Origin of the sequence: Coleofasciculus sp. H7-2 (genome assembly GCF_042747725.1) — a bacterium.
Classification (GTDB): domain Bacteria; phylum Cyanobacteriota; class Cyanobacteriia; order Cyanobacteriales; family FACHB-T130; genus FACHB-T130.
On the sequence record NZ_JBHZGO010000001.1, the window covers coordinates 1 to 57,671 of the forward strand.

Annotated in this window: 52 protein-coding genes and 4 pseudogenes; 28 read left to right on the forward strand and 28 right to left on the reverse strand. The window is 46.6% G+C overall.

Translation table 11 applies throughout. The annotated features are described in order from the left end of the window. Nucleotides 1–418: 418 nt before the first annotated feature. Entirely contained in the window at nucleotides 419–1,984 is a 1,566-nt protein-coding gene (locus ACFW2W_RS00005) for a YcjF family protein (protein ID WP_378171729.1), read from the reverse strand. Between the two features lie 314 nt (nucleotides 1,985–2,298). Between ACFW2W_RS00005 and ACFW2W_RS00010 the strand changes: the two genes are divergently transcribed. From ACFW2W_RS00010 to ACFW2W_RS00020, 3 genes are all read left to right on the forward strand, one after another. Next, nucleotides 2,299–4,098, forward strand: coding sequence for a sensor histidine kinase (locus ACFW2W_RS00010; protein ID WP_378171731.1), 1,800 nt, complete (start codon nucleotides 2,299–2,301; stop codon nucleotides 4,096–4,098). A 66-nt stretch (nucleotides 4,099–4,164) separates the two neighbouring features. Continuing rightward, the gene (locus ACFW2W_RS00015; RefSeq protein ID WP_378171733.1) at nucleotides 4,165–4,686 is read left to right on the forward strand and encodes a DUF937 domain-containing protein; all 522 of its coding nucleotides are present in this window, start codon (nucleotides 4,165–4,167) and stop codon (nucleotides 4,684–4,686) included. Nucleotides 4,687–5,278: 592 nt separating this feature from the next. After that, complete coding sequence (locus ACFW2W_RS00020; RefSeq protein WP_378171734.1) at nucleotides 5,279–5,845, forward strand: Uma2 family endonuclease; 567 nt, start codon at nucleotides 5,279–5,281, stop codon at nucleotides 5,843–5,845. Between the two features lie 38 nt (nucleotides 5,846–5,883). Here ACFW2W_RS00020 and ACFW2W_RS00025 read toward each other — a convergent pair whose 3' ends face one another. Together ACFW2W_RS00025 and ACFW2W_RS00030 are read right to left on the reverse strand one after the other, a co-directional pair. Then, nucleotides 5,884–6,558 (reverse strand): response regulator transcription factor, encoded by a 675-nt coding sequence (locus ACFW2W_RS00025; protein ID WP_378171735.1) that lies wholly within the window; start codon nucleotides 6,556–6,558, stop codon nucleotides 5,884–5,886. Nucleotides 6,559–6,656: 98 nt separating this feature from the next. Beyond that, nucleotides 6,657–8,108: a sensor histidine kinase gene (locus tag ACFW2W_RS00030; RefSeq protein ID WP_378171737.1), complete on the reverse strand. Its 1,452-nt coding sequence runs from the start codon at nucleotides 8,106–8,108 to the stop codon at nucleotides 6,657–6,659. A 314-nt stretch (nucleotides 8,109–8,422) separates the two neighbouring features. Here ACFW2W_RS00030 and purT point away from each other — a divergent pair, with 314 nt between their 5' ends. The 3 genes from purT (at nucleotide 8,423) to ACFW2W_RS00045 (ending at nucleotide 12,423) form a co-directional block, all read left to right on the forward strand. Next, nucleotides 8,423–9,610 carry a formate-dependent phosphoribosylglycinamide formyltransferase gene (purT, locus tag ACFW2W_RS00035; RefSeq protein ID WP_378171739.1) on the forward strand — a complete coding sequence of 396 codons (1,188 nt, stop codon included), beginning with the start codon at nucleotides 8,423–8,425 and terminating at the stop codon, nucleotides 9,608–9,610. 138 nt (nucleotides 9,611–9,748) lie between these two features. Beyond that, the gene (locus tag ACFW2W_RS00040; RefSeq protein ID WP_378171741.1) at nucleotides 9,749–10,528 is read left to right on the forward strand and encodes an S-layer homology domain-containing protein; all 780 of its coding nucleotides are present in this window, start codon (nucleotides 9,749–9,751) and stop codon (nucleotides 10,526–10,528) included. Continuing rightward, a complete protein-coding gene (locus ACFW2W_RS00045) occupies nucleotides 10,528–12,423 on the forward strand; it encodes a WG repeat-containing protein (protein WP_378171743.1) in 1,896 nt (631 codons plus the stop codon). The genes ACFW2W_RS00040 and ACFW2W_RS00045 overlap by 1 nt, the downstream gene beginning before the upstream one ends. Before the next feature lie 36 nt (nucleotides 12,424–12,459). On the opposite strand, the gene ACFW2W_RS00050 is transcribed toward ACFW2W_RS00045, so the two are convergent. Beyond that, the gene (locus tag ACFW2W_RS00050; protein WP_378171836.1) at nucleotides 12,460–13,281 is read right to left on the reverse strand and encodes a M48 family metalloprotease; all 822 of its coding nucleotides are present in this window, start codon (nucleotides 13,279–13,281) and stop codon (nucleotides 12,460–12,462) included. Between the two features lie 380 nt (nucleotides 13,282–13,661). Here ACFW2W_RS00050 and ACFW2W_RS00055 point away from each other — a divergent pair, with 380 nt between their 5' ends. Continuing rightward, nucleotides 13,662–13,931, forward strand: coding sequence for a GlsB/YeaQ/YmgE family stress response membrane protein (locus ACFW2W_RS00055; RefSeq protein ID WP_378171745.1), 270 nt, complete (start codon nucleotides 13,662–13,664; stop codon nucleotides 13,929–13,931). Nucleotides 13,932–14,537: 606 nt separating this feature from the next. Here the strand turns inward: ACFW2W_RS00055 and ACFW2W_RS00060 are convergent. From ACFW2W_RS00060 to ACFW2W_RS00070, 3 genes are all read right to left on the reverse strand, one after another. Beyond that, nucleotides 14,538–14,675, reverse strand: a complete 138-nt coding sequence (locus tag ACFW2W_RS00060; protein WP_378171746.1) for a hypothetical protein — start codon at nucleotides 14,673–14,675, stop codon at nucleotides 14,538–14,540. Further along, nucleotides 14,669–14,761, reverse strand: a complete 93-nt coding sequence (locus ACFW2W_RS00065) for a zinc ribbon domain-containing protein (protein ID WP_378171748.1) — start codon at nucleotides 14,759–14,761, stop codon at nucleotides 14,669–14,671. Before ACFW2W_RS00065 ends, ACFW2W_RS00060 begins: the two co-directional genes overlap by 7 nt. A 1,079-nt stretch (nucleotides 14,762–15,840) precedes the next feature. Then, on the reverse strand, nucleotides 15,841–16,983 hold the full coding sequence (locus ACFW2W_RS00070; RefSeq protein ID WP_378171837.1) for a precorrin-8X methylmutase: 1,143 nt from the start codon (nucleotides 16,981–16,983) through the stop codon (nucleotides 15,841–15,843). 131 nt (nucleotides 16,984–17,114) lie between these two features. Here ACFW2W_RS00070 and ACFW2W_RS00075 point away from each other — a divergent pair, with 131 nt between their 5' ends. Both ACFW2W_RS00075 and ACFW2W_RS00080 read left to right on the forward strand, forming a co-directional pair. Then, nucleotides 17,115–18,482, forward strand: a complete 1,368-nt coding sequence (locus ACFW2W_RS00075; RefSeq protein WP_378171750.1) for an MFS transporter — start codon at nucleotides 17,115–17,117, stop codon at nucleotides 18,480–18,482. A gap of 23 nt (nucleotides 18,483–18,505) precedes the next feature. Then, nucleotides 18,506–18,613 (forward strand): annotated as a pseudogene (locus tag ACFW2W_RS00080) (transcriptional regulator); the annotation flags it as partial. 20 nt (nucleotides 18,614–18,633) lie between these two features. On the opposite strand, the gene ACFW2W_RS00085 reads toward ACFW2W_RS00080, so the two are convergent. Beyond that, entirely contained in the window at nucleotides 18,634–19,074 is a 441-nt protein-coding gene (locus tag ACFW2W_RS00085; RefSeq protein WP_378171752.1) for a YidH family protein, read from the reverse strand. Between the two features lie 172 nt (nucleotides 19,075–19,246). Here ACFW2W_RS00085 and ACFW2W_RS00090 point away from each other — a divergent pair, with 172 nt between their 5' ends. After that, the gene (locus ACFW2W_RS00090; RefSeq protein ID WP_378171754.1) at nucleotides 19,247–21,175 is read left to right on the forward strand and encodes a heavy metal translocating P-type ATPase; all 1,929 of its coding nucleotides are present in this window, start codon (nucleotides 19,247–19,249) and stop codon (nucleotides 21,173–21,175) included. A 339-nt stretch (nucleotides 21,176–21,514) separates the two neighbouring features. On the opposite strand, the gene ACFW2W_RS00095 is transcribed toward ACFW2W_RS00090, so the two are convergent. From ACFW2W_RS00095 to ACFW2W_RS00105, 3 genes and pseudogenes are all read right to left on the reverse strand, one after another. After that, nucleotides 21,515–21,973 carry a DUF4864 domain-containing protein gene (locus ACFW2W_RS00095; protein ID WP_378171756.1) on the reverse strand — a complete coding sequence of 153 codons (459 nt, stop codon included), beginning with the start codon at nucleotides 21,971–21,973 and terminating at the stop codon, nucleotides 21,515–21,517. 63 nt (nucleotides 21,974–22,036) lie between these two features. Then, nucleotides 22,037–23,155, reverse strand: coding sequence for a response regulator (locus ACFW2W_RS00100; RefSeq protein WP_378171758.1), 1,119 nt, complete (start codon nucleotides 23,153–23,155; stop codon nucleotides 22,037–22,039). A 948-nt stretch (nucleotides 23,156–24,103) separates the two neighbouring features. Next, nucleotides 24,104–24,217, reverse strand: a pseudogene (locus tag ACFW2W_RS00105) (transposase); the annotation flags it as partial. Between the two features lie 33 nt (nucleotides 24,218–24,250). Here ACFW2W_RS00105 and ACFW2W_RS00110 point away from each other — a divergent pair. Further along, nucleotides 24,251–24,382 carry a hypothetical protein gene (locus ACFW2W_RS00110; protein ID WP_378171759.1) on the forward strand — a complete coding sequence of 44 codons (132 nt, stop codon included), beginning with the start codon at nucleotides 24,251–24,253 and terminating at the stop codon, nucleotides 24,380–24,382. Between the two features lie 35 nt (nucleotides 24,383–24,417). On the opposite strand, the pseudogene ACFW2W_RS00115 reads toward ACFW2W_RS00110, so the two are convergent. Next, nucleotides 24,418–24,705: pseudogene (locus ACFW2W_RS00115) on the reverse strand (Uma2 family endonuclease); the annotation flags it as partial. A gap of 55 nt (nucleotides 24,706–24,760) precedes the next feature. Between ACFW2W_RS00115 and ACFW2W_RS00120 the strand changes: the two are divergent. Continuing rightward, on the forward strand, nucleotides 24,761–25,408 hold the full coding sequence (locus ACFW2W_RS00120; protein ID WP_378171761.1) for a Uma2 family endonuclease: 648 nt from the start codon (nucleotides 24,761–24,763) through the stop codon (nucleotides 25,406–25,408). A 210-nt stretch (nucleotides 25,409–25,618) separates the two neighbouring features. Here ACFW2W_RS00120 and fusA read toward each other — a convergent pair. Continuing rightward, nucleotides 25,619–26,239: pseudogene (gene fusA / locus ACFW2W_RS00125) on the reverse strand (elongation factor G); the annotation flags it as partial. Then, nucleotides 26,223–26,426 carry a GTP-binding protein gene (locus tag ACFW2W_RS00130; protein WP_378171763.1) on the reverse strand — a complete coding sequence of 68 codons (204 nt, stop codon included), beginning with the start codon at nucleotides 26,424–26,426 and terminating at the stop codon, nucleotides 26,223–26,225. The pseudogene fusA and the gene ACFW2W_RS00130, both read right to left, overlap by 17 nt. Nucleotides 26,427–26,573: 147 nt before the next feature. On the opposite strand from ACFW2W_RS00130, the gene ACFW2W_RS00135 reads away from it, so the two are divergent. The 3 genes from ACFW2W_RS00135 to ACFW2W_RS00145 are packed head-to-tail and all read left to right on the forward strand — an operon-like array spanning nucleotide 26,574 to nucleotide 27,777. After that, nucleotides 26,574–27,137 carry a Uma2 family endonuclease gene (locus ACFW2W_RS00135; protein WP_378171765.1) on the forward strand — a complete coding sequence of 188 codons (564 nt, stop codon included), beginning with the start codon at nucleotides 26,574–26,576 and terminating at the stop codon, nucleotides 27,135–27,137. Between the two features lie 26 nt (nucleotides 27,138–27,163). Beyond that, nucleotides 27,164–27,379, forward strand: a complete 216-nt coding sequence (locus tag ACFW2W_RS00140; protein ID WP_378171767.1) for a hypothetical protein — start codon at nucleotides 27,164–27,166, stop codon at nucleotides 27,377–27,379. Further along, entirely contained in the window at nucleotides 27,376–27,777 is a 402-nt protein-coding gene (locus ACFW2W_RS00145; protein ID WP_378171769.1) for a type II toxin-antitoxin system VapC family toxin, read from the forward strand. Before ACFW2W_RS00140 ends, ACFW2W_RS00145 begins: the two co-directional genes overlap by 4 nt. A 75-nt stretch (nucleotides 27,778–27,852) precedes the next feature. Here ACFW2W_RS00145 and ACFW2W_RS00150 read toward each other — a convergent pair whose 3' ends face one another. The 4 genes from ACFW2W_RS00150 to ACFW2W_RS00165 form a co-directional block, all read right to left on the reverse strand. Beyond that, entirely contained in the window at nucleotides 27,853–28,269 is a 417-nt protein-coding gene (locus tag ACFW2W_RS00150; protein ID WP_378171770.1) for a Uma2 family endonuclease, read from the reverse strand. Between the two features lie 19 nt (nucleotides 28,270–28,288). After that, nucleotides 28,289–28,534, reverse strand: coding sequence for a hypothetical protein (locus tag ACFW2W_RS00155; protein WP_378171772.1), 246 nt, complete (start codon nucleotides 28,532–28,534; stop codon nucleotides 28,289–28,291). A gap of 155 nt (nucleotides 28,535–28,689) precedes the next feature. Beyond that, a complete protein-coding gene (locus ACFW2W_RS00160; protein WP_378171774.1) occupies nucleotides 28,690–29,769 on the reverse strand; it encodes a spore photoproduct lyase family protein in 1,080 nt (359 codons plus the stop codon). A 74-nt stretch (nucleotides 29,770–29,843) separates the two neighbouring features. Continuing rightward, nucleotides 29,844–30,200: a hypothetical protein gene (locus ACFW2W_RS00165; RefSeq protein ID WP_378171776.1), complete on the reverse strand. Its 357-nt coding sequence runs from the start codon at nucleotides 30,198–30,200 to the stop codon at nucleotides 29,844–29,846. A 369-nt stretch (nucleotides 30,201–30,569) separates the two neighbouring features. Between ACFW2W_RS00165 and ACFW2W_RS00170 the strand changes: the two genes are divergently transcribed. Next, nucleotides 30,570–31,760, forward strand: a complete 1,191-nt coding sequence (locus ACFW2W_RS00170; RefSeq protein WP_378171777.1) for a low temperature requirement protein A — start codon at nucleotides 30,570–30,572, stop codon at nucleotides 31,758–31,760. Nucleotides 31,761–31,887: 127 nt separating this feature from the next. Here ACFW2W_RS00170 and ACFW2W_RS00175 read toward each other — a convergent pair whose 3' ends face one another. Then, a complete protein-coding gene (locus ACFW2W_RS00175) occupies nucleotides 31,888–33,570 on the reverse strand; it encodes an LA_3751/LA_3752 family putative glycosyltransferase (protein ID WP_378171779.1) in 1,683 nt (560 codons plus the stop codon). A 778-nt stretch (nucleotides 33,571–34,348) separates the two neighbouring features. On the opposite strand from ACFW2W_RS00175, the gene cofH reads away from it, so the two are divergent. The 5 genes from cofH (at nucleotide 34,349) to ACFW2W_RS00200 (ending at nucleotide 40,241) form a co-directional block, all read left to right on the forward strand. Beyond that, nucleotides 34,349–35,509, forward strand: a complete 1,161-nt coding sequence (gene cofH, locus ACFW2W_RS00180; protein ID WP_378171781.1) for a 7,8-didemethyl-8-hydroxy-5-deazariboflavin synthase subunit CofH — start codon at nucleotides 34,349–34,351, stop codon at nucleotides 35,507–35,509. 43 nt (nucleotides 35,510–35,552) lie between these two features. Then, nucleotides 35,553–37,304 carry a DUF3352 domain-containing protein gene (locus ACFW2W_RS00185; protein ID WP_378171782.1) on the forward strand — a complete coding sequence of 584 codons (1,752 nt, stop codon included), beginning with the start codon at nucleotides 35,553–35,555 and terminating at the stop codon, nucleotides 37,302–37,304. Between the two features lie 237 nt (nucleotides 37,305–37,541). Continuing rightward, nucleotides 37,542–38,618, forward strand: coding sequence for a c-type cytochrome biogenesis protein CcsB (gene ccsB, locus ACFW2W_RS00190; RefSeq protein WP_378171784.1), 1,077 nt, complete (start codon nucleotides 37,542–37,544; stop codon nucleotides 38,616–38,618). A gap of 114 nt (nucleotides 38,619–38,732) precedes the next feature. Then, entirely contained in the window at nucleotides 38,733–39,692 is a 960-nt protein-coding gene (locus tag ACFW2W_RS00195) for a KGK domain-containing protein (protein ID WP_378171786.1), read from the forward strand. A 297-nt stretch (nucleotides 39,693–39,989) separates the two neighbouring features. Further along, nucleotides 39,990–40,241, forward strand: a complete 252-nt coding sequence (locus tag ACFW2W_RS00200) for a hypothetical protein (RefSeq protein ID WP_378171788.1) — start codon at nucleotides 39,990–39,992, stop codon at nucleotides 40,239–40,241. Here ACFW2W_RS00200 and fmt read toward each other — a convergent pair. Next, complete coding sequence (fmt, locus tag ACFW2W_RS00205; protein ID WP_378171790.1) at nucleotides 40,203–41,204, reverse strand: methionyl-tRNA formyltransferase; 1,002 nt, start codon at nucleotides 41,202–41,204, stop codon at nucleotides 40,203–40,205. The genes ACFW2W_RS00200 and fmt overlap by 39 nt on opposite strands. 230 nt (nucleotides 41,205–41,434) lie before the next feature. After that, the gene (locus ACFW2W_RS00210; protein WP_378171792.1) at nucleotides 41,435–42,286 is read right to left on the reverse strand and encodes an OmpA family protein; all 852 of its coding nucleotides are present in this window, start codon (nucleotides 42,284–42,286) and stop codon (nucleotides 41,435–41,437) included. Nucleotides 42,287–42,833: 547 nt separating this feature from the next. Between ACFW2W_RS00210 and ACFW2W_RS00215 the strand changes: the two genes are divergently transcribed. Next, on the forward strand, nucleotides 42,834–43,634 hold the full coding sequence (locus ACFW2W_RS00215; RefSeq protein WP_378171794.1) for a hypothetical protein: 801 nt from the start codon (nucleotides 42,834–42,836) through the stop codon (nucleotides 43,632–43,634). A gap of 182 nt (nucleotides 43,635–43,816) precedes the next feature. Beyond that, entirely contained in the window at nucleotides 43,817–45,727 is a 1,911-nt protein-coding gene (locus ACFW2W_RS00220; protein ID WP_378171796.1) for an abortive infection protein, read from the forward strand. Between the two features lie 131 nt (nucleotides 45,728–45,858). Here ACFW2W_RS00220 and ACFW2W_RS00225 read toward each other — a convergent pair whose 3' ends face one another. Together ACFW2W_RS00225 and ACFW2W_RS00230 are read right to left on the reverse strand one after the other, a co-directional pair. Further along, nucleotides 45,859–46,569, reverse strand: a complete 711-nt coding sequence (locus ACFW2W_RS00225; protein WP_378171798.1) for a TVP38/TMEM64 family protein — start codon at nucleotides 46,567–46,569, stop codon at nucleotides 45,859–45,861. Nucleotides 46,570–46,735: 166 nt separating this feature from the next. Beyond that, nucleotides 46,736–47,746, reverse strand: a complete 1,011-nt coding sequence (locus tag ACFW2W_RS00230; RefSeq protein ID WP_378171800.1) for a glycosyltransferase family 2 protein — start codon at nucleotides 47,744–47,746, stop codon at nucleotides 46,736–46,738. A gap of 83 nt (nucleotides 47,747–47,829) precedes the next feature. Between ACFW2W_RS00230 and ACFW2W_RS00235 the strand changes: the two genes are divergently transcribed. After that, a complete protein-coding gene (locus ACFW2W_RS00235; protein ID WP_378171802.1) occupies nucleotides 47,830–49,554 on the forward strand; it encodes a glycosyltransferase family 39 protein in 1,725 nt (574 codons plus the stop codon). Here the strand turns inward: ACFW2W_RS00235 and ACFW2W_RS00240 are convergent. Next, on the reverse strand, nucleotides 49,551–50,189 hold the full coding sequence (locus ACFW2W_RS00240; protein ID WP_378171804.1) for a hypothetical protein: 639 nt from the start codon (nucleotides 50,187–50,189) through the stop codon (nucleotides 49,551–49,553). The two genes, ACFW2W_RS00235 and ACFW2W_RS00240, sit on opposite strands and share 4 nt — an antisense overlap. A 205-nt stretch (nucleotides 50,190–50,394) precedes the next feature. Between ACFW2W_RS00240 and ACFW2W_RS00245 the strand changes: the two genes are divergently transcribed. Next, entirely contained in the window at nucleotides 50,395–50,829 is a 435-nt protein-coding gene (locus tag ACFW2W_RS00245) for a hypothetical protein (protein ID WP_378171839.1), read from the forward strand. A 65-nt stretch (nucleotides 50,830–50,894) separates the two neighbouring features. On the opposite strand, the gene ACFW2W_RS00250 is transcribed toward ACFW2W_RS00245, so the two are convergent. The 3 genes from ACFW2W_RS00250 to upp all read right to left on the reverse strand — a co-directional run bounded on the left by ACFW2W_RS00250 (nucleotide 50,895) and on the right by upp (nucleotide 52,468). Continuing rightward, nucleotides 50,895–51,176 (reverse strand): YggT family protein, encoded by a 282-nt coding sequence (locus tag ACFW2W_RS00250; protein WP_378171807.1) that lies wholly within the window; start codon nucleotides 51,174–51,176, stop codon nucleotides 50,895–50,897. A 78-nt stretch (nucleotides 51,177–51,254) separates the two neighbouring features. Next, nucleotides 51,255–51,650 (reverse strand): hypothetical protein, encoded by a 396-nt coding sequence (locus ACFW2W_RS00255; RefSeq protein ID WP_378171809.1) that lies wholly within the window; start codon nucleotides 51,648–51,650, stop codon nucleotides 51,255–51,257. A 167-nt stretch (nucleotides 51,651–51,817) separates the two neighbouring features. Next, nucleotides 51,818–52,468, reverse strand: coding sequence for a uracil phosphoribosyltransferase (gene upp, locus ACFW2W_RS00260; RefSeq protein ID WP_378171811.1), 651 nt, complete (start codon nucleotides 52,466–52,468; stop codon nucleotides 51,818–51,820). A 471-nt stretch (nucleotides 52,469–52,939) separates the two neighbouring features. On the opposite strand from upp, the gene crtH reads away from it, so the two are divergent. From crtH to ACFW2W_RS00275, 3 genes are all read left to right on the forward strand, one after another. Beyond that, on the forward strand, nucleotides 52,940–54,463 hold the full coding sequence (gene crtH, locus ACFW2W_RS00265) for a carotenoid isomerase (RefSeq protein WP_378171841.1): 1,524 nt from the start codon (nucleotides 52,940–52,942) through the stop codon (nucleotides 54,461–54,463). 319 nt (nucleotides 54,464–54,782) lie between these two features. Continuing rightward, nucleotides 54,783–56,096, forward strand: a complete 1,314-nt coding sequence (locus tag ACFW2W_RS00270; protein WP_378171813.1) for a pentapeptide repeat-containing protein — start codon at nucleotides 54,783–54,785, stop codon at nucleotides 56,094–56,096. A gap of 114 nt (nucleotides 56,097–56,210) precedes the next feature. Then, nucleotides 56,211–57,164, forward strand: a complete 954-nt coding sequence (locus ACFW2W_RS00275) for a glycosyltransferase family 2 protein (protein ID WP_378171815.1) — start codon at nucleotides 56,211–56,213, stop codon at nucleotides 57,162–57,164. Between the two features lie 64 nt (nucleotides 57,165–57,228). On the opposite strand, the gene ACFW2W_RS00280 is transcribed toward ACFW2W_RS00275, so the two are convergent. Further along, nucleotides 57,229–57,498, reverse strand: a complete 270-nt coding sequence (locus tag ACFW2W_RS00280) for a hypothetical protein (RefSeq protein WP_378171817.1) — start codon at nucleotides 57,496–57,498, stop codon at nucleotides 57,229–57,231. Nucleotides 57,499–57,671 lie beyond the last annotated feature (173 nt).

The window sequence follows — 57,671 nt, forward strand, 5'->3', positions numbered from 1 at the left end:
CCGCGCGCTGCTGGCCGAGCTCGCGCTCCACCCTGGCGCGCGCCTGGCTGAGGGTGAGGCCGCCAAAGGTGCCGGTAAGATAATTCGCCGCGCGCTGCAGCGCCGCGGGGTCCATGCCGGGCAGCTCCTATATCCGGATAAATTTTAAGTTGGTACATTAAAGTCAGGACTTACGCAAATAGCACCACATAGTAAGGGCAACCACAGGGGGATTGAACCGACAAGAACGCTATATGTATAAGCTTTGCGTAAGTCCTGAAAGTTACAAGGCGCGAATGCTTCACCCTCAACCTGAGAACCCAAGCTGGGGCTTATGGGTAATGCATAGCCGATTCCGGAAAGGGGATGGGGGTTAGGATTGTTAGCTGCAAAATGTGTATTTCCCCGACTTCCGACTTCCCATTTCTTATTCCAATTTTCAAGACGATTGATGACGCCGATCGGATTCAGGTTCAGGTTCAGCTTCTGGTTCTTTCGCTTCTGCTAAAGGTTTGACGACTCGCGCGATCGCTTCTTGCACAAATGTCTTGATAAACTCATCCCGGCGATTTAGCTGAAACTGTCGCTGTACAACTTCAGTAATTCCACCATCGCCCCAATCTTGATCGTGACGGAAGTATTCAATAAAACTCTTTCCAGCAATTCGAGTCAAATAAGCGGCGGTAATGCCTTGAATGACCTTACCAATGGGATAGGCGGCGATACTCAGTTGGAGGACTCTAGAAAGCAATTCAATTGCTCCTTGGACAATTCCCAAACTAGCGAGAGTTTTACCCAAAGAAAGCGCTAATTCGCGCCCTCGATCCATATTCAGCTCGCAACCGTAAATTCTGCCAATTTCTACAACCATTTGGGCATTTACAGCGGCGGTTGCTAGCAAATCCACCACTGGCAGGGGCGTCACGGTGATGACACCCGCACCAATCCACTGAAAACGTTCTACCACCTTCTCCGCTTGGCGTCGGCGCTGAGCATCCAGCAGGCGTCGCGCTTCGTCTCCCAGTCGCTGAGATTGAAGTAGGATATTGTCAGCGACTAAGTCTTCCCCTTCGGCTCTGAGAACCACCGCCATGCGGCGAATTAAGGGCATCACATCGGGTTCGGGTTGGAAGGTTTCGCCACTTTCCAACTCGGCTGGCTGGGGATTCGCGGCGATCGCTACAACATCGGCGGTGGCGATAAATCCGCGCACTCGTTCCCGCAGACGCGCCAGAATCGTTTCCTTATCTGTGTCTGTATAAAGATCGGTTTTGTTGAGGATCAGCAGCGATCGCTTGCCAATCTCTGCCAAGGTTCGCAGCGGGTTATACTCCGACTGCCGCAAGTCATTATCTACCACAAATAACAACAAATCCGCTTCAGTCGCCAATTGCCGTGCCAGTTGCTCTCGCTGCGTTCCCGCCACCCCTGCTTCTAAAATTCCTGGCGTATCGGTAATCAGAATTTGCCGATTTAACCCTTTCAACTTGAGAACGTAAGTTTCCCCCACCTCAGTGGTTCCCATTGGCGCGTCTACCCGTCCCACCATGCGCCCAATCAGCGCATTCACCAAAGAAGTCTTGCCAGCGGAACCCGTGCCAAATACGACGACTAACAGTTCCCCACGCGCCAAGTTTGCTTCAATTTCGCGCGATCGCTCCAGTAATGCCTGCCGCGACACCTCATCCTGAATCTGTGCCACTTGCTGCCGCACTGCTTTGAGGGTTTCTGAAGCCGCCTCTGTCTTCGCTTCTGGGATTTTCGGCTGTCTGCGGCGTTGCCGCGAACCTTTTGCAGTCCCCTGAAGAACCATTACATAGTAGATAAATCCACCGATTAGCACCCCCAGCAGGGCAATCAGCAACAAAAGCAGCAGATTTCCCAGCAAAGGTGCGGTAAAAGAAATTTGGATATACAGCCGATATAGAGAATTAATCAGCCACAGCATCAGCCCCAGAATTACACTGAGGCCAACGATCAGCGTTAATAAGCGCGACAGGGGCATGAATAGGATTGTGGTAAGGAGATGCTTCTAATCTTAATCTCCCTCTCATTGTCTGCTATCAGCAACAGGCAAGAGATGCTTCCACAAACAAAGTAGAGCCTGTTGCCGTGGTTTTTCTCCTCTTAGATTAGGACTTACGCAAAGCTTATACATATAGCGTTTTTTCGGGTTCAATCCCCTGTGGTTGCCCCAGATGTGATGATGTTGCGTAAGTCCTGAGATGATAGAGTTGAAGCGTCTTTCTGGGTGAATTTTAAAAAGTATAAATTATAATACAAAATAGCTTTTAAACTTATCCTCCACCGGATAGATCGATGATCTCTGAGCCAAACATCAGCAAGCCTCAGATACGCTTACGCAGTGCCTTCCCCCACCCAGCAAGTATCTCAGGCTGGCTCAGCCGGGTAACACGCCGTTTCAGTGTTAGCCAAAAGATTAGTTATGGATATGGGCTGACCCTGGGCATTGCCATTTTAGGGACGGCTGCCGGATTTATGATTGGAGATTACTACCAACAACCGGCTACGAAGTTGCATGAATATAGCAACCAAGAACTAAACCTTCTCCATCGCTTGCAAAATGGTGTACTACAGGCACGTACACACCAACAACAGCTGATTCCGCTAGCAGAGAAGCCGGAATTGTTTCAAAAAGAATACTCCCATTTTCTGGAGCATACCACTGAAATTAGGCACGTATTGTCTGAAATCAAATCTTATACAAACAGCGCCATTTATAAACGCGAGGTAGCGGTTCATGTACACGCTGACGGGATACCCAGTTTTCTGCAAACTTACGAAAACGTACCAGAAACCTACTTCCGGCAGTTAGACAAATTAGTACTGAACATTGCTCCGTCTCGTTTAAAGGCAGAGAAGATTCAGGAAGCACAAAAACTACTTTTAAATTTCACGAATGGTTCTGTAGCGCTCAAATTTGATGACCTCTCAGACAACTTAACTGAAATCATTTATGGCTCTTATCAGGATGTTCAGCAGGCAGAACTTGCCTTGATTGCTGCGGAAACAATTCGATTTCAAATCATTGTCGCTAGCATTTTGTTGTCAATTGCGATCGCTATCCTTTTAGCCATCTACACTTCTCGCGCCATCGTCCGTCCCCTCAAAGCTGCAACCAATGTAGCGCAGCGGGCTACTCAAGAATCTAATTTTGAACTGCAAGTGCCGATTACAACTGAAGATGAAGTGGGAATGTTGGCAACCTCCCTCAATCAGCTCATCCACCAGGTGGGGCACCTTTTGAAAGAACAAAAAGCAGACAGCGAGTTGCGGCTGATCCAGAGTGAGAAAATGTCTAGCTTGGGACGAATGCTTGCCGGAGTTGCCCATGAAATCAATAATCCGGTTAACTTCATCTATGGCAACTTGGCTCATGCTGGTGACTACGTTGAGGAACTTCTAGCATTACTAGAAACTTACCAAGCTGAAATTCCCAATCCTCCTGAAGCGATTCAAATTCAAGCAGAGGAAATCGATATCGATTTTCTTAAACAAGACCTGCCCAAAGTTCTGCAATCGATGAAAGTCGGTTCTGACCGAGTTCGACAAATTGTTCTAAGTTTAAAAGATTTCTCTCGCCTGGACGATCCACAACCCAACTCTGTAGATTTGCACGCCTGTCTTGATAGTACCCTGCTGATTCTGAATAATCGGATTAAAAACAATATCGAAATTGTTCAAAACTACGGCGACATCCCAGCCATTGAAGGTTACACAGGCTTGCTTTATCAGGTATTTATGAATCTACTAAGCAATGCTATTGATGCTTTAGAAGAGACAAAAGAGTTTGGGAAAATTGTCATTTCCACAGAACGCCTCAACAAGGACACAGTTGGGGTGCGGATTGCTGACAACGGTTCTGGTATTGCACCCGAACATCAGGAGAAAATCTTTGATGCCTTTTTTACCACGAAACCGAGAGGCATTGGTACGGGCTTGGGTCTAGCGATCAGCCGTCAGATTATCGTAGAGAAACATGGCGGTAGATTTAGCTGCAAATCTTCAGTAGGGGTGGGTACAGAGTTAGCGATCGCTCTACCCATCAAACATCAAGTCGGTGTCGCATCAACATCAACTACAAAAATTCTCTGCTAATAGCTAGAGGCGAACTACAGCCTAAAAGTGAGACATTTTGTTCAAGTTATCAGAGTAAAAAGAGTTATGGGACTTTTCGAGCAAATTATCAATGCCCTAGACAGTCCAGATCGCGCTGCGACTCCCGGACAGATGGATAATATTTTTGGCACTGTGCAGCAGGTCAGCAATAATTATGGTGCCGATCCCTCAACAGTGCAATCTGCAATGTCCCTTGTGGGTAACTACGTGCGCTCTGCTCTACAACAGAAGCAAGCTACCGAAGGCACCGAACAAGCGCAAGCTCTTGTCAATCAATATAGCGGCAGTTCTCCCAATCCTCAAGCCGTGGATGCTCTTTTTGGTTTTTCTCAAGTGCCGCAAATCGTGCAAGCAATTGCTCAAAGGACAGGCTTGAATCCGGCGATGATTCAACAGATGTTGCCGGTTCTCGTTCCCCTCGTGTTAAATCTCCTAAAAACTGGCTCCAGCGCTCAAAATCCCCAAGGGTCGAATCCAGTTTTAAGTGCTTTCTTAGATGCTGACCGCGATGGCGATGTCGATATTGCTGATGCGATGCAATTAGCGGCTCGCCATCTGGGTCGTTAGAAGTTAAGTGTAGGTTGGGTAGAGCGCCAGCGGATACTGTTGGCGAATGGGCTACGAACACGATTACGCAGAGGTGACAAATGCTGAAGCCATTGAGATTTCGTTGCCTCTCAAAGTATGCAGTACGTTTGTAGGAAGCTTTGTATACTATCGCCAACAGTATCAGCGTAAGTGAAACCCAACAAAGCTCACCAGAGCTGGGTTTCGTGACCTCAAAGGGAGCCTACAAATCTGGAGAAATATTACTGAATGGCTTGAGGACGCAGGATACAAAACTCAGTCTCCTTTTCAGTATCAAGCGACTAATTGCGTACCTGTAGACATCTTAGGCAAAATAGCTAATGTAAAGATTGAAAAAGATAAAATTAGAATTGAAATTGACCTGCAACCAGCAAATTTGTCAATACCAACATCATTATCTTCAGAACTTCCAATACAAAAGCTAAGTTCAGGAGAAGATACGGTTAATTCGGATATTGTAAAACTATTAACGACAAAGCAGAGTAAGGCGTTGGAAATGGTGCGTTAGGCGATCGCTCACGCACACTACTAAACTAAAAAGATAGAAGTATAACCAATCGAGATTTGACCTATGACCCCCACAGTATCAGATAAAGTACGTTGGACAACTGCCGACTTAGAGTTATTTCCTAATGATGGCAAGCGTTATGAGATTATTGATGGAGAGTTATTTGTGACCAGAGCGCCTCATTGGAGACATCAAAATGTTGCTGATAATGTCTGTGGAGAGTTGAAAATTTGGTCGCTAGAAACGGGATTGGGAGATGCGGCGACGACTCCTGGAGTCATCTTTACGGATGCAGACAATGTGATTCCTGATGTGGTTTGGGCGAGTAAGGAACGTCTGGCAGAATTATTGGATGAGGCGGGACATCTGACTGGTGCGCCGGAGTTGGTAGTAGAAGTGTTGTCACCAGGGGAGGATCGGGAAAGACGCGATCGCCAACTTAAACTAAAACTCTATTCAGCTCAAGGAGTGCGGGACTATTGGATTTTTGCTCGCGAAAAGCAACAGGTGGAAGTTTATCGACGGGAAAATGGGGTTTTGAAACAGGTTGCAACTTTGTTCAAGGAAGATAATTTAACCAGTCCTCTTTTACCTGGGTTTAGTTGTTCCGTTGAGCGTTTGTTTAGGTAGCGATCGCTCCTTCGTCACACGATGCGCTACTCAAAAAGTCAAGTCCGCAGCACATAGCCAACACCGCGCACGGTTTGAATCAGACGCTTCTCGTTATTTTCTTCCAGTTTTAAACGGAGGTAGCGAATATAAACTTCGATGATATTGGAATCGCCCATAAAGTCGTAGCCCCAGACTTGCTCTAAAATGCGATCGCGCGTAATCACTTGGCGAGGATGGGCAAGTAAATGTTCTAGTAAATCGAATTCTTTCGCCGTTAATTCAATTGCGCGATCGCCTCGATAAACTTCCCGTGTCTGTCGATTCAAACTTAAGTCTTCAAATTGTAAGAGATCCGGATTTTCTTCGTGAGTTCGTCGCAAGTGAGCGCGGACTCTCGCTAATAATTCTTCAATGCTGAATGGTTTAACAACATAGTCATCTGCTCCGGCATCTAAACCAGCCACGCGATCGCTGACTTCATCTTTTGCAGTTAATAAAATAATCGGGACTTTATTTCCGGTTGTCCGCAGGCGGCGACAGAGTTCCAATCCCGATAATCCAGGCAGCATCCAGTCTAAAATCACTAGCTCCGGATTGGATTCTCGCGCTGTTGTCAGCCCCGATAAGCCGTCGTGAGCTACGCTGACTTGGTATCCTTCATAGGTCAATTCTAATTCGATAAATCGAGCCAGTTTGACTTCATCTTCCACCAACAAGATATGTGCTGTCATAAGTAGGGGCTTTCGCATTCGCGTATAAAAATTGACGGTTTACCAAAAATCTATCTGCACGAATGCGAAAGCCCTTACAGCTCTAACTCTTTGCTTAATTAAGGTGCGGGTAAGATGACTGTAAAAACGCTACCTTCACCGAGTTTTGATCTCACTGTGACGCTCCCATCCATGCCCTCAATCAGGGTTTTAACGATCGATAAACCCAAACCAGCACCACCAGTTGAACGTGCCCTAGCTTCATCCACGCGGTAGAAGCGCTCAAAGATCAGGGCTTGTTGTTGCAGAGGAATGCCACAACCCTTGTCGCAAACTTGGATAGTTACATTGTCGCGCGTTTGAGCTAATTTTATGGTGACAGGTTCGTTGGGTTCAGAATATTTTAAGGCATTATCGATTAAGTTGAGCAGTACTTGTTTAAGACGGTTGCGATCGCTTCTAATTTCAATTGGGTAGGAACTTGCCTCAATTATCGTTTCTCGACTGCTAAATTGCTGTGCCATTCCTACCACCTCTGCCACCAAATCGTTTAGAACCAGGTTTTCCAAATGGAAATGCATATAACCACTATCCGCTCGTGCCAAATCGAGTAAATCTTGCAATAGGCGGATCGTGCTATCTGTCTCAGAAGCCGCAATTCCCAGCGCTTCTTGCTGTGCTTCTGTTAAATTGGTACTTCGTCGCAAGGTACTTTGGAGATAGCCATAAACAATCGTTAAAGGTGTCCGCAATTCATGGGAAACATTACTGACAAATTGCCGTTGCTGTTCCCAAGCTTGCGACAAGCGAGACAACATCATGTTGAAGGTATTGGCTAGTTCCTTAACTTCGCTGGGAGCCTGCTCAAGATGCAGTTGTGCTTGCCCTAAATCTTCTACCGAGATGACTTGAGTCATTTGGCTCATTTGTCGCAATGGTTGAAGCGATCGCTTGATATAGATAGCAATTACTATCGTAATTGTCATAATTGCTACGATATAAGCAATTCCCATGCTACGAATCACCGCTTCAAACATTGTTTGTTCGCTAGTGATATCCTGTGCCACGTAAACATTACCGATTTTTGCGCCCTTCACGATTAAAGGGGTACCAGAAATCACTAAATAGCGTTGGTTAATCTGATAAATTTCGGGTTTGATCGTCATTCCCGACAGGGACAGCAATTGGGCAGAAGTGTCGTTACCTTGCCAAGGTGGCGCAACCAGCGTTATAGATTTAGCAGGGATTTCACCATTAGGATAAGTCACCCAGATTAGTAAATTTGGCGTGGTGCGGTTATCAATTGCCTTTTGCAGTCCAGCCTCTACAGGTATCATTTCACTGTAGAGTTTGACATCCTGTGGAAAACGCTTTGCAATCTGCTGAATGTTTTGCTTAGGGGAACTAATCAAAAGTTGCTGCATTTTCCAACTCGTCCAAATAGCAACGCTACTGATTCCGAAGATCGAAACAGCCGTAATCCCTACGGTTAGGCGAAACTGAAGTGAAAATGGATCGATTTTCTGCTTGATTTTGTTAATTACCTGTTGATAGCTCCTTATAAATGACATGAATTACAAGTTTTAGCGATCTTCAGACTCTACTGACTTCCAGCTTAACTATAAATTATGAGAAAATCCTGAGATTGCTATAAAAGAGTCAGGCAAAATTGCAAGTATTATATCTCTGTTGATGTACGGTTTAATTCTTGTAGAGGTAGGTTTGATAGCCAGATACATAATTCCTACCTAAAATTGGGATAAACCCGCCCTCCGCCGCGTAGGAAAGAAGAATGTGTTAATTCTCTTGCGATCGCCGATCGAAAAAGCGCTGGTTAGTTTTACAATGAATTGGCGAAATCTGATAGCTCAAACTCAAAAAATCAATGAAACCCTCTCTGAAGCTTCCTCAAAAGATTATGCTGCTTGGTTCGGGAGAACTCGGCAAAGAATTTGTCATTGCGGCTCAACGTCTGGGCAACTATGTGATTGCAGTGGATCGCTATCATAATGCTCCAGCGATGCAAGTTGCTGATGAATTTGAAGTAATTTCTATGCTCAGTGCCGATGACTTGGAAGCCGTCGTGCAAAAACATCAGCCAAATTTAATTATTCCAGAAATTGAAGCGATTAGGACGGAGAAACTGATTGAATTTGAAAACAGAGGATTTACAGTTATTCCGACTGCCACTGCTACCCATTATACGATGAATCGAGACCGGATTAGGGAACTCGCCCATCAACAGTTAGGAATTAGAACTGCTAAATATGCTTATGCAACAACGCTGAAAGAATTTATGGAAGTTTCCGATATAATTGGATTTCCAAATGTAGTAAAACCTGTGATGTCATCCTCTGGAAAAGGTCAATCAGTTGTCAATTCGCTCGATGAGGTTGAAGCGGCATGGAAGTATGCGATTGAAGGTTCTAGAGGAGATACTCAAAAAATTATTGTCGAAGAGTTTATTCCCTTTGAATTAGAAATAACTTTGCTAACAATTAAGCAGTGGAATGCTCCGACCATTTTCTGTCCTCCTATCGGTCATCGTCAAGAAAGGGGCGATTATCAAGAATCGTGGCAACCAGCAGCAATGCCAGAAAAACTGCTTTTGGAAGCACAGGCGATCGCGCAAAAAGTTACCGATGCTTTGGGAGGCGCTGGCATCTTCGGCGTAGAGTTTTTTATTACCAAAGATTCCGTAATTTTTTCCGAACTTTCTCCCAGACCTCATGATACGGGAATGGTGACATTAATTTCTCAAAATTTGAATGAATTTGAATTGCATCTAAGAGCGGTTTTAGGCTTGCCAATTCCTAAAATAGAACTATTAGGGGCTTCAGCGAGTGCAGTAATTCTGGCAAGTAAGCATTCAAATTCGATCGCTTTTATGGAAGTGCAAGAAGCTTTGTCTGAACCTGATGTAGACATCCGGTTATTTGGCAAGCCAAATTCTCGCCCTAACCGCAGAATGGGAGTCGCTTTGGCGAAAGCAAGTAATGTCCAAGAGGCGCGGGATAAAGCGACTAAAGCCGCTAGCAAAATTAAAATCGTTAATCAAGACGATGATTATTGACGCTTGATTACCCTTAGATCCCCCCAACCCCCCTTAAAAAGGGAGACTATGATAAAATTTCACTCTTTTACAAGGGGTATAGGGGGTATAAAATATGTCGTATTTATGAGAATCATATTAATAGAGGAGTTAGTCAGATTGAACGATTCGATCTTTTCTGATATTCAAAACCATTGGGCGCAAGAGTGTATCAAACAACTGCAAGCGCGAAATCTGATTAGCGGCTATCCAGATGGTAGCTTTCGTCCAAATGCACAGGTGACGAGGGCGGAGTTTGCGGCGCTGATACGAAAGGCGTTTCCCAATGCCGTCCCGATTCGGAATGCAATTAACTTTGTGGATGTGCCTTCAAATCATTGGGCTTATCAGGCGATTCAAGTTGTTTATCGGGCGGGTTTTTTGTCTGGCTATCCAGATCGCACATTTAAGCCAAGTCAGCCAATTCCGCGAGTGCAAGCTTTTGTAGCTTTGGTATCGGGGTTGAAGTATGGCGCTACGACAAATCCCAGCGAGACATTAAAAAAGTATTTTGAGGATGCGGCGCAGATTCCTAATTATGCAATTGGAGCGATCGCTTCTGCAATCGAAAAATATCTTGTCGTCAATTATCCCCATGTCCGACGCTTCAACCCCAATCAGAATGCCACCAGAGGCGAGATTGCGGCTTTGATTTGTCGCGCTTTGGGCATTTCTGGCGTGCCGTTGCAGTATATTCCGGGGATGGAATTTGTGGTTATTGGGTTGCAATTTGATGAAGCTGAAGCTTTTTCGGAAGGATTGGCACGAGTCAAAATTGCTGACAAGTGGGGTTATATCGATAAAACAGGTAAACTCGTAATCTCGCCACAATTTGATGAAGCAGATGCTTTTTCTGAAGGAGTGGCACTGATTAGACAATACGCGCCAAAGAGGCAGTAATGGAAACTCGCGGTGTCTGGATTACCACAACAGATAGCAAAGTTCTGAATTCTCGGCAAAACATTGCTGCGGCGATGGATTTTCTCGCTCAAACTGGGTTCAATGTAGTCTTTCCGGTTATTTGGAATAATGCCTTTACGCTATATCCCAGTAAAGTGATGCAAGACAATTTTGGAGTCGAAATTGATCCGCGATATAGCGATCGCGATCCCTTAGCTGAAATGGTAATTGAGGCACGTCGAGTTGGACTTGCGGTGATTCCCTGGTTTGAATACGGATTCGCCTCTTCTTACAATCAAAATGGCGGACATATTCTAGCGAAAAAACCTGATTGGGCTGCCCGCGACAGCAGCGGGAATTTAGTTAAAAAGAACAGTTTCGAGTGGATGAATGCCCTTGATTCTGAAGTACAAGAATTCTTACTAAATTTGGTGCTAGAAGTTGTTAAAAATTACGATATCAGCGGCATTCAAGGGGATGATCGAATGCCTGCACTTCCAAGTGTTGCGGGCTACGATCGACGAACAAGCGATCGCTACTTTCAGCAATTCTTCCAAAATCCTCCGCAAAACCCGAAAGATCCGCAATGGCTTCAGTGGCGTGCGGATATTCTCACCGATTTCTTAACTCGCCTCTACCAAGAAGTGATTAATATTAAGCCAGAATTGCTGATTTCACTGGCACCGAGTCCCCACGGTTGGGCACTTCAGGAATATCTGCAAGATCCCAAAGCTTGGAGCGATCGCGGGTTGGTTGATATGATACATCCACAGTTGTATCGCCGCGATTTCTTTAGTTACAAACAACTGGTTGATAGTCTTGTCGCCCAGCAATTTACCGCCGAACAGCTACCAACGCTGATGCCCGGTATTTTACTAAAAGTAGGGGGATATCGCATCAGCGCCGACTACTTGTTGCAGGCGATCGCTTACAATCGCTTTTGTGGCATCCAAGGCGAAGTTTTCTTCTTCTACGAAGGTCTGCGAGAAGACAACGACGCCTTAGCCAAAGCCTTGCGTTCTGGCCCTTACGCCCAGCCTGCACCATTTAATCCCTCACAATTAAAACAGCTTGGCTTTACCAGTCGGAGAATTGGCGGCAAATATAGCTATATCGACACTACAGGAAAAAGTGTGAGCCAGCCGCAATTTGACTGGGTGGATTCCTTTAATAGCGGGCTGGCGCGAGTCAAAATGGGCTATAAGTGGAGCTATATTGACAAAACGGGTAAACTTGTCAGTCGATTCCAATTTGATAGTGCGAAACCTGTTCAAGAAGAGTTAGCACTGATAAAAATTGATAACAAATATGGTTATCTTGACACGAAGGGAAATCTTTTAATCTTACTGCGAGTAGATGATGCAGAATCTTTTTCGGAAGGATATGCACCTGTCAAGATAGATGGCAAATGGGGTTACATTGATAAGACGTGGAACCTCAAAATCCCCTATCAATTTGATAGCGCTGATAGCTTTTCGGGAGGGATGGCACGTATCGGTGTTGGCGGCAAATATGGTTATATTGACACGACGGGAAAGCTGGTAATGCTGCCGCAATTTGAGGATGCTAAGGCTTTTTCAGAAGAATTAGCAGCGGTAAAAATTGCTGGAAAATGGGAATATATCGATAAAACTGGGCAGGTCGTAATTTTGCCGCAATTTGAGGATGCTGAGTCTTTTTTAGAAGGGCTAGCGGCAGTCAAAATTGCTGGCAAGTGGGGCTATATTAACAAGACAGGTAAACTTGTCATTCCCACAGAATTTGACAACGCTCAACCCTTTTCCCAAGGATTGGCGCTGGTTAATATTGGTGGATCGTGGCGTTCAAGCGGTGAGAATGGCGAATGGTCTTTCAGCGGCGGGAAGTGGGGCTACATTCGGAATGTGCTGTCTTGAAGGGCTGAGGGTTGTAGGAGTGGAGTTTTTCTGCCTTTACTTAGTTGCGGGTGGCAAACGCGATCGCACAGATTGAGCAAAGTCCTCGCGTCCAATTTCCAACTGTGGTGGAACGCCGTTGGGATAGGTTTGAGAGATTACAGCCTGTAGTTTTTGAATTCGGTTCTCAGGGTTGGGGTGGGTGCTGAAAAACTCCGGGGATTGACCGCCACTCCTGGCACTAGCAAGGATCTGCATCACTTCGACGCTGGCTTTAGGGTTGTAGCCAGCTGCCGTCATAAACTGAACGCCAAGGCGATCGCTTTCTAGTTCATCCTCACGTCCGTAACGCAGATTGACAATCTGGTTCACTGCCTGGGCAATCACTTGCGCCTGCCGACCGCCACCCTGGTCGTCACTCGCCGCGACTCCAACTGCTGTCACCAGTGCTGCACCGAGTTGCTGCTTTGCCAAACGTTCCGCCGCGTGCCGTCCCACAACGTGCCCGACCTCGTGCCCCAGCACAGACGCCAGTTGAGCTTGGGATGAGAGACGACGCAGCAAACCCGCAGTAATGAAAATTTGTCCTCCCGGCAAGGCGAACGCATTAATCGTTTGAGGGTCGCGCAGCAGATGAAATTCAAACGGATAGCCGGAAGTCTTCGCCTTTGACTCCTGCACTACCTCATTTCCTACTTTGTCAATATAGTTTTGTAGCGCCGGATCTGGATACAGACCGCCAAATTTTGCCGCCATTTGCGATCGCGCTTGCAGTCCCAGGACGACTTCCTCCTTTGGCGAAAGTTGCACCCGTTGCTTTTCCCCAGTCACCGGGTTCTCCACCGTCGTAGTGCAGTAACTAATTAACCCAAATAGCATAAGTAACAGTGCAATTCCCAGCCGGATCAGCGCTCTCACTGCTTGTTCTCCCGATTTATCGTCAGGAGGTTATCATACTGCTCGATAATCTAACATCAGTCTGAAGGATACTTTATTAAGTCGTCTTGTAGGGTAGAGGTGGTTTTAGAGCTTAGACCCAAGCGCCTGTTTTCTCTCTGCCCCAATGTTAAATATTATTAATTTAATCCCTTTTTTAGCGCAATCAATGAGGAATTAGCGCTGTGGGAACCTGGACGTGAAAAAAATGCGGTTTGCCTATCTCTTGAGGTAAAGACAGTTATATCGTGTGGCAGATGGGATTGCTTGGTTTGAACTGTTAATCTGTAATTGTAAACAAGGGACTATAAGGAATCAGAATCATGAATATTATTGCTTGGATTGTTTTAGGTCTGATTGCTGGTGCGATTGCTAAAGCTATTTATCCGGGTCATCAAGGCGGTGGTATTCTTGGAACTCTTGTTCTAGGAGTCATTGGAGCCTTCGTTGGCGGGACTTTGGGAACTTTTCTGCAAACGGGAACTCTACAACTAACGGCTGCCAGCTTGAGTATTCCCGGAATCATTGTCGCTGTTTTAGGCGCAATTATTGCAGTATTCCTGTGGAACTTCTTCAGCCGTCGCGCCGCTTAAGTAGCGCTACATCTGCCACATCCTTCGACCGATTCAAATTGCTCAATCTGCGATCGCAGCTCTTGGGCAACCGATTAATTTTCAAGGAAGTCAGAATTGCGTTGTAGTAGACAGCATCTAAGTAGTATACGCCTCGTCAGTAGGGGGGTATCCGATACTCCCCTGCGCTTCCAATGCCATTAAATCAAAGAAGGCGATCGCTTGGCCCAAGATTGATGGTTTTTTATGGAAATATGACACTTTAGAAATTCTCAATCTGGCTGTACAAAGTTACTTCATAGCTTTGGAACAACTTCCAGTTGATGCATCTACCATTAGTATACAAGTTCAAGATAAAAATTTAAGCTCGCAACCGCAGGCTTCAACTCTAGCCCCGCGGACTATTCGTAACCTTGCTCCTCCCCATAGCCTTTATAATAGTAAAATTCGTCTCTTGTCCTGCTTTTGCGTAAGTCCTGATTAAGGCTAATGGTGTACCTGCGTACGCCAAGTTCGGGAAATTCTTAGTGCCTAGTGCTTAAGCCAATCACATTAGTTGTTGAGGATGGGAAGACCGTTGGAGTCCAGTAAGCTTACCCCACGCATAGAATGCGGGGGATGAAAGCCCTAGCCTATAACTTGCACTAAAGAACAAGCCAGTACCGAGCGTTCGGGAAGACTTACAAGCGCTCCCCCAAGACTAGAAATATTAATTGCACCGTTCACGCTCAGCGTCACCATGCCAATTACACGCCTGGTTAACACATACATTTGAAAGATTTGCCATTACGGTTGCCAATCACTCCGCAAGAATGGCACGATTTGGACGTATAAGCAGGAGGAACAAGCATAACTTCAACACCAACAGCCAAAGCTTTGTAGTTAATCAAAGTCCTCAGATCAAAGAATGCCCACAAGTTAGACAGTCTACGTTCCTTTTTGCTTCTTGTCGATTATTAGTTCGCTCACGTATCCCACTCAAATCTTCCATCGCCATAGCAGACGAGAGTTGCCAATGCTCTCTTGAGCCAGCTGCTTGAAGAAAGACGTGGTTGGTATGGCGCTGGAATCGTCTCTACGAAGCCCGATAGCCGTTTCAAAAGTCTTCGGCAATTACGCCTTGTACTCCTTGTGCCTTTCGTAGCCTTTTGTTGGATAGACGCTCTCAGCTTCGCATAATGGTTGCGAACATCGGTTATTTGTTTCCCGCTAAACTTGTCTCCAACACTAGTAACCGCAATATCAGTGCTACCCAAGTCAACGCCAAGCACATTTTTGATTCGATGCGGCTCTGGTGCTTCCTCTTATAACTTGAATGTTGATAAAATATTCGCCCTGACGCTATTTAAACAACGTTGCACTGGTCGGAATTTTATCCTTAAGTTTGCCAATTTGATAGTTACCAAGCTTGAGTTTAATATGCTCCCGACCACCAACAAGAGTCAGGCTAACAGACTGCTCTTTCTCCCTATAAGCAAAAATTCGCGCATCGTAGTCGGCGCTAGCAGGCTTAAATACCTTGACTTCTTGTTTGTCTTTAAGCGCAGTCTTCCGATTGCCAGCAACCCGATTAACTGCCCTAACCGCAAGATTGGCAGAAAGCCCAAATTGTTGTCTGACTTGAGCGTAGACAAGAGTTTGAATCCTGACGTTGTTTGTCAGTTTTGCGTCAACGTTCTGATTGATGTAGTTGCAAGCATCTGCTCTCCGCCTGAAGGGTTGCCTGAATCATGTCCGCCTGTTCAGGCGTTGGTTGAAGTTTGCAGCTAAGAGTCAGGATGCTTTTCATCCCTTCAGGATATCACTACAATGAAACAAAATATTTACAGGCGGTTTTAACCGCTAATCGCTTACCTCCCCATGTCGCGCATCCAGGGGCTTCCGCTCGCTTTTTGGTGAAAAGTGATTTTATTCCCTAGCTCCTCACCAGTCACACTCTTAGTTGAACTGCCAGTTCCATAAGCTTATCTGCTTCCAGATAACAATGACAGTCTGGTTTTTCTAAAAGCGATTCTGCTAAAGCATTCAGAGCCACTGCTGCTAATAGTCCGCCCCCCAAAGTTCCATCAATCGTGAGGTATGGGACATTAAGGCGTGTTAAGCGTCGCTTGGCTGTGGGGGCGTGGCTAAATCCAATCGGCATCCCAATAACGAGAGCCGGTTGAATCAATTTTTGCTCAATTGCTGCACAAACTGACATTAATACAGATGGTGCATATCCAATTGCCAGCACACATCCACTTTCAAGCTGATGCAATCGTTCTTTCCAGATGCGCTCGTGCCAGAATGCTTGTTCGGCATCGGCTGCATCGGTAATATGGGGGTCATCAATTAAGGTTTTAACTCGACATCCCAAATGTGCCAGCCTAGTTTGGTCAAAAGCCGCAACGATGGCTGGCACATCTCCTACAATCTGACACCCAGCGTTGAGTGTATTACGGGCAGCCGCGATCGCACCCTGACTCACGCGTACAAACTGCACCAAACTGACATCCCCACAAGCTAATACCAGTTTAGAAAGCAAGTCTACTTCAATTTCAGAACGGTTAGATAAATCTGGCAAAAGTCGTTGTAATGATTCCTGAAACTCTTCCGGGTGAGCGTCGGCTTTTGCATCCAAACCAGACATGAGCTTTTCAATTTCTCCTAACCCATTTTTGGTTTCAATTTCCAATAGCCTTAGCTGAGCTAGAGCTTCTGCTTGGATAGCCAGACATTCGCGATCGCGTCCTAACAATCCTTCCAACGCTGATGCCGTTTGTCGCAGCCGTACCAACTGTTGCATCACAGACTGATATTGCTGTTGCAATTGAGTTATCAGCGTACTGCCTGCTGCTTCCGACTCGGTTTCTAGTAACTGGCGGATGTGCGACAGATGGAACCCTTGCTGCTTCAGTGCGACAATCAGCCGCAGCCGTTGCACATCGGCTTGGGTATACAGCCGATAGTTGGCATCATTGCGTTGAGCAGGTGGCAGCAGCCCCACAGTGTGATAATGCCGCACCATTCGGGGAGTAATACCCCCCCCTACCATATCTGCGAGTTCCTTAATAGTCAAAAGCTTGCTCACTATGCCTCTATTTAAATTTATAAAACCCTTGACATTGACACTAATGTAAATGTTTAGTATGGAAAAGTCTTTATATCCCCCTGGGGGGCATCTGATGCCTCAGAAATCATAAGCAAATTTAGGAAAACCGATGAATGCTTTTTCGCAGCCTCAGAAATCCCGTGTTTGCGCGGCTCTACGCGGCTCAAACCACCAGTTTATTGGGAGATGCACTTACCTGGGTTGGTTTAGCTCTCCTCGCCTTTGAGTTAGCTGGACAGAAATCAGCAATTGTGCTGTCAGGGGCGCTAACATTGCGCGTCACAGCTTTTGTGTTGCTCTCTCCCTTAGCGGGTGCGATCGCCGACCGCATTGATCGCAAGATGATCCTAGTTACAACTCACGTTATCCGTATGCTAATTGTCAGCCTGTTGCCCTTTGTGACAAAGGTTTGGCAAATCTACGCCCTAATATTTGCCCTCAACGTCTTCAATGCTTTCTTTACGCCGACTTACCAAGCCACAATTCCCCTAGTCACAGGTCAGAATGATTACCCGCAAGCGATCGCACTTTCGGCTGCGACTTTCCAACTGCTAGGGGTACTCGGTCCCGGTATAGCTGGCAGCGTCGCCGCACTGATTGGGGCAAGACAGGTTTTCTTCCTAGATGCCCTAACTTTCCTAGTCGCGGCAGTATTAATCTTCACTTTACCAGGTCAGTTAAGAGTTCAGCCAAGTCTATCCAACTCAGCGACAAAGGGCAGGACGTGGCGAGACATCAAAAACGGTACAACCCGCCTATTCACTGATGCTCCAATTCGCTATGCACTGGCGATGCAGTTAGTTGCATCCATAGCTGGAGCGCAAATCCTGGTAAATACTGTCGGCTACGTCCAGGGAACGCTAAAACTGGGAAATATGCAATACGGCTGGGTAATGGCTGCTTTTGGAATCGGCGCGACTATTTCAGCAGTGGCTTTCGGTGCTATAAGTAGACGCTTGGCGCGGACAACATTTGTACTGCTTGGTGCGGCTCTTGTAACTTTAGCTTTATTGCCTGCAAGCTATGTAGGTCTACCACTGCTGATGATTCTGTGGTTGGTGGCAGGTATGGGGCAAAACTTCGTAAATTTACCCACTCAAACCTTGATTGCAGACCGCATTCCATCTGATGCCCAAGGACGAGTTTACGGCGCACACTTTGCCTGGAGTCACTTGTGGTGGGCAGTTTCCTACCCGCTGGCTGGTTGGCTGGGAAGTAACTTTAGCGATCGCGAATTTCTCTACGGTAGCTTGATTGGCTTAATGTTGCTGGTGGTGGTACAACTTACCCTCTCACCCCAGGATTATGAACATGAGCATGAAAGCATTTGGCATGAACATGAACACATCCATGATGAACATCATCAGCATGAGCATCACCAGGGAATCCCGATAGGGGAACCTCACACCCATCCCCATGAACACTTACCCATGCGCCACTCTCACCTCTATTTTGTTGATCTTCACCACTATTCAAGATAGCGAACCAGACTTTTACTTAAGCCGATCCGATTATTTTTGAGTTATGTGAAATAGTGTGCGATCGCCTGGCAATTCGACTAGAGGAACAAACGCAACAGTTAGCAGAACTCAAAAACTTGCGAGAGCGTTAGATTAGGTAACGCTAATGTCATCAACGCAGATTTTTGGACTGGGGCTGATTTGGAACAGAAAACGGACGATTGGGCAATTTATTTCGCCACAGCAACCAGGGAATACTGAGAAATCCCAAGATCATTACTACTGCACTGATGATCCAAATAATCAAACGATTGGCTTTATAATCACCTCGTTCAATTTGCCAAAAAACTTGGTTGTACCGCCATGTACCTAAAGCAATTGTCACAATTCCAAAGATTACCAAAGAAATACCTAGATTTTCGGAGCTAAATAAAGGATTTATCGCAGGCTCCTGTTGAGTGAGCGTAACATTAAGTTGGCGTAGAAATATACCAAATCGAGCGATCGCAAAACCAAAGCCAATCAATGCAATAGAAGTGCGTAGCCAAGCGAGAAAGGTACGTTCGTTGGCTTGATGCTCCCGTTGACGGTCAATTTTCGGTGTGTTATTCATACAATTACCAGTAAAATAACCCCACTATCAGCACATCTAACAGTATGCGGTTGCAACAAGTATGAACACCTAATCTATCAAACTATTCGGCAGATAGGGGCGAAGGCTTGACATTAACATTAATGTCAATGTTTAGAGTGAGAGAGTTCACTCCTCAACTCAAAAATGTTTTATGAACTCTAGCGCCATGCCAATTCCTCGCTATCGCCAGCTAATCCAAGAACATCCAGACGCAGTGGCAGCAATTATGTGCGGTCTACTCGTTCTCCTTGGTTGGCTAGCACTTAACTTAGGCTGGTTAGGACTCAGCTTAATGATTCTACCCGCCGCCTATGTCATTGGTGGGTACACTAGCGCCCGTGAGGGATTAACTACCCTATTTCAAGAAAAAGAACTGGATGTAGACCTGCTAATGATTGTCGCTGCCTTGGGTGCAGCTAGCTTGGGGTTGTGGCGGCGCGAGTATTATCTAATTGTCGATGGTGCCGCGTTAATTTTGATTTTTGCTATTAGTGGCGCACTCGAAGGCTATGCAATGCAACGCACCGAGCGAAGTATCAAGAGCTTAATGAACTTGACTTCAGATACAGCGCGTGTACTGCATAATGAAATTGAGCAACTTGTTCCTATCTCCGAGTTACAAATAGGCGATCGAGTATTAGTCAAGCCTGGAGAATTGGTTCCCACCGATGGATTGATTGTTGAAGGTTACAGCACTTTCAACGAAGCATCGATCACCGGGGAATCCATGCCAGTTGAGAAAACAATCGGAAATGAAGTCTTTGCTGGCACTATCAATGGCAACGGTGCAATTAAATTAAAGGTGCATCAACCGCCGGAAAGTAGCTTACTTCAACGAGTAATCCGTCTTGTTGAGCAGGCACAGACTGAAACTCCCCCATCGCAGCAGTTTATCGAACGATTTGAACGAGGCTACGCTAAGGTAATTGTGTTAGCAGGATTATTGCTAGCAATTGGGCCTCCATTTCTATGGGGTTGGAACTGGGAAACCACAATTTATCGGGCGCTAGTTTTTTTAGTGGTTGCTTCTCCCTGTGCGTTGATGGCAGCGATTATGCCAACACTTCTGTCAGGGGTTGCCAATGGCGCTCGTAACGGTATTTTATTTAAGAGTGGCGCTCAGTTGGAGACGATGGGGAAAATTAGAGCGATCGCTTTTGACAAAACAGGAACGCTCACTACTGGCAAGCCTCAAGTAGTCAAAGTTGCCACAGTTAAAAACCAGTCTGAAACCCAGTTATTGCAAATAGCTGCCGCTTTAGAAAGTTTGTCTGAGCATCCAATTGGCAATGCGATCGTCCAAGCGGCTCAAGCTAAACATTTAGAATGGACTCAAGCCACCAACGTTCAGGCGCAGACTGGACAGGGAATTGTGGGAGAAGTCGATCGCCAAAAGGCTATAGTCGGCAAAGCAGCATTTGTCCAAGAACAGGTCAACCATTTGCCAGACACACTGACTCAACTGAGCCAACGATTGGAAGAAGAAGGAAAAACAGTTGTGTGGGTGGCTTTAGCAGGACAACCTTTGGGGTTAATCGCGATCGCTGACACAGTGCGAATAGGGGCAGCAGAAGCTCTAGCCAAACTCAAAAAACTGGGGATTGAGAAAATTGTCATGCTGACGGGCGATAACCAGCGTACAGCCCAGAGCATTGCCAAAGAAATTGGCGTAGACGAAGTGTATGCAGAACTTCTACCTGAAGATAAGGTCAACGCGATTCGACAATTCCGGCAAAAGTATCAAACAGTGGCAATGGTGGGAGATGGTATTAATGATGCTCCTGCTTTGGCGCAGGCATCAGTGGGAATTGCAATGGGAACCACTGGCAGTGATGTAGCTTTGGAAACAGCCGATGTAATTTTGATGGCAGACAACCTAGAAAAATTGTCACAGGCGATTCGCTTAGGTCGCCGCTCTCAGACTATCGTCAAACAAAACATTGCGTTTGCCTTGGGTTTCATTGTCTTGCTATTATTTGCCAATTTTACTGGCAATATTACCATGCCTTTAGGCGTAATTGGGCATGAGGGATCTACAGTCCTGGTCACGCTCAGTGGTCTACGATTGTTGAGAAATTAGACTGCTGCTTAAAGCAGACAGAAGGAGCAGGCATCGGAACGCTAATATTTGTAAGTTTTTTGATTTGCAATCAAATAGAAAGAGTATTCCAAGTAATGTCTGGATACTGGCTTTCGTCAGCCTTTTAACGGATGTTAGCTCCGAGACGATTCACTTTCTGTTGCCTCTATTTCTTGTATCGGTGTTGAATGCCGGAGTGTTAACGGTTGGGAAAATTTCAGAAGTCTCATTTTTCCGTCACTCGCCGATGACTAGCTCGCCAAAAGGGGACAAGATTCTGGGACTTGTTTGCAAAACTGAGATGCTCCCCTCCTCTAACTCTTCTTACCAATTTCCTATCTAAACAGTTTCCCCTTTTACTGGCACTAAATAACATCCAGTAATTTTCCATCTGCCGTTAGATTGCTTTTTCATCAGATAAAGTGCCCTGACCAAATTCCCATCCCGATCGAGTAGCAGCACTTGCTGAGCCGGAAATCCTTCAATTGTGGTTATGTTCTCAAACATCACGGAACGAGGACGATAAACTGGTTGATAAGCAGCTTTCACCATCCTCAAAAAGTTGTCTGGCGTCGCGAATTGAGCTTGAATTTCTGAGCTGGCAAAAGAGAAAGCGCCTTCAGCATCATCTTTTTGAAACGCTTCCAGTTGGCTAGAAATGACAGAACGAATAGTCAGGCGATCGCTATCGGTTATTTCCATTTGTTGAGCCTTAACGGGTAAGGTGACAAGTAAAAAAGCTAGCAAGAATTTTAGGAAACAACGGACGAAACGCATCTGCAAATTATTTTGACTCATCGGAGATTTTAGTCTGGGTTGGCAAGCCGGATCGGCATGAGTCAAGAACTATAGTGGAGTCAATTAACCAGATTTAATCTGAGACACCCTATCTTGCATTTCTACATCCACCGAACAAGCGCGAATTTTTCGCCCGATGGCTGGAGGCTGCCGTAGTTCGCGCCGGAGATCCGCAACTAATTCGCATAAGTGTTGCGCTTTCTCTCGATCCAATGGCGTCTCCGGTTGAAAGCTATGTTCAATCTGACGAGCCAATTGAGAACCCCAAGGAAAGCCAAACATTCCTAGAGAACCCGCCAGCTTGTGAGCTGCCCAAACTGCTCGGTGGCGCTCCTCCAAGCCTAATTCGTCTCTCAGTAAGGCAGTGGTTGCCTCCTCAACAACGTCTATCCGGGCGATAATCTCTCCTTGCAAGCGCTCCCAAACTTTCGCCACTGCTGCCTGCGTTTGAGCAAGAGTCGGCGGCTGGTGTAGGGCGGAGGAGATCCCTCGGATTGGAGGATGAGATTGAGCTGGCTTGAGGCGATATCCCACCCCATAAACCGTCTCAATGAGATCGGTGGGAGCGCCTGCGGCTCTCAGTTTCTGCCGCAACCCTTTAATGTGAGAGCGAACGGTTTCTTCAGCGGGTGGTTGCTCAAACGACCACAGGTGTTCCAGAAGCTCGCTGCGGCTAAATACTTGATCCGGACAGCGTACAAACAGTTCTAGTAGCGCATACTGTTTGGGAGTGAGATGCAAATTTTGCCCTTCATAGCGTCCCTCTAAGGTAGGCGGGTCAAGACCCAGGCTTCCATTCTTCAGAATCGGCGGCTTTAATAAACAACAATGACACAGGAGAGTACGGACACGAGCCGCCAATTCTTCTAAATCAAAGGGTTTGACGACATAATCATCCGCACCGGCATCCAGTGCTATGACTTTATCGCCATCAATTTCATGGGCAGCGTATAAGAGAATCGGCATCAGCCGCCCCAAAGAACGTAGCCGCTGGCAAAGACTGATGCCATCAAGTGTGGGCAGCATCACATCTAGCAAAATCAAGTCGTAGGTACCAGTCCGTGCGAATTGCCAGCCTGCTTGCCCATCGGCTGCCCGGTCGATTATATAATTGCGATCGCTGAGGGTTTTGGTGAGAGCTTGTGCCAAATGCTCATCATCTTCCACTAGCAGAATGTTCACTTTGAGATTTCCCCTAATCCTGGTTCGCTTCTCGTCAAGCACTGGCGACAGACGCCCGCAGACATTTTCTACATATATCAATTAATTTGTCAATAGTATTTTAAAAATTAAGCAGTTCTATGAAATTAGATAAACTAAGTTTGCCTGATATTAAAAATAAAAGTAAAAATGCAAATAGTAATCATCACTATAGCAATCCTAAATGATTTGCACTCTCCCTGTAGAGACGCCATAACCGCAAGTCTTCTACACTAAGGCGAATACTCGCGCACAACTTAAATAGGATTGCTATAGACCTCTTGCACGCAGTCGATGGATGCCTACAGACTGAAGTCTGAGGCTATACATACCTATACCCAACGGAAGCGGGTTTTAAGAGTCCGCGCTTACCATTCAAATTAGTAGCTTAGATTGGATAATTTAACTAAATCCTACGGAAGCGGGTTTTAAGAGTCCGTGCAGGCGGACTACCTTTCCAGAAGGCTAAAGCCTTACGGCATGAACGCGCCTACGTTTTTGTAGCCGCGATTACGAACATCGCCAAGTATTTTTGCAAGAGGTCTAATGATGTAGTTGGGTTGAACGAACTTGAAGCCCAACAAATATATAGTGTTATGTTGGGTAACGTTGCCTTAACCCAACCTAAAATGCGCGTCTAGACTATCTGGGTCCGGCAATGTCCAAATACAGTGTAGATGGTCGAGTAAAACAACGCAGGCATCAATTTTAAAAGGATGGTTTTTCATAATGTCTCTGAAAGCATTTCTGGCTCTTCATTACTTGGTATGCTAAAAAGTTGATCCCAAAACTTGAAAGGCTTACCTAGCAAGGTATAACAATTTTGGACTGTATTTTCTATTTAATAAACGCTAAATTGGCTTAAATTTATGGCTAGTATAGCTTGTGGCGCTTCTTGACTATAATTTAGCATACCAACTACGGAAGAGCCGCATTTCTTAATAATGAGACATTTGAAGGAATATATAAAAATTTTCTTCTATTGTGAGCTACTAAGGTAAAAAAATAGGTGCCGACTTCTATTTTTGCTCTACGATATGCAATAGCGTTGAATTGTTTTTAGTTGAGGCTGAGGTGTTGGGTTTCGCTTCACTCAACCCAACCTACACGAGCGAGCGATCGCACTTCCCCAATCCTGGATTGACAGCACCTCTGTTGGCTGATTCGACGCTAATTCCAGGCGATCGCTGTCTTCCCCTCACTCAATGATGTAGTTGGGTTGAACGCACTTGAAGCCCAACAAATATATAGGCTAATCGTTCCTTGCTTGCCCAAACCACATCAGGAATCACGTTATCAGCATCCGTAAAAATGATCCCAGCACCACTCGCAGGTTCTCCTAAACCAGTCTGCCGCGACCAAAAATTCAACTCTGTACAAATGTTGCTACATACCCTGTGATGACCCCAGTGTGGTGCGCGGGTCACAAATAATTCTCCATCCACAATCTCATAGCGATTCCCGTTATCTGGCAACAACTCCAGATCGGCAACTATCCAGGCGCAGAGGAGGAGAGAGAGAAGTTCAGAAATGAACTAGGATTGCTATAAGCAAGATTTCAATATAGCCTATATTTTTTAAAAGTAAATGGTAACGCTGCAACTGAGACAATTAAGCGTACCGCCGGGACATAGAGTAATGTTCCACGATGTAAGCTGGCAAGAATTTGAGGCAATTCTAGAAGAGTTTGGAGAGCATCGTGCGACTCGACTGGCTTACAGTAACGGGACGTTGGAGATTAGAATGCCATTGCCAGAACATGAAGTGAACAAAGAAATCATCGGCGATATGGTAAAAATATTGCTAGAAGAACTTGAAATAGATCGGGAGTGTTTTGGCTCAACCACTTTCAAGCGAAAGGATATGGCGCAAGGTATTGAGCCAGACCAATCCTTTTATATTAAGAATCATGCTTTAATGATTGGGAAAAGACGAATAGACCTGACAGTTGATCCACCCCCTGATTTAGCAATTGAAATTGATATCACTTCTAAGACTCAACTGAGTGCTTATGAGGCGTTGGGAGTTCCTGAACTGTGGCGATATGAAGAGGGTAAACTGCAAATTAATGTGCTTAGAGATGGGATATATGTTGCCTCAGAAATTAGTCCCACCTTTCCCAATCTACAAATTATTGAAATTTTTTCCCAATTGGTTGAACAGAGCCTAATTATAGGAACAAGTCCCACACTCAGAGCATTTCGCAAGTGGGTTATAGAGCAACTTTCATTGTAGGTTGGGTTGAGGTTACGAAACCCAATGCTAGGCATTGGTTGGGTTTCACTTAGTCGCTCAACCCAACCTACAAATATTCTGATACTTACAGGACTCGCCGCACATCACCACATCTGCCACCGGCAACCACAGGGGGATTGAACCCGAAAAAACGCTATATGTATAAGCTTTGCGTAAGTCCTGACTTAGTCCTATTTTCAGATGAAGGTTTTAACCGCGCAGATGGGCAGCTTTTTCCATCAGCTGTTGTTGCAGATTGGCGGGTACCGGCTTATTGGAGGCAAACTCCATTGAGAAGTTAGCTTGACCGGAAGAAAGCGATCGCAACTGTGCGGAATAACCGAACATTTCCACGAACGGGACTTCAGCACGGATGACGGCGTAATTTTCCATCGTCTCAGAACCCAGCAGTACGCCGCGACGAGACGAGAGATCGCCCTGCACTCGTCCCACAAACTCGTTAGGTGTCTCCACTTCCACGACCATAATCGGTTCGAGGATGACTGGCGTTGCTTTGGCAAAGGCTTGCTTGAGTGCAAGACTAGCCGCAGTTCGGAACGCCATTTCCGAAGAGTCAATCGCGTGGTAGGAACCCGCTTCTAAGATCGCTTTGACACCAACAATCGGATAACCGATGAGATGTCCGCTAGCGATCGCTTCGCGGAAACCTTTCTCGCAAGCGGGGATGAATTCTTTGGGAATCGCACCACCAACCACCCGATTCTCGAACGCAAACGGTTCTTCGCAAGGTTCAATCCGACCGATAACATGAGCATATTGACCGAGACCGCCGCCTTGCTTCTTGAGCCTGTAGTCACAGGTTGCCGACTGGGTAGGTAATGCCTTTTTGTTGCTCCAACTCCATGTAGTCCAACGTAGCGCGATCGCTACCTCCCCGAACTTCGCCAATCTTGTAAATTTTGCCCGTGTAGTACAGAATCCGCTCGCTGAGGGTTGTTTTACCAGAGTCGATGTGAGCAGAAATTCCAATATTTCGGATGCGCGTTCGGGGAATCATAGGACAATGCTCTACCTAAAGAGAGCCATGAAAAGACATCTGCCACTTGTGCAGCAATCTTTATGTTACATAAATACTACAAGAGCGTCAAGGGTATGGAAATTGCAGGTAATCTAGAATATATGGCTACTCACAAGGATTGCTTTTATGAGTCAAACAGTAAATCAAGGGGTACGCTGGACTACCGCAGATTTGGAACTATTGCCAGACAACGGCACGCGCTACGAGATTATTAATGGAGAGTTATTTATGTCTAGATCCCCCCACTTGAACCATCAACGCACTTGTGGCAATATGTACCGAAAGTTACAAGATTGGTCAGAAGAAACTGGACTGGGGGAGGCGTTTATTAATCCGGGCATTATTTTCACGGAAGCTGATAATGTAGAGCCGGATGTGATTTGGATTAGCAAAGAAAAATTAGCTGTTTTAGTAGATGAAGCGGGACATTTGACAGGCGCACCAGAGTTAGTTGTAGAGGTGTTATCTTCTGGAGTGCAAAATGAACGCCGAGATAGAGAAGCTAAACTAAAACTATACTCAGTGCGAGGAGTACAAGAATACTGGATTGTTGATTGGCGCTCCTCAAAAATTGAAGTTTATCGCCGTAGTAACGCTGCTTTGCAATTAATTGTCACGCTGTTTAGCAATGATGAAATAAGTTCGCCTTTGTTGCCTAATTTTAGCTGCTTAGTATCTAATTTTTTTTGATGTAAAAAGTTATGGAGGAAGTTGGAATGAACGCACATCGCGTGGAAACTACTCTAACTGAGGACGGAAGACTAACACTCAACAATCTACCTTTTTGTGCTGGCGATTCTGTAGAGGTGATCGTTGTAGTACGAACTGCACCCTCAGCCAAACAGAATATTTATCCGCTTCGTGGTATGCCTATACGTTATAACAATCCAACCGAACCTGTTGCAGAGGAAGATTGGAGCGCTTCAGGATGATTGTTTTAGACACCCACATTTGGGTTTGGTGGGTTCATGGCGATCGCCAACTTACTGAAGATCATTTGAAATGGTTAAATGAACATGAAGCCGATGGTCTTGGTGTCAGCGTCATTTCATGTTGGGAAGTTGCCAAGTTGGTAGAGTACAACCGACTGATGCTGCCATCTTCAGTTAAGGAGTGGTTTGAGCAAGCTTTGGCGTATCCTGGCATCAGTTTGCTAAACCTGACATGGCAAATTGCCCTCGAATCAACGCAGCTGCCAGGTAGCTTTCACCGCGATCCAGCAGATCAAATAATCGTCGCCACAGCCAGAATCTATGACTGTCCATTGCTGACTGCTGACGAAAAGATTCTCAATTATCCTCATGTGAAAACTTTGAAAAAGAGAAGTTAGCGCGATCGCTTCTTGTCCTTTGTCCCAGATAATATAAGTCAGCGCGATCGCATCCCAACACTGGCAAATCGCATTCTACCCGGTTGCGCTCAAAGACGCGATCGCTTGTGCAAACCAACCAGCAGCACTAATATTTGTTCCTTCACTTAAACGTTCTAGAGTTTGTTCTAGCAGGGAAATTGACAATCCCGCTAAAGTAACAGAAGAGGCACATTGTTGATATTTTCCATCGGCTTGTAAACGAAATGCTAAAACTCGTTTTCCCTTAACATCAATTACCCAATATTCAGGAATGGACAAATCTGCATAAATTTGTTTCTTTTCATCTAAATCAGTTGCTAGTGTAGTATCACCAACTTCACCAACTAAATCGGGAACTCGCCACTGAGATAAGTTAATGCGGCGCAGTTCTCCCTCTTGCCATTGCGGGATACCTTCACTAATGTATAAAACTATATCTGGCGATGCGGCTCGTGTATTTGGCTTTTCCATCAAACAACCACCCAAAGAACTAGCAGTTTGTTCTGAAAAGCGCGTAAACTAAATAAAAAACAGCGAAGAGGTTATTGACGCTGGCGTGATTGATTCCTTCATTTCCCATATCAACAAAAAGGTATTTCCCGTTAAAAAACAGCCTGGTTATCTCTGGGTTAGGATCGTCACGATACCGTAAGTAATCTTCCCACGTTGCGGGTTGCCAGCGAGGGATAAGATTAGCAAGGGCTGGTTGTTGACTTGTCGGAATTGATGCTGTCATGGGTGAAGTTTGCCAGGGAAGTGATAGTGTTATTTTAATTCCACTCGCTAGCGGGAATGCGATCGCCTTCTCAATCCTTGCAAACTCGATCAAAGTATAAAAAAAGCTGACCTGTAATTTTGGTCAGCTCATAAAATTAGATTTAGCTAGAAATCTTAAGTCCAGTAGAGAATGCGTCCTTGAGGAAAGCGCTTAGTAATCTCACCCTCAAAAAAGCGCCGTAGCGTCTTCATCGTGTCAGTGTCATAAACATACTTGGTGCCACCAAACTTGTTACGTTTAACGGTGCGCGTTTCTTCGTCCATGTCCAGCTTTGATTGGGGATACCAAGTTTGCAAAACCTCTTTTGATCCAGGGGTAAAGCGGTGAGAAATCAACTCGAAAGTCAAGTCACAATCAAAATCGAGTGCTTCGCTAATCGAGTCAAACAAACGGGTGTAATGTATCTCCCAATCCTCTATAGGCATAATCGGCGCAATCACTAAACCCACTGGATACCCGCCACCACCAGAAGATCGAGGTAAAGCCAACCGCCGCAAAGCTTGAAGCCGGGAAGCTACCGACGCTGTACCGCCTTCAAACCGACGATACACCGGATCGGCATTTACACTGATTCGACAACGGGTGTGACCATTGTGCGGCAAGTCGAGTAATTCATCCACCGCGTCGAACTTGGAAACCCAACGCAGATGTCCGTTCGTGCGCGTGCCAAAGTAGCGGATACATTCAGCGAGGCTGCCTGTTAAATGCTCGATGCCCAAGGGGTCAGTGTAGCAGCTAACCTCAAAACTTGTGGCATCGCTTTGTCCTTCGTAAGCTGCCAGATTCTCCAATATCTGCGGCAAGTTGGCAAAGACGCGAATCACGGGTGGTCCTGATAAACTACCGGCTAAATAACAGTATTGGCAGTGTGCTGGACAGCCTTCAGCGATGTGAAATTGCCAGTCAGCCGATGGCGGGATGGGGCTGAGTTTGAAGGAACTAGGCGGTGCGGTGACGACGGCGAGGGTACGCTTGGCGATGTTGTAGGTATCGCGATCGCTCTCGCCACGCAAACCAGTGAGGCGGTTTCGCGGCAACTCTTCTACGGGTAAGTTGAGCGACTGGAGGCGAGAAAGTATCTGCTGACCGTAAGGTTCTTCTAAGGCAGCTGGTGTGAATAAAACTCGCTCTGGCATCCACAAACGAGCGGATGGTGCTTCTGGTGATGAAATGTTGTCAGCGATCGCGTGCATACTTTCAAGTTCTCCGTATTTATCAACTTGGAGCTTAAGTAAGGGGTAATCATGATTACCCCTTACCCATGACCTTAATTCTCTAAAACTTGGCGGATGCGCCGTTCCAACAGTTCCAGATCCAGACCGCCTTCATCACGACTAATCCGACGCACAGTTGAGTTAACGTTGCCCAAATCTACCAATAAATCTTGGAGAATTTCTTGCTGTTGACGCGCTTGAGTGACTTCACGCGGTTCTTGTACCAAGTCACGAATGATGGTATCTTCAGCCCGCGAGGCAACGATGGGGTCAGCTTCCCCTTGTAGATGAACGAAGGTTCGCCGCCCCGGTCCGCGCTCTTCCTCGATTGGGATAATTGCTGTCACCTGGTCGGATCGCACGTACTTTCCAAATCCGAGATGGACTAAGACCGCTGACTGTAGTTTCATTTAAAAGAATGCTTATTTTCTCGCTTACTTCTATTTTACACTTTTGCAAAAAGACCTAAGACCTAGAGCTAGAGCGGGTTATACTGCCTTAAGAGTAGTAGTATCCGGTGGCGATCGCGCGATTTTTTGACACGGCTATCATCGGCGCAAAATATCTGTTTACGAAAAATAGTTATCTGTACCTTGACAAAATGCAATTTTTACCATCGGGATTCCCGGCTGGTTGGATGCGATGCTTGACTTGCCTACGGATAGCCTTGTCAAGTCAGATTTAGACCAATTGGTGGCTGAATGCGATCGCTGAGCGAAAGATTCGATTTCCTATGAGATATTATCTGCATAACCCTCTAGGAAATTAGAGAGTGCAAGATGATTAAAAGTTTGTGGCAACCTCCCCGCCTGCGGACTGCTGAAGAGAACGAAAAAGAACGACGCGCTACCTGGCTGGAACTTTTTTATGACTTGGTATTTGTGGCAGCGATCGCGGAAGTCGCGCATAATCTTAACGAACACGTTTCGCTGTTGGGTTTTTTCGGCTACGTGCTGCTGTTTGTGCCGATTTGGTGGTCTTGGGTTGGGGCGACTTTTTACGCAAGTCGGTTCGATACCGACGACTTAGGACACCGACTGCTGACATTACTGCAAATGATCGCGATCGCCGTGCTGGCAGTAAACGTGCATTACGGCTTAGGAAAAACTTCCGACGGCTTCGCCCTTTCCTACGTCACCGTTCGATGTATTTTAATTGCCCAGTATCTGATTGCTGGATACTTTGTGGTGGCAGCACGTAAGTTGACAACTTGGTACGCTACAGGCTTTAGCATCGCCGCCGCCATCTGGCTAATCTCAATTTTTGTACCAATTCCTTGGCGTTTTTGGCTTTGGGGATTAGGTTTTATTATCGACTTTGGCACACCTCTCACCGCCGGAAAGTTGGTTGCCAAGGTGCCGCCGAGCTTTTCACACATCCCAGAACGTTTAGGCTTATTTACGATTATCGTGTTGGGTGAGGCGGTGATTGCCGTAGTTAAAGGCGTTTCTCAGCTGCAATGGGGTTTTGCATCTGCCACTGTGGCTGTGCTAGGGATGATTGTTGCTTTTAGCCTGTGGTGGATCTACTTTGACAGCGTGGATGGTTCACCCCTGCGGGCGATGGGAGTTGGCAACATGAAAATTGGTTTAATCTGGCTCTATTCCCATTTACCCCTCGCCATTGGCATTGCTGCTGCTGGTGTGGGTGTAGAACATATTGTCGTGTCCAGTAAAACGGCAGAAGCATTACCCAGTAACGAACGATGGCTGATCTGCGGCGCTGTAGCGATTTGCTTGACAGCGTTGGCGGCGATTCACCTGATTACCTGTACTTTGGGGACAAGGCGACACCGTAAGATTTTAGCCGCCTATCGCTTGGGTTCTGCGGCTTTTATTCTGGTTATTGCGATCGCGGGTGTCGCTTTGTCACCTTTTGCAGTCGTTGGCTTGGTGGCTTTAGCTTGTGCTGTGCAAGTGGTGGTGGGTTTACTGGCAAGCCCTCAAGTTCAGCCTGAGGCAAACTGCTGACAATATACGACAAAGGTATTAAGCCAGTCTCAGAGTTGGGGAAGCGATCGCTTACTTTTCTCAAAACTGCGTGCGATCGCGATGATTCCAACATCCAACACACCGGATAGTTTCTATTTTCCTCTGTCTAGAGGGATGAAGCCGGAACCGCAGAAGATGATGAAGCTGGCGTTGCAGGCGATCGCTTCCCAATCGATGCCTGGAATATAGGATAGTTCCCATATTTTCCTAAAGGTAAGAATTCTATCGTGAACTGCTGATTTTTTAAAAGTAGTTTTACATCTTCAGGTTTTTTCTTAGAGATTTGGCAGGACTTAGTGTAATAGCAGACATAAATAAATTTCTGTTGTTTCTGCTCAAGTAACGCCTCGCCTAAAGTTTGTAAATCCTGAGGTTCTTTAGCTAGGAAAAATACTTTTTCAGGTAACGGTGCTTGGAGAACTTGAGCAACATATTGATTGGACATGGCGACTACTGTTTCTGGTTGCGATCGCAAAAACTGGATAGCCGGGGAAATTCCTTGGTAAATTTTACTGATATAAGCCGTACCAGAATAGGTGTTTATATAAACCCCGATGATAAAAAGCACCAAGAAAATAACCGTACCTATCTTTTTGATGCTTCCTTTAGTCAGTCTCCGGACTAATTCAAACTCTTTGATGGCGATTAAGCAAATTAGCGGTACCAAAACTAGCAAAAACCGAGATCCCCATTGCTTACCTCCAGCACCAGCCGGAACCATGACAGCAACCGCTACAGTAAATAAGAAACAGATTGCATAGATAACCGTCATTCCCAAGCTTAGTTTTAGCTTTTGTCCTTTGAATAAACTTATTCCCAGATATAAAGCTGCAAATAAGGTAATGGGGAAATAATAAAATAAATCCGAACTCATTTGCTCGAAATTCTTAACCGCCACTAATAATCTATCGACGAGTGAGAATTTCTCTACTATCTGAACCGAATGCATTCCCAGAGGATGCTTGTAAATTAATGTATTTAGTACGAAGAAGATAGCGATTGTAAAAAATGTGCTGACGACAAAGAGTTCTTTTCTTTTAGCTAAAAATTGAATTTTCTTTAATTTTAAAAAAGATGCCGCATAAACCAGGACACTCAAAAGCGCAACGATGCCTAGAATTTCTTCTCTAAACCAAACAGATAAGCCAATGCATATCCCACTTAATACAGCATCCTTTTTAGACAACCCTTCGGTTCCAGGTATTAATAAAGTTGCCATACCCTGAAAACAAAGCGCTACAGCTAGGGTATGTTCCCAATACATCGCACTATAGATAGATAAAGGGGAAGCAAAAATTAGAATAGCCAGCGCGATCGCTGTGCTAAAAGCTTTTAATCTTAAACGTCGGCAAGCAAAATAAAAGCTTACCCATACAGCCCAAGTTGCAATCAGGGGAACTACGTATAATCCTCTATATCCAAAAAGCGCTTGGAAAGGTGCAGTAACCAGAGGAAAAGTAAACGGAAATGTGATATAATACTGACCAAATCTGTTATAAACAAACGGTTCTTGAAACGGATATAATCCATTTTGCCAAAGATTACGAACCCATTGTTCTACAGGTAAGTTTAGGTCAAAGCGAAACTGACCGCTGCTAAATTGCTTAGCTAACAAAGCTTTAAGCCCAGCATCTCCACTAAAAAAGACATCATTTGGGAGTTGCCATTGCAAAAACAGTGAAAACAAAACACCCGCTAAAATAACCAGCAAGGGAAATTTATATTGGTTAATAGCTTTACTATCAGATTCTCTAGGAGTAGAAGTAACATCTCTCCAGGTTTTTGACATATAATTTCTCATTTACTACTTCCTCAAACTACAAACATTAATATTAAAATCAAGATTCACAAGCGGCTCCCATTTGGGGTAGCTAGCCATTCCACACTTTTTAATTTTCAATCTCCTTAATTATGGATTTTAAAAATCAGGTACTTACGTAAAAGCTGGGAGTTCAAGAATTAGGTTCGCTATATTTTAAGCAATTGGACTCAAATTCTACGACCAGGGACGGGCTATCTTTACTCAATCTTTAAATAATTGCTATTTTTCAGCTTAAGTTGTAAAGATTGGGTGAAGTGATGTCTAAACTACACAGAAGCACGGAAATTTGATGAAACCAAGACGGGGCAATATGCCCGCAACCAATAGAACTGAATGAAATCTATGGATTTTAGAGGTAGTTTTTATCGATAACCTTCCGAATAAACCGACAATGGAACTAAACTGCCCTCCTGAAGCATAGGGAGAGAAATTTTGATTCAATGCTTGTGGGCACGCTGACACGATAGCTAGTTTCTCCAGCCGATTCGCTAACGCGATCGCGGGTGTCTGATTATAAATATTTACTATTTCATACCATTAAATCGCTCGGTATTTGGCTAAATTTGCTCAATATAGAAAACGCCAAAGAGGCTTGGTGCAAAATTAGGCGTGGGTTTTGGTTTTATATCGATTTTGGCTACCCGATGAACCCGTGAAACTTATTGCTGGCGCTGAAGAGCGAACTCCCAGAAAAAGCATTTACTGCCAAAATTGAGAAGAGTGACCTACTTTACCCGGAAGTGCTGTGACGACTAAAACTGTTGATGCCATTCTTGAGCGTGCCCTGGCAGGTGGCGATTTGTCACAAGAAGAGGGAGTTGTACTATTAAAGCAAACCGATCCAGATGTCCAGTCAGCGATTCGAGAAACAGCTGACAAGCTGCGACTCAGCCAAGCGGGTGAGACTGTCACCTATGTGATCAATCGCAATATTAACTTCACCAATATCTGCGAACAACACTGTAGTTTCTGTGCCTTTCGCCGGGATGAAGGCGAAGAAGGCGCATTTTGGTTAGAGAGTCCCCAAATTTTGGAAAAAGCCACCGATGGAGTCCGGCGGGGTGCGACGGAGATTTGTATGCAGGGGGGACTGCATCTCCAGGCAAAAATCAACGGTGCTTCTTTGCCTTATTACCTGCGACTGGTGAAGACAATCAAAGAGGAATTTCCCCAACTGCACCTCCACGCCTTCTCCCCCCAGGAAGTACAATTCATTGCCAGGGAAGATGGTCTTAGCTACGAGTCGGTGATTGCGGCGCTGCGAGATGCCGGTGTTGGCTCAATGCCGGGGACGGCGGCGGAAGTTTTGAACGATGAAGTGCGACGAGTCCTTTGTCCGGAAAAGCTGGATACAGCAACTTGGCTGGAAATTGTGGAAACGGCACACAAGTTAGGAATGCCAACAACTAGCACGATGCTTTCGGGTCATATTGAGACGCCAGAACAGCAGATGCAGCATTTAGAAAAGTTGCGATCGCTCCAACAAACCGCGATCGCCCAAGGATATCCTGCCCGGATTAGCGAATTTATCCTGTTACCTTTCGTCGGTCAAGAAGCCCCCAAACCCCTGCGTCGTCGCGTGGGACGAGATCAACCGATTCTGGAAGACGCCCTGTTGCTGACTGCTGTGGCGCGAATTTTTTTAGGAAACTGGATTCCCAACCATCAACCCAGCTGGGTTAAACTCGGTCTTGCAGGTGCGGTGGAAGCTCTGAAAGGGGGCTGCAATGACATCGGCGGCACCTTAATGGAGGAGCATATTACGACAATGGCTGGGGCAGTTGGCGGCACCTGCATGGAAGTGGAAACTTTGCAGGAAGCAATTAGTTCATTAGGGCGTCCTTACCAACAAAGGGATACACTCTACAGAGTGCTAAAGAGGGACACGGTTGCTGTTCTCTCCTGAGCGGGCAGTCAGATTTCGCCCTCCTCAGATCCGGGCGTAAGCGTTGCACAGCATTTGCATCCGAATCAGTCGGTTGTTGCTCAAGATGGCTCGCCCGAATGCTTCGCTCCTACGACTCTTGACTTGGTTTATGCCTCAGAAAAATCAACGTTCCCTTCTGACTGTGGCAGCTGCCGTGTTGCTGATTGCTGGCGGCGCAGTGGCTTACTGGCTGCTGATGCAGCGGAATCTGTTTCAGGGCGATGTCCCGGTGGGTGCCGAGATGGTTCCCCAAGATACCTTACTCGCCGTGTCAGTTTCCACTGATGAAAAGCAATGGCAGCAACTGCGGCAGTATGGCACTCCCGCTAGCCAAGCCGCATTTGGCAAACAACTCGCTGAACTGGAAAAAAATCTCCTCACCGCTAACGGCTACAACTACCAGCAAGATATCAAGCCTTGGGTAGGCAAAGAAGTCACGATCGCTTTTTTGTCACAGCAGCTACCCCAGAATCCCAATGCCGTCCCGGTTGGGCAACAATCGGTGGTGATGGTACTACCGATTGAAAATCCTCTGCAAGCAAAGCAAGCTCTAGAAAAATCCAGAAACCCGACATCTAGCAAGTTAGTTGAACGCAATTACAAAGGCATCAAGATTCGAGAAACCCAAGGCAGTTCCGCCCAGAACTTCTCAACGACGCTGCTGGATCGTTCCTTAATTGTTAGCACCGATCCGAAAGGGACGGAGCGTGTCATTGACGCTTATAAAGGCGGTGCCTCCCTGGCGGATACTCCGGGCTACGCAGAGGCTTTAGGTAAGATTAAAGCGGGAGTGCCATTTGCCAAAGTGTATTTTAATGTGCCTGTAGCGACAGCAATGGCAGCCAATTATTCGGCGCGATCGCTTTCTCCCCAAAATCTCGCCTCCGTTCAACAAAGGCAGGGGGTAGGCGCGACGGTAACTTTGGAACCAGAGGGAATTCTGTTTAAAGGAGTTTCTTGGCTGAAGCCGAATAGCGATACAAAGTACGTGGTGGAAAATAATGCCAAGAGTATGCCTCGGCGTCTCCCTGGCAATACCCTGATAATGACCTCTGGTGGCAATTTGCAGCAGTTGTGGCAAGATTACGTCCAGGGTGCCCAAGCGAATCCGCTGATCCGGGTGAGTCCAGAACAGATGAAAGCGGAGATTCGGTCTAAATTGGGTCAAGATTTAGAGGAAGATTTGCTGCCTTGGATGAAAGGCGAGTTTTCTCTGGCTTTAATTCCCACACCTCAAGGAACTCCCTCGATTTTAGGTGCTGGGGTGGCGTTCCTAGTGCAGACAAGCGATCGCGCTAGAGCTGAAAAATCCCTCAAGCAGCTGGATGAGGTGATGGCACAGCAATATAAGTTTCAGGTACAAGAAACGACTCTCAACGGTCAACCCATCATCAATTGGACATCGCAACTGGGTGGCTTAGCCGCCACTCACGGCTGGTTAGATGGCAATGTCGCTTTCCTGACATTGGGGGCACCTGTTGCTAGTACTATCGTCCCCAAGCCCCAAGCGACTTTAGCGGACAGCGAGTTATTCAAACAAGCGCTTGGGCAGCAGCTCAATCCCAAGAACGGTCTGTTTTTCATTGATGTTGACCGTACCATTAACGCCGGGAATCTGTCGCTCTCGCAAGTCGATCCCAATCAAAAAATCTTTACAAACGCGATGCGCTCTATTGGCGTCACGGGTGGCATCAGTAGCGATCGCAGTAGCCGTTTTGATATCTTCGTCAATATGAAGAAAGTTGGAGAACCCAGTCCTAGCCCCTCTCCTTAAATTTTCCTTTTTTTAACGCTCTCGGTACGCAAAGGTTTACGCTCTCGGTACGCAAAGGAATTATTGGGTTTTGCGTACCTCTGCAATTGCCTTGGCGGGACGAGAGCGTTAAAAAAAATAACAATCAGTTGTCTAAACCTGGGTGATTCTACCAAGCATCAGAGCGACGAGAACCGATAGGATCAAAGTGGCGCTTGTGTGAGCGACTTTGATAACAATTGCTGGAAAGAATACAAGATGAACCTGGTTGCACTCCAGAATGGGTTAGATAATATCTCCTTCGCCGTCCTGTTTGCGACGATGCTGATTTACTGGGTAGGGGCAGCTTTCAATCGCATCCCCTATCTGTGGGCTTTATCGACGGCAGGGATGGCGATCGCAAACCTCTGCATTGCCGCCCTACTGGGCGCACGATGGCTGGACTCCGGCTACTTCCCTTTGAGCAATCTCTATGAATCCCTCTTCTTCCTGGCTTGGGGGATTACGACCATCCATCTGATTGCCGAAAATATGAGCAAGAGCCGTTTGGTAGGCGTCGCCACGGCACCGATTGCGATGGCTATCACCGCTTTTGCTGCCTTGACGTTGCCATCTACCATGCAGTCGGCAGAGCCTTTGGTTCCGGCGCTAAAATCTAATTGGCTGATGATGCACGTCAGCGTCATGATGCTCAGCTATGCAGCGCTGATGGTGGGATCGCTGCTGGCGATCGCTTTCTTAGTGGTGAGTGGCGGTCAGAATGTCGAACTCAGAGGCAGTTCTGTGGGAACTGGCGGATTTCGCAGTAAAAATGGTCTGGCACGCCCCTACCGTCTGCAACGCGCCAGCGATCTCGTGCCTCAGCCACAAGGAGCAACCAGCGAGTCATCTGCTGCCGGAACTCGTGTTTTTGAAAGCAATGGCAGCTCTAAAACAGCCGTTCTCGATTTAGTCACCTCCCAACCTTCCCAAGAAGGGGCGATTTCTGAATTACCAACCCTTTCGCCCCAGCGACTGAGCCTTGCCGAAACTCTAGATAACATCAGCTACCGCATCATTGGACTGGGATTTCCCCTGCTGACGATTGGAATTATTGCTGGTGCCGTCTGGGCAAATGAAGCTTGGGGTTCTTACTGGAGTTGGGACCCTAAAGAAACTTGGGCACTGATTACCTGGCTGGTATTTGCCGCCTATCTCCATGCCCGCATCACCAAAGGCTGGCAAGGAAGACGACCGGCAATTTTGGCAGCGACAGGCTTTGTTGTCGTCTGGATTTGCTATCTTGGGGTCAATTTGCTAGGTAAAGGACTCCACAGCTACGGTTGGTTCTTTTGATCTTTTAGTCAATTCGCGAACGGCTTTTAACAATTAGCCATTAGCAATGACTGATGACCAATCACCAATAACGAATAACTCTTTAAACTATCAATTCAACCGGGGGAGATGGTTGTGGATAATCAGTTCGACTCGCTAGTTAAAGGTGAAGTTCTCTCTGTGGATGAGTCTTCCCAAATTTTAATTGGGCACCGCACGTTCAGAGTCGGTGAATTCGCAGAAGCAATCAGAACGCAATTGGAATATGGTTTAGGTGGATGGACAGAAGAAAAGGATGGCTGGTTTAGCGACCAAGGTATTCCTTGCGAAGTGCTGAAATTCGGCTCTAATGGCTGGCAAAAAGGAAAAGTGAGATTTAGCTTGGAATTTTGCCCGGAAGATCCACAGACGCAGCAGCCCTCAACCATTGAAGACGATGAGCCACAAAAGGCACCGATACCAGCCGCCTTCGATGAGGAAGTGTTAGTTGGAGCCGAGGCACCGTTAATCTATGAGGAAGAGCTAATTCTAATAGAGGTGCCAGAATCGGTTTTGGATGAACTGGAATTAGCACCGGAATCAGCCTTCGATGCCGATGAACTGGAATTAGCACCGGAATTAGCCTTCGATGCCGATGAACTGGATCTCACAGGGGAATCAGCCTTCGATGCCGATGAACTGGAATTAGCACCGGAATCAGCCTTCGGTGCCGATGAACTGGATCTCACAGGGGAATCAGCCTTCGGTGCGGAAGATTTGGAACTGGCACCGGAACCATCCTTCGATGCCGATGAGCTGGATCTCACAGGAATGTCAGCCTTCGGTGCGGAAGATTTGGAACTGGCACCGGAACCATCCTTCGATGCGGACGAACTGGATCTCACAGGAATGTCAGCCTTCGATGCCGATGAACTGGATCTCACAGGAGAATCAGCCTTCGGTGCGGACGAGTTGGATCTCACAGGAGAATCAGCCTTTGGTGCGGACGAGCTGGATCTCACAGGAATATCTGAAAAGGAAGAAAACCCATCAGACTCGCTACTTGATGATGTCTGGCAAGACATGAATGAAGCTAGCTGGCGTAACAATCAGTAGGGAAGCGGAAATTGGGTGAGTATTATCGCTCAAAAGCCAACTGATCAGGACTTACGCAAGATCACCACACCTGGGGCAACCACAGGGGGATTGCCCCTACAAAACACTATATGTATAAGCTTTGCGTAAGTCCTGGAATTACAAAAGAAGCGATCGCACTTCAACCGTTTCAACGCCGATTCGCTTCATCAGCCGTCATTGAAAAGTTTTGTCTTCCTTGATTTTGACATTGCATCCACTGAAAGTTTCATGATGACTAACTGCGATACTTTGAAGATGTAGTTAGGAACACATCTGTTGTTTAGGGAGCCATACTCTTTACCCACCGAGGTGATTGTGATGCATCCGCTTCAGTCCCTTGGCAATGTCGATCTGGATTGGACACCGCATCCAGGTAACTATCTCGATCTGCAAGGGAAAACCTACGCCGTTTTAGAACGAGTTGGAAAGGGATCTTTGTTACCAACAAAATTCAGAATTCAGAGGCGATCGCTGCAAGTCTTTTACAACTCAAATCTCAAAACTCTCCAATTTCTCCCCCACTGTTAAGCGAGTCCCATTGGCAAAGTCCCAACCAGACTGAGGGCGCTTTCCAGCCATCTGTATTTCTCGCAACAGCAACAGTCCATCGCCAGTTTGAACAATCGGGCCAAATCCTTTGGCAATGCTCACGACTTCGCCTGGATGTCCCGAACCAGAGGACAAGGAAGACCAATCCGATAGCGCCTTTAATTCTGGGACTATTTGCCAGTAAGCCGATCCCAGAGGGGCAGTCGCGCTGATTTTGAGAGAATTCCCCCGAAATGTCGCCACACAATCCGGGAAAAATCCCCTGACTTGGTTATGTAATGCGATCGCGCTTTTCGACCAATCAAGACAATAATCTGGCTTTTTAATCAGCGGCGCATAAGTCGCCTGCGATTCATCTTGGGGGATCGGTTCAATTTCCTGGCGTTCCAGCTTCAGGAGGGTTTCCACCAATAAATCTGCCCCCAATTCAGAAAGCTTTTGCGCCAAATCTTGAGCATTGTCCAACAGTCCAATCGGCGTATCAGCTTTTAGCAGCACCGCACCCGTATCCATCCCCGCATCCATCAGCATCGTTGCGATCCCCGTTTCTGTCTCGCCATGATAGAGACACCACTGGATGGGAGCAGCACCCCGATACTTGGGTAAGATCGAGCCGTGTACATTGATGCAACCCAATTTGGGCATATCTAGAATTTGTTGGGACAAAATTTGTCCGTATGCCACCACTACAAAAACATCCGCATCTGTCTGTTGTAGCTGAGCAAGCGTTTCCTCGTCTTTTTTAATCCGCTGCGGTTGCCAAACAGGTAGCTGATGCGCCAAGGCTACTGATTTGACTGGAGAAGGCATCATTTGGTTGCCACGTCCCCGGCGTTTATCCGGCTGCGTAACAACGCCTAAAACTTCAAATTCTGAATTAGCGAGTAACCGTTCTAAGGTAGGGACGGCAAATTGTGGGGTGCCAAAAAATATGACTTTCATTTCCTTGGGGAACGGTAATTGGTAATTCAATACGGTTCGGTTAAAAATAATTGTAGGTTGGGTTGAGGAACGAAACCCAACACTTGCTTATGTTTTGTTGGGTAACGTTACCTCAACCATTCCCTACGCGAACTTTGGTGTTCTTCGCTCTAACCGAACCGTATTGATTGGTAAATTGGTATTTATTGAAAAGCAATTTTTCCATTAGCCATTAGCTAGCAAACTAAAAACTAAGGGTTAATAATCGCAATTTCGATACGGCGGTTTCGTTGTCGGTTGATATCGCTATTATTTTCTACTAAGGGAAAAGTTTCGCCGCAACCAACAACAATCATGTGGTATTTTTTCTCCAAAGCAGTGAATAAATATTGTTCAGCAGCTTGGGCGCGTCGGAACGACAGTTCTCGATTGTCCGTGGCTTCACCAATGTCATCGGTGTGGGCGGCAATTTGAATTGTGGCACCTGGGTAGTTACGTAAATCGGCGATGACATTATCCAAAATCGCGGGTGCCTGTGGCAACAGAACGCTATCGCTGTCTTTAAACAATAAGTCGCTAGGCAGAGTGACTTTCAAGGCATCCGATGGTAAAGAAACCCTAGAAGCGGCAGTAAGTTGATTGGGATTGGGAACGCGATCGCCTTGAAGTTGCTGAGAGATTTCTTGTAGCCGCGCGGCTAGGGGTTCGGTGGAACTCTGGCGACCAATTTGGGTTTCCAGCTTGGTCGTGCGATCGCGCAGTGCCTGTAAATCCGCCTGTAACTGTTGCAGTTCTGCTTGCAGTTGCCGTCTTTGATCCGCACTCAGTTCTACTGGCGGACTGGCACTTGTGACAGGCGACGGCTTAAAAGTAGAGGAGGTTGATGTCTCAGATTTGGCGCGGCGCAGCACTTTCACAACTAGGGGCACATCTGGAGTCAGGTCGGGAAAGACACCTGCCAAGACGAGACCGAACAGCCACGCCAAGCCACTTCCCACCCCCAGCAACAGCAGTCGCCAGAGAAAAACCAGTAAAAACCGCCCAATGCCTGTAGATTGGCGAGGGGAAGTGTTATCGGCAAATGGTGCTTCTTGTTTTGTCACCCGTTTTCCCATTTTTATTCAGACAACAGATTAACACTCGATAATGCGATTCAGCTTTTTTCTTTGTCCGAAGCAATAAAAATGGGCGATCGCATTATCAACTTGCGCCAAGAGACGTTTGGGAATACTTTTGGGATATAACCCTACACTGCCGTTGTGATGTTGTTAGGTAGCCCTCAGCCACTATCTAGGCAAGTATGTAGAAATCAGCCAACCTGCCCTCAAGAAAATTTCTTGCCTTAGATTAATTTTTAATCGCTTTTCGACCGTCTTGTGGAAAAATATCATAGCAAGAGCGATAAGGTGTTTCACCCATCAAGCCGGATTCATAGAGATATGATAAATTTTTTTACATCTTTTGTTTTTTTTGACAGGTTTTGTGGCTATACATATAGATATAGGGACGCTGCACTGTTCCTTGGGCGTTACTCCTCACACAAGAAACGCCGTTTAGCAACCCCACCCCCAATCAATGTTCATCCGCCTCTTCCGCTCAGTATGGTTCTCTAGTCAACCATACCTTCCGCTTATTGCGGCTGCGCTGCTGATGGCTCCTAGCTCATTTGCCTTAGCTGGCACGGCTGCGTCTACAACCGCAGGTCCCTCTACCATGCAATATCCGCAAGCCCGAAAGGAATTATCTGAAGCTGCGCCCGACATGACTCAAGCAGTAGTGCAAATCGACCCCCTCGATAGCCCTCATCCCGTTCCGTGGAATTGGGTAATGACCACTTATGCAGAAGTTACCGCCAACGGCGGCACTGGGCTACGCTATTATCGCAGCCCCTCCTTAGTGTCTCCGGATGGTCAGTACGCTGCTTACAGCCGGATTCAGTTGCAGGTGCAGCCGGAGTTGTACCAATGCCGCATTTCCAGCGTGATGTTTGTGGAAAATTTGAGGACAGGGGATTTACGAACGATCTCGGCGTCTTCTCCTTTGGCTGACAATCCCTTTGTCAGTAACGAAGAAGCGGATATGCCGGGGATCATCGCCATCTTGATCCCCATTTCGTGGTCGGCGAAGGGCGATCGCGTCTTAGCACGGCAATTTGAAGGTTTGTTTAGCACGTCCGATGCTTCTGACTATGCCGTTGTTTGGGATCGTCAGCAGAATCGCACTACGACTCTCTCTCCTAACCGCGATGATTACACCAACGCGGTGTTGTTAGGCTGGAGTCACACTAATCCCGACCAAGTTCTGTTTCGAGCAGGCGAATTGGGCGAGGAAGAGTGGCCTTTGTGGGCTGTTGATTTGAATGGTCAAACCGTAGCCGCAATTGAGGATCAACCCCTCATTTTTGGTCAAACGATTACCCATTCTTGGGCAGGGCCACAGGCTCATTTCTAAAGGCACAAGATAAAGGATGAAGGATGAAAAAGATTGAAGGTGACAGAAAAAGTGCTTTGCTAAGACTGTCAGCCGGAATTTCAAACTTCATCCTTCTTTTTTGTCTGATGAATCTAGCTTAGAACTGCCAATAATTATATATTTATAATTAAATTTTGATTAAATTTAAACGATTTAAACGGGTGTTTTTAACAATTATAGTTAGCCTGAGTTTGCTGCTTTTGGGTTCAGGTATTTTTATTTATTATACATTAAAAAAATCTGCTAATAAACACAATTTATCAAATTATGAGATATATCTCAAAAGTCAATTCAATCAACCCAGTTTTTATCCTTCTAATCAAACTATCTCATCCAGTGTTTATCAACCCGTTAGCGTGTGGACGGGACGTCTGATATTGCTACCCAAAGAGCAGCGACAGCCCAAAAGATCGGTACTTTTTGAAGTTTACAATGCCGATACCGCTCATCAGAATCTAGTAGGAAAGATTGTAAATTTAGAGTGGAGCCGGGACTCAGAAGTGCAAAAATTTGTCCGGGCTGTAACGCAAAATGTCAAATTTATTCAGGCAACTGAGGACAGTAAAAAAACTGGAAATTTGCATCCCGACCGATTAAACAACTGGCAAAATGTTGATCCCTTAGAGTCCCTGGCTGGGGCGAGACCTCAAGATGATGTCATTGTGGAACTCAAAAACCCAAGTGTTGTCACCAGCAACAAAAAAGAACGTCCATCTCTGATGATTGCCCAAGAACCTGTACAAATTACGGGTCGCATTTATGCTTTAGTTACGATTATTAAACGGGAAAAAGCAGACAGCGTTAGCGCAGCATCTCCTTCAGAGGGTCGCTTTGTTGTGCGTCACTTTAATAAAAAATCAAAACAATTCGATGGTCTTTTAGAAACGATTCGCATTCCTCAAGTGCCATCTGATCGCAACGGGATTACTCGGTCAACAAATCGAGGAATTGAAAATTCTCCTCTCAATCCAACAGGCTGGTACATTTATGGGACAAAAGATGCCGAGGGAATGTTTGTCACGCAAGCAATTGAACCCCGCGCCCTGATGCGTCTGCAACCGGATGAAGTGCGGTTAAATCAGAAATCTGCTATTTCCTATATCAAAAAAGAACTTTGGAAAGATACTGAAAGTCAAAAAGGAACCGCCAAGATAGTTTTACTCGATCCAAAAAGTCAACAATTTGACCAGGCGGTATCGAAATGGCGTGAGGGAGATAAAGCAATTGTCCTTCATACATACGGTGGAATTGGGGGTAAAAAACCCGAAGCCGAACCGCTGGGTGTAGTTACGGGACACTTTGCTTATGGAATTGCGACTGTCGTGCGCGATCGCTTCACGAATGAGTTACGCTTTGACATCGAGTACCGACAAGTTTACGCCCATAATCCCGATGGCATTATTGCTGGGACAATGAAATGGTCTACTTACATGGGAGATTTGCAGCGGGGTTGGCTGGGAAATCGACCTGTATCCGATGTGATTGTCAAGCTAGATGCTGTGACGCAAGATTATAATTTTGATGGCATCCAACTGTCACCCATGAAGGAATTTATGCGCCAGTTGGATATCATGATGGCACGCTACCGGATTGGGGATGGAACGGGTAGTTCAGTGGTGACACCCTCCACTTCTTGCGTACAAGATGCTAACCAAGCGCTTTTTGTGACGATTAAGCAGGTAGAGAAACAGGTGGCGTCCAATCCCCGGATTCAAGAGTGGTTGCGGCGTCATCCCACAGACGCCCAAACCTTACGATTTCAGCAACTCGTGAAACTAGGGCGATCGCTTGAAAAGCAATTAGCACCTTTAGGAATTATTCGTTCCGATTGGCAAGAAAACGCTGAGAATTTAGCAGGAACTAGGACAGCGGACGGCACGATTACCACTATCCTTAAGGCAGCAACAACTTGGCGAACTATGTTACCGCGACGGGCGCATGATGAAATTGCCACTATTTTGTTGAAAAATGGTGCCACTTTGTGGGTAATTCGGACTAACCAAGTGGGGGGATTTAATCCAGATATTGTACCTCGTGCCCCTACGGCACTTTTAGGTCATCGCACTCGTTGAATGTTCCTGATTAGTAAGAGATTTTTTTACGAACCGCCAAGAACGCCAAGAGCGCCAAGGAAGAGAAAGAAGAGGATTTTACAATTGATGCCAGGATTGGTATATAGATAGGGTTAATCTGAATGCGATCGCTACTCGTCTTCTTTATTTGTGGGATTGTTAAGGTGCTTCTGCTCAATCTCTTCTAAAGCTTTTCGAGGATCGCGGCGGCGGCGACGATACCAAGTCGCACCCCCAATCAGCATCGCAATTAATAGCAAGGCACCAATTAAGGGCAAGAAATCACCCGTTTTTAGCGCCCGTAAGCCGTAACTACCTAACATTACAAATGGCAACACTCCCGGAATGGTTCCGAGAATAGTTCCTAACAGATAATCCCGAAAGCGAATTGAAGTCAAACCAGCGGCAAAGTTAACTAAGCCGTAAGGAATAACTGGTTGTAGGCGGATGGCAAACATATAGAATAAGCCACCCTGAATCATCTCCGCATCAATCGCTTGCAAGCGTCCAGACAGCTTTTGGGCGACAAATTCACGCCCCACAGTGCGGGTAAAGGCAAAAGCCACCACAGCAGCAATCACGGCGGCAATACTCGTCCAAAGCGTCCCCAACCAAGGGCCAAAAATCGCGCCGCTGGTGAGATTTAGCGCTGTTGAAGGCAAGATTAACAGTGTCGCCACGCTGTAGAAAACGATATAAATAATCGGTGCCCAGATGCCAGCTTTATTCAGCCATGTTTGGAGTTGAGCTGGATCGATGCCTCCCAAAAAATATACTGCGAGTCCCGTCGCTACAATGCAGACGGCAGTAAGTAGAAAAATACCGCTTTTAACGTTCAACAAAAAACTCCTTGGTTTTTATAGCAATCCTAAGTGATTCCTAAAATTCTCTTCTTTCTCTTCCTTGGCGTTCTCGGCGTCTAAAGCGCTAACGCGCATGGCTTCGCTAAGGCGGTTCGTCAAAAAAAATATATTACAAATCAAATAGGATTGCTATAGCCATTAATTATTAGTCCTTAGTCATTACTTCTTCGGATATCACTAAAGACTCTTGACTGCTAACTGCTGACTGCTGACTTCTGAAACCATAAGCTTCACGCACCAAATAAAGTGGGCGTCCTTTGACTTCTTCATAGACACGACCGAGATACTCGCCAATGATCCCCAATGTCACTAGCTGGATGCCCCCCAGAAATAACACCGCCACCATTATGGAAGCATAACCTGGAACATCAATCCCATAAATTAAAGTACGAATTAATAAAAAGGTAGCGTAAACAAATGACACAAAAGATATCGTAACGCCCACGTAACTCCATACTTTCAAAGGGAGAAAACTAAAGGAAGTAATCCCATCTAGGGCAAAGTTCCAAAGACGCCAATAATTCCACGTCGTAGTTCCCTTATAACGTGGGGGACGATCAAATAAAACAGAGGTTTGCTTGAAACCCACCCAAGCAAATAGTCCTTTCATAAATCGGGTTCGTTCTGGCAGTAGCTTGATGGCTTCTACCACACGCCGATCGAGCAACCGAAAGTCTCCGGTATTGCGGGGGATGGGGACGCGACTCATCTTACCAATTATCTGATAGAAAGCGTTGGCTGTAGAGTTTTTCAGCCAACCTTCATCACGCGATCGCCTAGTCGCATAAACGACATCATAGCCTTCGCGCCATTTGTCTACCAGTTCCTTAATTAACTCTGGCGGATCTTGCAAGTCGGCATCAATCGGGACTACGGCAGCACCCACAGCATAGTCGAGTCCGGCACTGAGGGCGACTTCTTTGCCAAAGTTGCGGGACAAGTTGACGACTTTAATCACTGGGTTACGATGATGATGCTCAATTAGACACTCCAGGGTACTGTCCTTACTGCCATCATTGACACAAACAATCTCGTAGGTCGTCTTCATGGTTTCCAGCACCGATAGGAGTCGCTCAAACAAGTAGTCAATATTGTCCTCCTCGTTGTAAAGCGGCACTACCACAGAGAGTTCTACTGGGTCAATATCTAAGGACATAAAAAAACAAAGACAAGCTAATATATGTCAAGTTTCACCTAACTTGACTGCACTTTAACCTAAATTCTAATTTCGTCAATATTATGAGCCGAAGCTTCACAGTTCCTAAGTCATCGCGGCGCTGGTTGTCGCTGGAGATGTTGCTCCTGGGCGCGATCGCGATCGCAGTTTTGTTAAGAATTATCTACCTGGGCAGCCGAGAATTTTGGTACGACGAAGTTTTATCCCTGATCCTCGCCAACGGTCACGCGGTTGACTATCAAGCTCCGGGAGCGCAACCCGTCAACCTGCGCGACTACACAGCTTTATTGAGCCTACCCCCAGGTAATTTGGTAGGAACGCTCAAAGATGTCTACAAAGGTATCCTGGGCGATGTCCATCCACCGCTTTCTTATTTGAGCCTGCACTTCTGGCTACAGCTATTTGGCAATAGCGAAGCTGCCTTACGAAGTCTGGGCGCGTTGCTGAGTGTAGGTGCGATTGGCGGCGCTTACGGATTGGGACGGTTTGTGATGGGACATCGCGGCGGACTGATCTTCGCCGCCTTACTCGGTACAAATCCTTTCTATTTATTCCATTCTTTGAACGCCCGGATGTATGGCCCGCTGATTTTGTGGACGATTCTCAGCACCTGGGCAATGCTACATCTGGTTGAGGCAAAAGGAGCAAGAGAGAGTGTCCGAGCCTCTGAGGGAGAAATTGAACCAGACCCCACGCCATCACCCCATCATCCCAGCAACCGCTCCTTGATTCTCTGGAGCGCTATTCTGATTGTTTCAATCGCCGCTGGACTGCTGACGCAGTATCTTTTTGTCTACTGGGCGATCGCCCTTGGCATCTTTGTCCTCATCTTTGACCGGCGTCGGTGGTGGCAGCAGGGATTGCGTTTGGGGGCGGGTGTGTTGCTGTGGATGCCTTGGTTTATTTGGGGAACTCGGAAACAGGGGCGTCTGGGTGAAGTGGGGAATCAGTTTTCCAAAGGAAATCATTTCGCAGACGTTACCCAAACGTTGAGCAGTCACTTGTTATTGGGAGATTGGGTGGGAGATGTTGTCAAAACTCCAGCGGAAATGGCGATCGCCACTGTGGCAGGCTGCCTGATAATTTTGTTGCTAGTGGGGTGTACCCTTAGCTTGTGGCGGCAAGCAGAGCGTCGCACCTTGCTCATGGCTTTGTCACTGGGAATTCTGCCCCTGTTCATCGCATTTGCGGTGGATATCCTCACCGGCAAGTACACCATTGGCTTTGGCGGCGGCAGGGCACTGATTTTTATTCTGCCCGGATGCTTGCTATTAATCGCTTTATGGCTGGAACGGGCGGCGGGGCGCTGGCGCGGAGTGGCAGCAGTGGGTTTGCTGCTGTTGTATCTGAGCATTAGCATCGGTGACTTCAGCACTAGAAACCGCTTGATGTTCCATCAGATAGCAGATTTGATTCAACAGGAACCCACAACGCCAACTTTAATCGCGATGAACTCCCGCGCTTGGGGTCACATTCTGCGTTTGGCTTATTACCTTCCTCCCACTGCCCCAGTTCAGCTATTAGCACAGCATCCTGCCGACCTTGCGCCTGCTTTAGAAAAAGTTCTGACAAGCGGACAAGCAGCGCAATATCCTCGCATTCTCTGGTTAAACAGCGCCCGTCCTGTGAATAAGGCTCCCAAAACGGAGGCTGAAAAACAGCAAATTCAACAGGAAATCCAGCGAGTTTTGAAATCTCGTTACCAGCTAGCGACAACGCAGCAGCTATCGGGCACAACGATTCTGGATGAGTTTGCAGTCAATGTTTACACGAATCGGAATCTCTAATTTTTGGGCCATTGCCAGTTAAAACGATTCCATTCGTAAATGCCTTGAATCTCATACTCGCTGCCATTCTCAAAGCGGATAATGCAATTGGTATGAGAGCGATCGCCCTCTGTTATCTCGTAAACCCCAACTACTATACAGGGAAACCATTCGCGGCTACAGGGGCCGTTTTCTTGCACCCACTCCCACAGACCATTAGAAACCTCAATGCGATCGCCCACTTTTAGCTTTAACCCTTGCTTGCCCTCCCGCTCATAATACTCAGCCAGATGAACCGGCTGAATGCGATAAAGCCACCCAAAGCCATAGCGATCGCGTAGAAATTGCATCGCTCCAGAATCTTGACTATTCAGCCAGTCATTCAGTAATGTAATTTTCCAAGAGCGATTTTGTCTTTCTTGTTCCTTGACAAATTGCAGTAAAGCTTGGATTTGTTCTGGTGTCAGTTCCTCTAGAGGATTCGCACCATCGGCATTTTCATCACCACTCGCCGGATTCTCCTTTTGGGCACCCAGCAGTTCCTTGACTACAACTTGCAGCAAAATTTGTTTCTGCCTGTCACTTAGAGGACACACAGCCTCCTCACATTGACTAAATGCTGCTTGCAGTGCGGCTTCAATCTCAGATGGGGTCACGATCAATCCCTTCCTTGGAGTAGATCGCCACACAGCAGAGCTATCTCGGTGATTCTGAGTGGTAATGCCCAGACTTAGAGCGCTCATTAAGGGCGATCACCTATTATCGCAGAATTGTCAAGACACCTCGAAGCTCCTGTTTGACTAGATTCGCGGTAAGCTGAGGGGTGAAGTTCCCAAAAAACCTGAAGTCATGGTGCGGTTTATGCGATTTCGAGCCGTGTCTATTTTTTTCATCTCCTGCCTCATCGGAGTCGTGAACTTGCTGTTTACTCCTCCCGCTTTGGCATTGACACAGATTAAACTGTCTGAAATTTCCTACCATGACTGCCCACCTGAGCTAGCAGATGGGGCGGTTATGAGTACCGGCGCTTCCAGAGCCGCTAGTTGCTATATTGTTACTGGCAAAGCCCAAAATGACTCTGGTAAATATGTCTACAACGCCGATATTTTTGGTCGCATTTACGATGCCAATGGCGACTCGGTGATGCAAAACCGAACGCGCCTGGGTTCAATAGAAGAAGTGCCGCCTGGAGTCAGCGATTTTGAACTCAGAATCTCGGTTTCTGCAAATCAACCGACACCATTGCAGCTCAAGCAATTCAAAGCCGCCGGATTTAACGGCACAGTCCGCCGCTAACACCTGATGCAAGGATTTTAGATTATAGATTCGCTCCAAAATCTAAATCTAAAATCCAAGGTATCCTAAAAACCAGGACTGAATTGAATGCTGGAGAACAATCCAGCCAGAATTTGCAGCACAAAAATCGCTAAAATCGGGGAGATATCCAGACCACCCAGCGGCGGAATAATCGAGCGAAAAAGGTTGAGGTAAGGGTCTGTAATTGGACTCAAGGTGGAAGCTATCTGGTTCATCCAGTTGACTGTGGGAAACCAAGTTAAAAGAATCCGCACAATCAATATAAACATATAGATGTTCAGAAAGGTGGAGATCGTATTGATCAGTAATTCAGCTGAAGAATTCATCGGTGTTGAAGGTTCCTTTTTAAAATTGGTGAACGCTAGAAACTTGAAGTTAGTTTAACGGATTTACCGGATTGAAGCTTAGGCATCTTGGTTAAGCGATGTTCCTAGGGAACGACCCCTTTCAGAAATTCGTGCTGTATCTGGGGAAGAGAATCGCTCCCGCTCTATTTCCGCACCCTTTCCATTTACAGTGCCTAGCTGAGTCCGGACTTCATCAATTGCCGCATTTAACTGGGCAATTTTATCCTCTAAGCCTCGCCGTGCAAATTCAATACTCTCTGAATCCTTGAGCTGACGCTTTTTCCCCTTGCTTGGCTTCGCTTCTGACGAGCCAGGATTGAGCAGAGAGGCATCAGTTGTGTCAGTTTCGGACGCGCGTCCAGAAGCAATCAGCGCCCCGACAATTCCACCGACTAGACCGCCAACTATCGTTCCAGCCAGAAATCCGCTGCCAAAACTATCGCGCTGACTCATCTTAAATTACCGTTGTTTTTTTTCTTGTTGCAACTGTTTTCAGGTTAACTTTTAGCTGACCTTGATGCCTACCAGTCTACGGAGTCAGATGTTCAGTTGTCAGTCGTCCTAAGTAAGAAATCTTTGTTCGTCCTTCATCTTTCATGCCTCATCTTTTGAATATCGCCTCAGGTGCCAAACGTGCGATCGCCTGCATCTCCCAATCCCGGTACAATATACCCGTGGCTGTTCAAACCCTCATCAATCATTGCCGTATAGACAATCAAACCCGGATACGCTACAGAAAGCTGTTGCAGGGCGGGTGGCGCTGCTACAACCGAAATAATCCGCGTTAAAGCTGGGTCAACGCCTCGCTGAGTCAGTTCGGCGATCGCCCTCATCATGGTTCCACCCGTCGCTAGCATCGGGTCACAAATTAAAACCCGCGTTTGAGGGTCAAGCCGTTCCGGCAATTTATTCAGATAACAGCTAACTTCCAGGGTTTTCTCATCCCGCACCAAACCGATATGGTAAATGGACGCCAAAGGCAGCAACGTCTGCGCCCCGTCTAATAACCCCAATCCTGCCCGTAAAATCGGCACCACAACCAGCGGCACCTCTGGATTGATAAATGTAGCAGGACATTCAGCCAGTGGCGTCTGTACGGTTGTTTCTATCGTAGGCAACCATTCTCGAATTGCCTCATAAGTCAGCCAGCGTCCCAGTTCCGTCATCGCGCTTTTAAACAACACCGATGGCGTCGCCGCATCACGAGCAACAGCCAGCCAGTGTTTAATCAGTGGATGGGGAGGAACATAGACACGCAGTTGGAGAGTCATAGTTGCTATTTTGATCAGATGCTAGCTCAAAGACCTGACCTATCATAGAACCTCCTGGGATGTCTGGAAACCCAGATTGATTGTGGGTTCGGTTTCTTTGTCGCCAAACCCAATGCCAAAAGCATTTGTCGGGTCACGAAAAGCGCCCAGTTCCAACCAGCTTGGTTTTTTCTATTGAGAATTACTTGCAACAGTATTGACATATATTTTCAACAAGACTATATTTATTTTCAGTGTTCTCCTCTCATTAAGGATCGGCAGGTGGGGCTGGTTAGCAGTAGCAAGCTAGTCCCATTTTTTTTTAGAGGCAAGACGCAAGCCCAGTAAAAGCGCCCTTTAGCTCATGCAGCTTGGTGGGATAAATTCAGCACCAAAGGGATTGAGTTATTGGTTGAGTTGTTGGCAGCGAGGCATTTTTGTGTTAATCCCTTAGGGATTGACATGAGTAAAATTTTCGCTTACTGCTGCCCCATGCCTTCAACTACCGTTAAATCTCCAACTGCACCAACGTTTGATGCCATCGTGATTGGCTCTGGAATTGGCGGACTGGTGACAGCAACCCAACTGGCGGCGAAAGGCGCTAAAGTTCTTGTACTGGAGAGCTACTTAATTCCAGGTGGCAGTGCCGGATACTTTGAGCGGCAGGGGTATCGATTTGACGTTGGGGCGTCGATGATTTTTGGGTTTGGCACTCAGGGCACCACCAACCTGCTCACCCGCGCTCTAGACGCTGTGAATGTCAGCCTGGAAACCATCCCCGACTCCGTCCAGATTCACTACCATCTTCCCGCCGGTTTGGATCTAAAAGTTCATCGCCATTATGAGAAATTTTTGCAAGAACTAACTGCCTACTTCCCCCACGAACGGGAAGGGATTCGTCGCTTCTACGACGAATGCTGGAAAGTTTTCAACTGCCTAAATGCGATGGAATTGCTGTCGTTGGAAGAACCCCGGTATCTGACACGGGTGTTTTTTCAGCATCCCTTCGCCTGTCTCGGCTTGGTGAAGTACCTGCCCCAAAATGCTGGTGATATTGCGAGGCGGTACATCAAAGACCCGCAGCTGCTGAAGTTTATAGACATGGAGTGCTACTGCTGGTCAGTTGTCCCCGCTGACCGGACACCCATGATTAATGCAGGGATGGTATTCTCAGACCGGCACTACGGCGGCATTAACTATCCTAAAGGTGGTGTGGGACAAATCGCGCAAAAACTGGCGGAGGGACTGGAAAAAGCTGGGGGACAGATTCAGTACAAAGCCAAGGTAACGAAAATTATCACCCAAAAGGGTCGAGCGGTAGGCGTCGAGTTGGCAAATGGAAAAGTCTATGGCGCTAAGCGGATTATTTCCAATGCGACGCGCTGGGATACTTTCGAGAAGTTACTGCCAGCGAAAGAGATGCCAGCGGCTGAGAAGAAGTGGCAAAATCGTTATCAAAAATCACCGGGTTTCTTGAGTTTGCACTTGGGAGTTAAGGCAGACGTGCTGCCGATTGGTACGGACTGTCACCACATTTTGCTGGAAGATTGGCAGAAGATGGAAGCGGCGCAAGGCACGATCTTTTTGTCGATTCCTACCTTACTCGATCCAGATTTAGCACCAGAAGGCTATCACATTCTGCACGCATTTACACCTGATTGGATTGAAAATTGGCAGGGACTTTCTTCTAGCGAATATGACCAGAAAAAGGAAGAGACAGCAGGACGAATCATTGAGCGGCTAGAGAAGATTTTTCCTGGTTTAGATGCGGGGTTAGATTATCTGGAAGTAGGGACGCCCCGCACGCATCGGCGCTTTTTAGGTCGTGCAGATGGCACGTATGGCCCAATTCCCAGAAGCAAGTTATTAGGATTATTAGGAATGCCATTTAATCGAACTGCGATTTCAGGACTTTATTGTGTGGGAGACAGTACGTTTCCAGGGCAGGGTTTAAATGCGGTGGCATTTTCGGGGTTTGCTTGTGCCCATCGCGTGGCGGTGGATTTGGGGTTGTAGGGGCTTTATCGAACTGTTCCAGAACGCAGAGTAACAGAGGAACAGAGCGATCGATCCTTTATCAACAGGACTCGCCGCACATCACCACATAGTGTGGGCTTTTCCCAGGGGGATTGAACCCGAAAAAACGCTATATGTATAAGCTTTGCGTAAGTCCTTTATCAAACCGCGAAGGACACAGAGGAAGAGAGGGGAGCGATCGCACTCGGTACAGGTGCCCTTAACACTCGCCTCCTGTATTAGATAAAATCTTGTTTACTTGCCGCAGCCGCTACCATAAAGCATGGGTTTAACTGCGCCTGCTTGACGAATTAACACAATGACGACAGAGCCTAATCCTCCCCAGCCCAATTCACCGCCAGACGCTCAAGATAGTGGCAATGGTAACAGACCTGCTGCAAACAATCCCTCGCAGATGCGATCGCTGACAACGTCTGGACGGAGCCAATACGAGCAACATTTGGCTACCATGCCGCGATCGCTGGCGCTGGCTAAAAAGACTCCCGCTGTTCCGCAGGGAACGCCCATCGTCCTGATAGCGATCGCCTTAGTCATCCTAGGGTTAGCGATTAATAACTTCTGGATCGGGATATCAGGAGCGATCGTGGCTCTGGTAGTATCGCTGCGGATGCTATGGCTTGGCTTGGAACCCGTGCTGGATGAGATGTTGCCGCCAAAACAGCGAGCCATCATCGTCGCCATCGTAGGAACAATTTTATCGCTGATCAGCTTGTTCAAGTTCTCTGGTATCAACCAAAACATCAACAAGTGGTTGAACCAGCAAAAATGGGACGAACTCGGTTCCCTGGCAGAATGGACGGGAGCCGTGGGGCAAATTTTCATTGCCGTCATCGCCGTATACGTGGCGTGGCGACAGTACATTATTTCCAGAGACTTGACAATTCAGCAGAACTCCCTCACGATTCAGCAAAACCTGATTACCCAGCAGCAGACGATCGATACTTATTTTCAGGGCATCTCCGACCTGGTATTAGATGAAGAAGGACTGCTCGAAGATTGGCCTCAAGAGCGATTACTTGCCGAAGGACGCACCGCCGCCATCTTGAGCAGTGTAGACGCCAGCGGGAAAGCGAAAATTCTGCGGTTCTTGTCCAGTTCTAAGTTGCTAACTCCCCTAGAACGCGATCGCCGCTTAGGTCGAGCTATCTTTGATGGAGTAGGAGGCTATGCAGAAGACCGCCTCAACGGCGTGCGCGTCATCGACTTAGGAGTAATGTTGGCGAAGGCAGATTTGTCTGGAACCGACTTGCGCCGCACAGACTTGAGCGAAGCCAATCTTGTCAGTGCTAACTTAAGCGGTTGCGATTTAGTCAAGGCTAATCTCTCTCGCACCATCTTGTATGAAGCTAATCTCGCCGGTGCCGATCTCAAAGCTACCCGCTTGTTCTACGGTTCGGGGGAAACTGCCACCCCTCGCACTCACACTCAACCCCCCTATCCCAGCTACAAAACAGGTGTTTATACGGGGGCTGTGGTGGAAAATGCCGATCTCACCGACGTTGAGGGACTCTCGGAAGAACTGCGCCAATACTGTTGTGCTTGGGGTGGCGAAAAAACTAGAGCCACAATTCCCGGTGGTTGCGAAGGGATTCCTAATAAATTGGAACGATAATTAGTAGCTGTTAGCGATTAGCCATGAGTCCTTTGCTATTGACTAAGGGCGGATAAATAATAACACTTGACCAATGACGGTTAATCGCTAAAAGCTATTAGCTAACGGCTAATTATGAACCCCAAATATTCCTTCATCATTCCCATCTACAACGAAGAGAAAAGCATCGCGGAACTTTATCGGCGGATGAGTGCGGTGATGGAGCGGCTAGATGCCCCAACAGAACTAATTTTAGTCAACGATGGCAGCCGCGATCGCTCTTTACAAATGCTGCGCGAATTCCATGAAAAAGACCCGCGAGTGTGCTATTTAAGCCTTGCCCGCAATTTCGGTCATCAGATTGCTGTCACCGCAGGTCTGAATTTTGTTCGGGGTGAAGCAATTGTTATCCTCGATGCCGACTTACAAGATCCACCAGAATTAATTCCCGATATGGTGGAAAAATGGCAACAAGGCTATCAAGTCGTCTATGCTCAGCGCATCAAACGCCACAAAGAACGCTGGTTCAAGCGCTTCAGTGCCTACGTGTTTTATCGTCTTCTCAAGCGTCTGGCAAATGTAGACATTCCTACCGATACGGGCGATTTTTGTCTGATGGATCGGCAAGTCGTAGACATCCTCAATTCTATGCCAGAGCGCAATCGTTATATCCGGGGACTGCGTTCTTGGGTTGGCTTTCCACAAACCGCCGTGTACTTCGAGCGTCACCCCCGCTTTGCTGGTGAGGTGCAGTACACTTTCAGTAAATCTTTGTCTTTGGCAGTGAATGGATTAGTGTCTTTTTCAAAAGTACCGTTACGGCTATCTACTTATGTCGGCTTATTTGCGGCAGCAGTTGCGGTAGCGATGGCGATATTAGTTCTGTATTGGCGCATTTTTGTCCCTAATTCTCCTTTAACCGGGTTTACCTTAATTCTGGTGGCAATTTTCTTTCTCGGTGCTGTGCAACTGGTAAGTATCGGTATTTTGGGAGAATATGTCGGGCGCATCTATGAAGAAGTCAAAGGCAGACCTTTGTACACTTTAGCGGAAGTCGCTGGTTTTAAAAATGTAGCGAGTCGCAAGTAGAAAGTGAAAGCTTTTTTAACGCTAAGAACGTAAATGTTTTCATAAAATCTGGCAGAGATCCTCTTCAAGTTGAGCTGGCGTTGCCAAGTGCGTTAACACTCGCTCTGTTAAAGGATGTATGCATCATTTGAATTTGAGCATCTCGCAGGTAGTATTGAGCTTGAGTTTCAATTAAGACATGGGTTGTGAATAGATTAAGGTTACTCGTCGTAATCTTTCGCTCAATGATTTTAATGAAGCGTTGCGTGACATACTCCATAATTACGGGTTGTAGTATTAAGTTCCCGTTTCCAGTTTCAACTAGCGATCGCTCTTTCAATTGAAATTGAGTCACCTCGTTTAGGTTTTGCTATCATTGCAACACTAATCAATTGAGTGCGATCGCGATCTTGTAGGTTGGGTTTCCTTGCGTCAACCCAACATCCTCTATTCGCGATCCTAACCAATTCCGTCATCTCAGGGTTATCGCACTTCTATAACTCAGATACAGCTCAATTATTGCCCGCA

Coding starts and splice junctions, on each gene's coding strand:
- ACFW2W_RS00005 (WP_378171729.1), bottom strand. CDS start 1,984: ATGCCCCTGTCGCGCTTATTAACGCTGATCGTTGGCCTCAGTGTAATT.
- ACFW2W_RS00010 (WP_378171731.1), top strand. CDS start 2,299: ATGATCTCTGAGCCAAACATCAGCAAGCCTCAGATACGCTTACGCAGT.
- ACFW2W_RS00015 (WP_378171733.1), top strand. CDS start 4,165: ATGGGACTTTTCGAGCAAATTATCAATGCCCTAGACAGTCCAGATCGC.
- ACFW2W_RS00020 (WP_378171734.1), top strand. CDS start 5,279: ATGACCCCCACAGTATCAGATAAAGTACGTTGGACAACTGCCGACTTA.
- ACFW2W_RS00025 (WP_378171735.1), bottom strand. CDS start 6,558: ATGACAGCACATATCTTGTTGGTGGAAGATGAAGTCAAACTGGCTCGA.
- ACFW2W_RS00030 (WP_378171737.1), bottom strand. CDS start 8,108: ATGTCATTTATAAGGAGCTATCAACAGGTAATTAACAAAATCAAGCAG.
- purT (WP_378171739.1), top strand. CDS start 8,423: ATGAAACCCTCTCTGAAGCTTCCTCAAAAGATTATGCTGCTTGGTTCG.
- ACFW2W_RS00045 (WP_378171743.1), top strand. CDS start 10,528: ATGGAAACTCGCGGTGTCTGGATTACCACAACAGATAGCAAAGTTCTG.
- ACFW2W_RS00050 (WP_378171836.1), bottom strand. CDS start 13,281: ATGCTATTTGGGTTAATTAGTTACTGCACTACGACGGTGGAGAACCCG.
- ACFW2W_RS00055 (WP_378171745.1), top strand. CDS start 13,662: ATGAATATTATTGCTTGGATTGTTTTAGGTCTGATTGCTGGTGCGATT.
- ACFW2W_RS00065 (WP_378171748.1), bottom strand. CDS start 14,761: ATGCTTGTTCCTCCTGCTTATACGTCCAAATCGTGCCATTCTTGCGGA.
- ACFW2W_RS00075 (WP_378171750.1), top strand. CDS start 17,115: ATGCTTTTTCGCAGCCTCAGAAATCCCGTGTTTGCGCGGCTCTACGCG.
- ACFW2W_RS00085 (WP_378171752.1), bottom strand. CDS start 19,074: ATGAATAACACACCGAAAATTGACCGTCAACGGGAGCATCAAGCCAAC.
- ACFW2W_RS00090 (WP_378171754.1), top strand. CDS start 19,247: ATGAACTCTAGCGCCATGCCAATTCCTCGCTATCGCCAGCTAATCCAA.
- ACFW2W_RS00095 (WP_378171756.1), bottom strand. CDS start 21,973: ATGAGTCAAAATAATTTGCAGATGCGTTTCGTCCGTTGTTTCCTAAAA.
- ACFW2W_RS00120 (WP_378171761.1), top strand. CDS start 24,761: ATGGTAACGCTGCAACTGAGACAATTAAGCGTACCGCCGGGACATAGA.
- ACFW2W_RS00130 (WP_378171763.1), bottom strand. CDS start 26,426: ATGATTCCCCGAACGCGCATCCGAAATATTGGAATTTCTGCTCACATC.
- ACFW2W_RS00135 (WP_378171765.1), top strand. CDS start 26,574: ATGAGTCAAACAGTAAATCAAGGGGTACGCTGGACTACCGCAGATTTG.
- ACFW2W_RS00140 (WP_378171767.1), top strand. CDS start 27,164: ATGAACGCACATCGCGTGGAAACTACTCTAACTGAGGACGGAAGACTA.
- ACFW2W_RS00145 (WP_378171769.1), top strand. CDS start 27,376: ATGATTGTTTTAGACACCCACATTTGGGTTTGGTGGGTTCATGGCGAT.
- ACFW2W_RS00150 (WP_378171770.1), bottom strand. CDS start 28,269: ATGGAAAAGCCAAATACACGAGCCGCATCGCCAGATATAGTTTTATAC.
- ACFW2W_RS00155 (WP_378171772.1), bottom strand. CDS start 28,534: ATGACAGCATCAATTCCGACAAGTCAACAACCAGCCCTTGCTAATCTT.
- ACFW2W_RS00160 (WP_378171774.1), bottom strand. CDS start 29,769: ATGCACGCGATCGCTGACAACATTTCATCACCAGAAGCACCATCCGCT.
- ACFW2W_RS00165 (WP_378171776.1), bottom strand. CDS start 30,200: ATGAAACTACAGTCAGCGGTCTTAGTCCATCTCGGATTTGGAAAGTAC.
- ACFW2W_RS00170 (WP_378171777.1), top strand. CDS start 30,570: ATGATTAAAAGTTTGTGGCAACCTCCCCGCCTGCGGACTGCTGAAGAG.
- ACFW2W_RS00175 (WP_378171779.1), bottom strand. CDS start 33,570: ATGTCAAAAACCTGGAGAGATGTTACTTCTACTCCTAGAGAATCTGAT.
- ccsB (WP_378171784.1), top strand. CDS start 37,542: ATGAACCTGGTTGCACTCCAGAATGGGTTAGATAATATCTCCTTCGCC.
- fmt (WP_378171790.1), bottom strand. CDS start 41,204: ATGAAAGTCATATTTTTTGGCACCCCACAATTTGCCGTCCCTACCTTA.
- ACFW2W_RS00215 (WP_378171794.1), top strand. CDS start 42,834: ATGGCTCCTAGCTCATTTGCCTTAGCTGGCACGGCTGCGTCTACAACC.
- ACFW2W_RS00230 (WP_378171800.1), bottom strand. CDS start 47,746: ATGTCCTTAGATATTGACCCAGTAGAACTCTCTGTGGTAGTGCCGCTT.
- ACFW2W_RS00235 (WP_378171802.1), top strand. CDS start 47,830: ATGAGCCGAAGCTTCACAGTTCCTAAGTCATCGCGGCGCTGGTTGTCG.
- ACFW2W_RS00245 (WP_378171839.1), top strand. CDS start 50,395: ATGCGATTTCGAGCCGTGTCTATTTTTTTCATCTCCTGCCTCATCGGA.
- ACFW2W_RS00250 (WP_378171807.1), bottom strand. CDS start 51,176: ATGAATTCTTCAGCTGAATTACTGATCAATACGATCTCCACCTTTCTG.
- ACFW2W_RS00255 (WP_378171809.1), bottom strand. CDS start 51,650: ATGAGTCAGCGCGATAGTTTTGGCAGCGGATTTCTGGCTGGAACGATA.
- upp (WP_378171811.1), bottom strand. CDS start 52,468: ATGACTCTCCAACTGCGTGTCTATGTTCCTCCCCATCCACTGATTAAA.
- crtH (WP_378171841.1), top strand. CDS start 52,940: ATGCCTTCAACTACCGTTAAATCTCCAACTGCACCAACGTTTGATGCC.
- ACFW2W_RS00270 (WP_378171813.1), top strand. CDS start 54,783: ATGACGACAGAGCCTAATCCTCCCCAGCCCAATTCACCGCCAGACGCT.
- ACFW2W_RS00275 (WP_378171815.1), top strand. CDS start 56,211: ATGAACCCCAAATATTCCTTCATCATTCCCATCTACAACGAAGAGAAA.